At 58.9% G+C, this 57,545-nt stretch carries 51 protein-coding genes, 1 pseudogene and 1 riboswitch (2 of these 53 only partly in view); of the genes and pseudogenes, 35 read left to right on the top strand and 17 right to left on the bottom strand.

Annotated elements, in window-relative coordinates; genetic code table 11:
* The 11 genes from ATY77_RS04115 to ATY77_RS04065 all read left to right on the top strand — a co-directional run.
* On the top strand, positions 1 to 1,012 hold the 3' portion of the coding sequence (locus ATY77_RS04115; protein ID WP_245314286.1) for an ABC transporter substrate-binding protein. The gene continues 569 nt to the left of window position 1, outside the view; 1,012 of the gene's 1,581 nt are visible here — the last part of the coding sequence; its start codon lies off the left edge, out of view; its stop codon occupies positions 1,010 to 1,012.
* A gap of 68 nt (positions 1,013 to 1,080) precedes the next feature.
* The gene (locus tag ATY77_RS04110) at positions 1,081 to 2,052 is read left to right on the top strand and encodes an ABC transporter permease (RefSeq protein WP_088686183.1); all 972 of its coding nucleotides are present in this window, start codon (positions 1,081 to 1,083) and stop codon (positions 2,050 to 2,052) included.
* Positions 2,053 to 2,069: 17 nt separating this feature from the next.
* Positions 2,070 to 2,906 carry an ABC transporter permease gene (locus ATY77_RS04105; protein WP_085740301.1) on the top strand — a complete coding sequence of 279 codons (837 nt, stop codon included), beginning with the start codon at positions 2,070 to 2,072 and terminating at the stop codon, positions 2,904 to 2,906.
* Positions 2,907 to 2,934: 28 nt separating this feature from the next.
* Entirely contained in the window at positions 2,935 to 4,518 is a 1,584-nt protein-coding gene (locus tag ATY77_RS04100) for an ABC transporter ATP-binding protein (RefSeq protein WP_245314285.1), read from the top strand.
* Positions 4,519 to 4,522: 4 nt separating this feature from the next.
* Positions 4,523 to 5,326 carry an IclR family transcriptional regulator gene (locus ATY77_RS04095; protein ID WP_088686181.1) on the top strand — a complete coding sequence of 268 codons (804 nt, stop codon included), beginning with the start codon at positions 4,523 to 4,525 and terminating at the stop codon, positions 5,324 to 5,326.
* Complete coding sequence (locus tag ATY77_RS04090; protein WP_088686180.1) at positions 5,323 to 6,204, top strand: Gfo/Idh/MocA family oxidoreductase; 882 nt, start codon at positions 5,323 to 5,325, stop codon at positions 6,202 to 6,204. The genes ATY77_RS04095 and ATY77_RS04090 overlap by 4 nt, the downstream gene beginning before the upstream one ends.
* 292 nt (positions 6,205 to 6,496) lie before the next feature.
* Entirely contained in the window at positions 6,497 to 7,867 is a 1,371-nt protein-coding gene (locus ATY77_RS04085; protein WP_245314284.1) for a glucoamylase family protein, read from the top strand.
* On the top strand, positions 7,857 to 8,879 hold the full coding sequence (locus ATY77_RS04080) for an aminotransferase class IV (RefSeq protein WP_245314283.1): 1,023 nt from the start codon (positions 7,857 to 7,859) through the stop codon (positions 8,877 to 8,879). The genes ATY77_RS04085 and ATY77_RS04080 overlap by 11 nt, the downstream gene beginning before the upstream one ends.
* A gap of 92 nt (positions 8,880 to 8,971) precedes the next feature.
* On the top strand, positions 8,972 to 10,177 hold the full coding sequence (locus tag ATY77_RS04075; protein WP_088686178.1) for an MFS transporter: 1,206 nt from the start codon (positions 8,972 to 8,974) through the stop codon (positions 10,175 to 10,177).
* 60 nt (positions 10,178 to 10,237) lie between these two features.
* The gene (locus tag ATY77_RS04070; protein ID WP_088686177.1) at positions 10,238 to 11,002 is read left to right on the top strand and encodes a sugar phosphate isomerase/epimerase; all 765 of its coding nucleotides are present in this window, start codon (positions 10,238 to 10,240) and stop codon (positions 11,000 to 11,002) included.
* Positions 11,003 to 11,038: 36 nt separating this feature from the next.
* Entirely contained in the window at positions 11,039 to 11,425 is a 387-nt protein-coding gene (locus tag ATY77_RS04065; RefSeq protein ID WP_088686176.1) for a VOC family protein, read from the top strand.
* 121 nt (positions 11,426 to 11,546) lie between these two features.
* Here ATY77_RS04065 and ATY77_RS32370 read toward each other — a convergent pair whose 3' ends face one another.
* Positions 11,547 to 11,864 (bottom strand): hypothetical protein, encoded by a 318-nt coding sequence (locus tag ATY77_RS32370; RefSeq protein WP_141103908.1) that lies wholly within the window; start codon positions 11,862 to 11,864, stop codon positions 11,547 to 11,549.
* A 179-nt stretch (positions 11,865 to 12,043) separates the two neighbouring features.
* Here ATY77_RS32370 and ATY77_RS04060 point away from each other — a divergent pair, with 179 nt between their 5' ends.
* The 4 genes from ATY77_RS04060 (at position 12,044) to ATY77_RS04045 (ending at position 15,373) form a co-directional block, all read left to right on the top strand.
* The gene (locus tag ATY77_RS04060; RefSeq protein WP_348627665.1) at positions 12,044 to 12,697 is read left to right on the top strand and encodes an HAD family phosphatase; all 654 of its coding nucleotides are present in this window, start codon (positions 12,044 to 12,046) and stop codon (positions 12,695 to 12,697) included.
* A complete protein-coding gene (locus ATY77_RS04055) occupies positions 12,694 to 13,509 on the top strand; it encodes a DeoR/GlpR family DNA-binding transcription regulator (protein WP_088686175.1) in 816 nt (271 codons plus the stop codon). Before ATY77_RS04060 ends, ATY77_RS04055 begins: the two co-directional genes overlap by 4 nt.
* 3 nt (positions 13,510 to 13,512) lie before the next feature.
* The gene (locus ATY77_RS04050) at positions 13,513 to 14,514 is read left to right on the top strand and encodes a glycoside hydrolase family 3 N-terminal domain-containing protein (RefSeq protein ID WP_088686174.1); all 1,002 of its coding nucleotides are present in this window, start codon (positions 13,513 to 13,515) and stop codon (positions 14,512 to 14,514) included.
* Between the two features lie 91 nt (positions 14,515 to 14,605).
* The gene (locus ATY77_RS04045) at positions 14,606 to 15,373 is read left to right on the top strand and encodes a DeoR/GlpR family DNA-binding transcription regulator (RefSeq protein WP_088686173.1); all 768 of its coding nucleotides are present in this window, start codon (positions 14,606 to 14,608) and stop codon (positions 15,371 to 15,373) included.
* A gap of 4 nt (positions 15,374 to 15,377) precedes the next feature.
* Here ATY77_RS04045 and ATY77_RS04040 read toward each other — a convergent pair whose 3' ends face one another.
* Complete coding sequence (locus ATY77_RS04040) at positions 15,378 to 16,814, bottom strand: aspartate ammonia-lyase (RefSeq protein ID WP_088686172.1); 1,437 nt, start codon at positions 16,812 to 16,814, stop codon at positions 15,378 to 15,380.
* Between the two features lie 319 nt (positions 16,815 to 17,133).
* On the opposite strand from ATY77_RS04040, the gene ATY77_RS04035 reads away from it, so the two are divergent.
* Entirely contained in the window at positions 17,134 to 17,829 is a 696-nt protein-coding gene (locus ATY77_RS04035) for a hypothetical protein (RefSeq protein WP_190237575.1), read from the top strand.
* Positions 17,830 to 17,852: 23 nt separating this feature from the next.
* Here ATY77_RS04035 and ATY77_RS04030 read toward each other — a convergent pair whose 3' ends face one another.
* Complete coding sequence (locus tag ATY77_RS04030) at positions 17,853 to 18,677, bottom strand: helix-turn-helix transcriptional regulator (protein ID WP_088686171.1); 825 nt, start codon at positions 18,675 to 18,677, stop codon at positions 17,853 to 17,855.
* A gap of 117 nt (positions 18,678 to 18,794) precedes the next feature.
* Between ATY77_RS04030 and ATY77_RS04025 the strand changes: the two genes are divergently transcribed.
* From ATY77_RS04025 to ATY77_RS04015, 3 genes are all read left to right on the top strand, one after another.
* Positions 18,795 to 19,823 (top strand): Gfo/Idh/MocA family oxidoreductase, encoded by a 1,029-nt coding sequence (locus ATY77_RS04025; protein ID WP_245314281.1) that lies wholly within the window; start codon positions 18,795 to 18,797, stop codon positions 19,821 to 19,823.
* 61 nt (positions 19,824 to 19,884) lie between these two features.
* Entirely contained in the window at positions 19,885 to 20,763 is an 879-nt protein-coding gene (locus ATY77_RS04020) for a sugar phosphate isomerase/epimerase family protein (protein WP_190237574.1), read from the top strand.
* An 83-nt stretch (positions 20,764 to 20,846) separates the two neighbouring features.
* Positions 20,847 to 22,079, top strand: a complete 1,233-nt coding sequence (locus ATY77_RS04015; RefSeq protein WP_088686170.1) for an MFS transporter — start codon at positions 20,847 to 20,849, stop codon at positions 22,077 to 22,079.
* 116 nt (positions 22,080 to 22,195) lie between these two features.
* On the opposite strand, the gene ATY77_RS04010 is transcribed toward ATY77_RS04015, so the two are convergent.
* From ATY77_RS04010 to ATY77_RS03960, 10 genes are all read right to left on the bottom strand, one after another.
* On the bottom strand, positions 22,196 to 23,845 hold the full coding sequence (locus tag ATY77_RS04010; protein ID WP_210199540.1) for a GMC family oxidoreductase N-terminal domain-containing protein: 1,650 nt from the start codon (positions 23,843 to 23,845) through the stop codon (positions 22,196 to 22,198).
* Positions 23,845 to 25,341, bottom strand: a complete 1,497-nt coding sequence (locus ATY77_RS04005) for a GMC family oxidoreductase (protein ID WP_088686169.1) — start codon at positions 25,339 to 25,341, stop codon at positions 23,845 to 23,847. The genes ATY77_RS04010 and ATY77_RS04005 overlap by 1 nt, the downstream gene beginning before the upstream one ends.
* 8 nt (positions 25,342 to 25,349) lie before the next feature.
* Entirely contained in the window at positions 25,350 to 26,450 is a 1,101-nt protein-coding gene (gene ugpC / locus ATY77_RS04000; RefSeq protein WP_088686168.1) for a sn-glycerol-3-phosphate ABC transporter ATP-binding protein UgpC, read from the bottom strand.
* 4 nt (positions 26,451 to 26,454) lie between these two features.
* Complete coding sequence (locus ATY77_RS03995) at positions 26,455 to 27,333, bottom strand: carbohydrate ABC transporter permease (protein WP_088686167.1); 879 nt, start codon at positions 27,331 to 27,333, stop codon at positions 26,455 to 26,457.
* Positions 27,323 to 28,219: a sugar ABC transporter permease gene (locus ATY77_RS03990; RefSeq protein ID WP_088686166.1), complete on the bottom strand. Its 897-nt coding sequence runs from the start codon at positions 28,217 to 28,219 to the stop codon at positions 27,323 to 27,325. The genes ATY77_RS03995 and ATY77_RS03990 overlap by 11 nt, the downstream gene beginning before the upstream one ends.
* Before the next feature lie 82 nt (positions 28,220 to 28,301).
* On the bottom strand, positions 28,302 to 29,552 hold the full coding sequence (locus ATY77_RS03985; RefSeq protein WP_088686165.1) for an ABC transporter substrate-binding protein: 1,251 nt from the start codon (positions 29,550 to 29,552) through the stop codon (positions 28,302 to 28,304).
* Between the two features lie 78 nt (positions 29,553 to 29,630).
* Positions 29,631 to 30,947 carry a histidinol dehydrogenase gene (gene hisD / locus ATY77_RS03980; protein WP_088686164.1) on the bottom strand — a complete coding sequence of 439 codons (1,317 nt, stop codon included), beginning with the start codon at positions 30,945 to 30,947 and terminating at the stop codon, positions 29,631 to 29,633.
* A gap of 101 nt (positions 30,948 to 31,048) precedes the next feature.
* The gene (locus tag ATY77_RS03975; protein ID WP_190237573.1) at positions 31,049 to 32,854 is read right to left on the bottom strand and encodes a thiamine pyrophosphate-binding protein; all 1,806 of its coding nucleotides are present in this window, start codon (positions 32,852 to 32,854) and stop codon (positions 31,049 to 31,051) included.
* Between the two features lie 923 nt (positions 32,855 to 33,777).
* A complete protein-coding gene (gene hisN / locus ATY77_RS03965) occupies positions 33,778 to 34,563 on the bottom strand; it encodes a histidinol-phosphatase (RefSeq protein ID WP_088686161.1) in 786 nt (261 codons plus the stop codon).
* A gap of 202 nt (positions 34,564 to 34,765) precedes the next feature.
* Positions 34,766 to 35,356 carry a DUF1349 domain-containing protein gene (locus ATY77_RS03960; protein WP_088686160.1) on the bottom strand — a complete coding sequence of 197 codons (591 nt, stop codon included), beginning with the start codon at positions 35,354 to 35,356 and terminating at the stop codon, positions 34,766 to 34,768.
* Positions 35,357 to 35,655: 299 nt separating this feature from the next.
* On the opposite strand from ATY77_RS03960, the pseudogene ATY77_RS33120 reads away from it, so the two are divergent.
* A pseudogene (locus ATY77_RS33120) lies at positions 35,656 to 35,739 on the top strand (ribonuclease activity regulator RraA); the annotation flags it as partial.
* Positions 35,740 to 35,954: 215 nt separating this feature from the next.
* Here the strand turns inward: ATY77_RS33120 and ATY77_RS03955 are convergent.
* Complete coding sequence (locus ATY77_RS03955) at positions 35,955 to 36,986, bottom strand: pyridoxal-phosphate dependent enzyme (protein WP_088686159.1); 1,032 nt, start codon at positions 36,984 to 36,986, stop codon at positions 35,955 to 35,957.
* A gap of 75 nt (positions 36,987 to 37,061) precedes the next feature.
* Between ATY77_RS03955 and ATY77_RS03950 the strand changes: the two genes are divergently transcribed.
* From ATY77_RS03950 to ATY77_RS03905, 9 genes are all read left to right on the top strand, one after another.
* Positions 37,062 to 37,874, top strand: a complete 813-nt coding sequence (locus tag ATY77_RS03950) for a helix-turn-helix transcriptional regulator (protein ID WP_245314280.1) — start codon at positions 37,062 to 37,064, stop codon at positions 37,872 to 37,874.
* A 730-nt stretch (positions 37,875 to 38,604) separates the two neighbouring features.
* A riboswitch (guanidine-I (ykkC/yxkD leader) is annotated at positions 38,605 to 38,718 on the top strand.
* A 73-nt stretch (positions 38,719 to 38,791) separates the two neighbouring features.
* On the top strand, positions 38,792 to 39,865 hold the full coding sequence (locus tag ATY77_RS03940) for a putative urea ABC transporter substrate-binding protein (RefSeq protein WP_088675095.1): 1,074 nt from the start codon (positions 38,792 to 38,794) through the stop codon (positions 39,863 to 39,865).
* A gap of 58 nt (positions 39,866 to 39,923) precedes the next feature.
* Entirely contained in the window at positions 39,924 to 40,742 is an 819-nt protein-coding gene (locus ATY77_RS03935; protein WP_038691029.1) for an ABC transporter permease subunit, read from the top strand.
* Positions 40,739 to 41,563 (top strand): ABC transporter ATP-binding protein, encoded by an 825-nt coding sequence (locus tag ATY77_RS03930; RefSeq protein WP_088686157.1) that lies wholly within the window; start codon positions 40,739 to 40,741, stop codon positions 41,561 to 41,563. The genes ATY77_RS03935 and ATY77_RS03930 overlap by 4 nt, the downstream gene beginning before the upstream one ends.
* Positions 41,560 to 42,381 (top strand): urea amidolyase associated protein UAAP1, encoded by an 822-nt coding sequence (locus ATY77_RS03925; RefSeq protein ID WP_088686156.1) that lies wholly within the window; start codon positions 41,560 to 41,562, stop codon positions 42,379 to 42,381. The genes ATY77_RS03930 and ATY77_RS03925 overlap by 4 nt, the downstream gene beginning before the upstream one ends.
* Positions 42,382 to 42,391: 10 nt before the next feature.
* Positions 42,392 to 43,042 carry an urea amidolyase associated protein UAAP2 gene (locus tag ATY77_RS03920; RefSeq protein ID WP_038691053.1) on the top strand — a complete coding sequence of 217 codons (651 nt, stop codon included), beginning with the start codon at positions 42,392 to 42,394 and terminating at the stop codon, positions 43,040 to 43,042.
* 2 nt (positions 43,043 to 43,044) lie between these two features.
* The gene (uca, locus tag ATY77_RS03915) at positions 43,045 to 46,584 is read left to right on the top strand and encodes an urea carboxylase (RefSeq protein WP_088686155.1); all 3,540 of its coding nucleotides are present in this window, start codon (positions 43,045 to 43,047) and stop codon (positions 46,582 to 46,584) included.
* Positions 46,584 to 48,395 (top strand): allophanate hydrolase, encoded by a 1,812-nt coding sequence (gene atzF / locus ATY77_RS03910; RefSeq protein WP_088686154.1) that lies wholly within the window; start codon positions 46,584 to 46,586, stop codon positions 48,393 to 48,395. The genes uca and atzF overlap by 1 nt, the downstream gene beginning before the upstream one ends.
* Before the next feature lie 185 nt (positions 48,396 to 48,580).
* Positions 48,581 to 49,378 carry a creatininase family protein gene (locus ATY77_RS03905; RefSeq protein ID WP_088675100.1) on the top strand — a complete coding sequence of 266 codons (798 nt, stop codon included), beginning with the start codon at positions 48,581 to 48,583 and terminating at the stop codon, positions 49,376 to 49,378.
* A 19-nt stretch (positions 49,379 to 49,397) separates the two neighbouring features.
* Here ATY77_RS03905 and ATY77_RS03900 read toward each other — a convergent pair whose 3' ends face one another.
* Entirely contained in the window at positions 49,398 to 50,348 is a 951-nt protein-coding gene (locus tag ATY77_RS03900; RefSeq protein WP_088686153.1) for a LysR family transcriptional regulator, read from the bottom strand.
* 247 nt (positions 50,349 to 50,595) lie between these two features.
* Here ATY77_RS03900 and ATY77_RS03895 point away from each other — a divergent pair, with 247 nt between their 5' ends.
* The 6 genes from ATY77_RS03895 to ATY77_RS03870 all read left to right on the top strand — a co-directional run bounded on the left by ATY77_RS03895 (position 50,596) and on the right by ATY77_RS03870 (position 56,581).
* Complete coding sequence (locus ATY77_RS03895) at positions 50,596 to 51,546, top strand: ABC transporter substrate-binding protein (protein ID WP_245314297.1); 951 nt, start codon at positions 50,596 to 50,598, stop codon at positions 51,544 to 51,546.
* 72 nt (positions 51,547 to 51,618) lie between these two features.
* Complete coding sequence (locus ATY77_RS03890) at positions 51,619 to 52,443, top strand: ABC transporter ATP-binding protein (RefSeq protein WP_088675103.1); 825 nt, start codon at positions 51,619 to 51,621, stop codon at positions 52,441 to 52,443.
* Positions 52,443 to 53,279: an ABC transporter permease gene (locus ATY77_RS03885; protein ID WP_086156363.1), complete on the top strand. Its 837-nt coding sequence runs from the start codon at positions 52,443 to 52,445 to the stop codon at positions 53,277 to 53,279. The genes ATY77_RS03890 and ATY77_RS03885 overlap by 1 nt, the downstream gene beginning before the upstream one ends.
* Positions 53,279 to 54,592 carry a cytosine deaminase gene (locus ATY77_RS03880; RefSeq protein ID WP_088686151.1) on the top strand — a complete coding sequence of 438 codons (1,314 nt, stop codon included), beginning with the start codon at positions 53,279 to 53,281 and terminating at the stop codon, positions 54,590 to 54,592. The genes ATY77_RS03885 and ATY77_RS03880 overlap by 1 nt, the downstream gene beginning before the upstream one ends.
* Before the next feature lies 1 nt (position 54,593).
* On the top strand, positions 54,594 to 56,003 hold the full coding sequence (locus ATY77_RS03875; protein WP_088686150.1) for an FAD-binding oxidoreductase: 1,410 nt from the start codon (positions 54,594 to 54,596) through the stop codon (positions 56,001 to 56,003).
* Entirely contained in the window at positions 56,000 to 56,581 is a 582-nt protein-coding gene (locus ATY77_RS03870) for an NAD(P)H-dependent oxidoreductase (RefSeq protein ID WP_088675106.1), read from the top strand. Before ATY77_RS03875 ends, ATY77_RS03870 begins: the two co-directional genes overlap by 4 nt.
* 9 nt (positions 56,582 to 56,590) lie before the next feature.
* On the opposite strand, the gene ATY77_RS03865 is transcribed toward ATY77_RS03870, so the two are convergent.
* Together ATY77_RS03865 and ATY77_RS03860 are read right to left on the bottom strand one after the other, a co-directional pair.
* Entirely contained in the window at positions 56,591 to 56,980 is a 390-nt protein-coding gene (locus ATY77_RS03865) for a Rid family hydrolase (RefSeq protein ID WP_088675107.1), read from the bottom strand.
* 115 nt (positions 56,981 to 57,095) lie between these two features.
* On the bottom strand, positions 57,096 to 57,545 hold the 3' portion of the coding sequence (locus ATY77_RS03860) for a GntR family transcriptional regulator (protein WP_088686149.1). 267 nt of this gene lie beyond the right edge of the window; only the last 450 of its 717 coding nucleotides appear in the window; its start codon lies beyond the right edge, outside the window; it ends in the stop codon at positions 57,096 to 57,098.

Raw genomic sequence — 57,545 nt, 5'->3', positions numbered from 1 at the left:
TCTTGTAAAAGATGGCACCAAGGACTTTACTCAGCCGGTGGGCACCGGACCCTTCAGGTTCGTCGAATGGAGCCAGGGCCAACGGGTGACGCTGAAGCGGAACGATGCCTTTCGCACTCCGGGAATGCCGTATCTCGACGGTGTCGAATTCATTGCTATCAATGATCCGACGGCGCGGATGAACGCCCTAATTGCTGACCAGGTCGATGTTGTCGCACAACTCGATGGCAACCTTGCGCGTATCGTCGAGGCGAACCCTGCTATGGCTTTGCTGCGCTCAACGAGCGCAGCTACGACAGACCAGTTCATGATGGTCGCCCAGAAGCCGTTCACCGATGTCCGCGTACGTCAAGCGATGCGGCTTCTTGTCGACCGCGAACAGTTGGTGGCTAACGCCTTGGCCGGCTACGGCAGGATCGGCAACGATCTTCATTGCATAACCGACCCCGACTACGCCTCCGCGCTGCCGCAAAGGCAGCACGATCCGGATCAGGCTCGATCGCTCCTGAAACAGGCGGGATACGACAACGATCTGTCATTTGAGCTGTACACCTCGGACGCCGCGCCGGGAATGTTGGCATCCGCAACCCTCATTGCCAACCAAGCAAAGCAGGCAGGAGTGAAAATCGATCTAACCGTCGTCCCGCCAGACAGTTATTACTCCGGCCCGAAATTCAAGAAGACGGCTATGGCCAGTTCAGATTGGGGACAACACACAATCGAATCCGTTTTTGGACAGGCCTATGCCCGCGGCGCATATTGGAACGAACCGGATTGGACGAACGACGCCTTCGACAAGTGGGTTTCCATGGCTCGCACGACGTTCGATCCGTCTCAGCGGAAGGACTATCTCTTTGAAGCGCAAAAGATCATCTGGGAAGACGGCGGCTATATAATCTGGGGCTTTAGAGATCTCTTGGACGCGGCAAATGTCCGTGTGAAAGGGCTTTCTCCTTCCAGTCAACGCAATCTCGGCTACTACCGGTTCGAAGGGATTTCGCTCGAAGCCTAGGATCCACCCGAACCTAACGATTGCCCCGCCTCCCCCGAGGTGGGGCAACATCAAGAAGGGAGCCATGGATGGTTACTGCCCGTCTTTCAAAGTTGGTGATGGCAAGACTAGCGCTGTCTGTTTTCACGTTGATAGCCGTCTCGGCTGTCGTCTTCACCGCGACACTTTTTCTTCCCGGAGATCCTGCAAGGGCCGCACTCGGCCCCAAAGCTGATCCTGCCGCCGTGGAAGCCTTGCGCACCGAGTTTGGGTTGGACCGACCGGCAATCTCTCAATATCTCTCATGGGCTTCCGGCGTAGCGTCGGGGGATTTCGGCAGATCGATTCCATCGGGTCGTCCAGTTTGGGAGATGATCCGGCCGAAGGCAGTAAATACCGTCATCCTCACTATCTCTTCGCTTCTGGCGCTGATTCCGCTCTCGTTTTTGCTCGGGACCGCCGCTGCGGTATGGAAGGACAGATTGCCCGACCACATCATCACGGTCCCGACAATCGTACTTGTAGCCCTGCCGGAATTTGTCGTCGGCACGGTCCTGATCGTTGTCTTCGCCGTCGGTCTGAATTTCCTTCCGCCGGTATCACTGATCCAAGGCAACAGAACGCTGCTGTCGCAGTCGACCCTCTTCATTTTGCCTGTTGTTACACTCCTTTGCACCACTCTAGCCCAGGTCGTTCGCATGGTGCGGGCTGTGGCCATCGAGGTCCTTTCGGCGGAGTACGTGTACATGGCTCGTCTTAGAGGCCTCAGCCCGGCTCGTGTGCTCATACGCCATGTCTTTCCGAATGTCGTAACGCCGTCGATCCAGACCATCGCACTGAACGCCGCCTGGCTCGCAGGTGGGGTCGTCGTTACCGAGGCCGTGTTCCAACTGCCTGGTATCGGCAGCGCATTTGCAGACGCAGTTATCAACCGCGATATGCCCACGGTCTTGGCCATAACCCTTTTGATTACCGGAACTTATGTGCTGATCAATCTGGTGTCCGAGGTTCTCATCATGCTTCTCAATCCTCGACTGCGAGCCCAAAGCGCTTCGCTTTGATACGTGAGGAGGAACAAATGCTTCGAACTATGCAGATCATGTTTTCTAACCGCGCATCATGGATCGCGTTGCTTCTCACGATCATAATCGTCGGTGTCGCAACGATCGGACCATGGCTCACCCCTTACGCGTACGACGAAATCGTCGGCCCCCCGTTTTCGCAATTATCGCGTGATCACATCCTGGGAACGGATTTTTTGGGGCGAGACGCTTTCAGCCGTTTTCTCTCCGGAGGTCAAACCGTTTTGATGATAGCCGTTCTGGCAACAACCCTGGCTTTTCTGATCGCAGTACCCATCGGCATACTGTCAGGTCTTCGTCGAGGCTCGTTCGACCATACTCTCGTCGCGCTCTCCGACATTGTTTATGCCTTGCCTCCTGCGATCTTCCTGCTTGTGCTGCTTGCGGCAACCGGCCCAAGCCTTACCACTGTGATATTTGGCATCGTCTTCATCCACGTGCCACGTGTTCTAAGAATTGTTCGATTGATCACGATCGACATATCTCGAAACGAGTACGTTGAAGCCGCATTCGTTAGAGGTGAACGCTGGCTGGCTGTGTGTCTCAAGGATATCCTTCCAAATATTCTTCCTCCGGTGTTGGCGGATTACGGCGTCCGGCTCTGCGGATCGATCATCCTTTACGCCTCGCTCAGTTATCTTGGTCTGGGGCTGCCACCTCCTGCAGCGGATTGGGGAATGATGATAAGTGAGAACCGCTTGGGCATCACGATCTCTCCCTGGCTTGCCATAGCGCCCGCGGCAGCGATAGCGATCTTCTCGGTGGCCGTGAACGTCCTGACCGACAACTTCGCCCGTTCCATCGGCCATTCGAAGAGGCAGGAAAATGCTTAATCCCCCGTTGCTTGTTCAGAACTTGTCGATGCGCGACACCGAGGGCCGCATCATCGTAGACGACGCCTCGATTACCGTCGGCGAGGGCGAAGTGCTCGCCATTATCGGGGAATCAGGGTCTGGTAAAACATCGTTAGCTCTTGGTCTGATTGGTTTTGCGCGCCCCGGTATGGTGTTTGGTGGTGGCAAGGTAATCATCGATAACAGGGACATTTTGGCACTCCCAGAGCGCGAGCTGCGCGGCTATCGCGGAAGCAAGGTTTCACTGGTCCCGCAAAACCCGACAACGAGCTTTAGCCCGCGCATGCGGGTCGGCGATCAAATCGCCGAACTGTTGCATGTTCACGGCTATCCGGCGTCGAAGATCGCCGAAATGAGGCGGGATATGCTCAAGGACGTAGGCTTGCCGACCGATGCCGGCTTCCTGCGCCGTTACCCGTTTGAACTTAGCGGCGGCCAACTGCAGAGGGTTGCGATTGGAATGGCCTTCATCACTCGTCCTCGCGTGATCGTCATGGACGAACCAACCACCGGTCTAGACGTCTCCACACAGCAAACCATCTTGAATCTGATACGCGAACTAGTCCAGACATCGAAAGCGAGTTTTGTGTACGTCACACATGACTTGGCGGTCGTGCATAATATTGCTGACACGGTCGCCGTTATGCTCGGCGGCAAGATCATTGAAAGTGGCACAAAGGAACAGATTTTCACCAGTCCGGCAACCGAGTACACTCGGATGCTCCTTAGCACGGTGCCGCAGTTACCCCCGCGCTGCACGGCTGAGGAAGAACCCAGCGCGCCGGACGGGGTGTTGCCAACTCTGCTTCAGGTAGAGGACTTGACCGTTTCTTACGGCCCCGTGCGGGTTGTTCATGGGGTCTCGTTTTCAATTGGCCACGGCGAATGCCTGGCTCTCGTCGGCGGCAGCGGCAGCGGAAAAACAACTACTGGACGGTGCATTGCCGGTCTCCATGCGAGCGGTCAGGGTCGAATCACTTTCCAAGATGTGGCTCTCAACTTCGGCTATGCGAACCGCTCGCGGGCACAATTGTCAGCCCTTCAGATTGTTTTTCAAAACCCTGACCGTTCCCTTAACCCGCGCGAATCCATCCAGGATGCGGTCGGCCGTGCGGCGATGCTCGCGGGTGTGGATAAAAGCTCAATCAAATCAAAAGTGACGCAATTACTCGAAAGAGTGCGCTTGCCAAAAAGGGTTTCCAACCTGTTTCCGGCCGACCTTTCCGGCGGAGAGAGACAACGTGTCGCAATCGCCCGGGCTCTTGCAATGGACCCCAGCTTGTTGATCTGCGATGAGATCACCTCGGCACTCGATGTCTCTGTGCAAGCCGCTGTTATTGATCTTCTGATGGAGCTGAAGCGCGATGGGTTATCCATGCTGTTCATAACGCACAACCTCCCATTGGTCTCAGAGATTGCCGAATCCATCATCATATTGAAGAATGGTGAGGTGGTTGAACGCGGCCCCGCCACTCGGGTTCTGCGTGCTCCCCGGCACGAATATACCAAACTGCTCTTGGACGCAGCACCGAGAGTTCAAGCTACGCGCCTCGCGCCTCGGGTGGTTCATTTTCCAAGTCAGCAAGGATAGGCGGATGGAATCAGAAAGCGGAAAGTCGAGCAAGTTTGATGCAGTCGACCGAGCGGTGGCAATCCTTGCGGCGCTTGGCTCCGCCAGCGGTCCGAGTTCGTTGTCGCAAATCGCTCGTGAGGTAGGATTGGGGCAACCGACGACGTCTCGCTATCTATCCAGCTTGGTAGGTCACGGGTACGTCGAACGCGACGGAAATGGCCGGTATGTCCTCGGCATTGGGGTTTATCTCCTGGGCCAAAAAGCCCTCCAACATCGAGACGTACGACATCTGGCGCGGCCGCAGCTTGAGGCGCTTCACAGTCGCTATAACGAAACGGTCAGCCTTGCGCTTTGGGTTCACAAGGAGCTGGTTGTCATCGATTGTATCGAGGCCACTCAGGCACTTAAGCAGGGAGCAACAGTGGGGTTGCCAAACCCATGGCACGCAAGTTCGCTCGGCAAATCAATTCTGGCCTGGTTGGACGAGGAGACACTCAACATTCTGTTGCCTCCGTCGGCGCTGGATACATTTACCAGAAATACGTTGTCGACAAGAGCCTCGCTGGAGGCGCAGTTCCAAACTATCCGCGCGCTTGGCTTTGCGGTCGATGACGAGGAATCGTCGCTCGGCGGGCGATGCATCGGTGCCCCCGTATTTGACGCGACGGGGCGTCCAAAAGGAGCAATTAGCATGAGCGGCCCCGTCAGCCGCCTTGTTTCCGAAGAAATTCCATCGATCGGTCTTGTTGTCTCCGAAGCCGCAAAAGAAATTTCTCGCGCCTTGGGCTACCAAGAATCGCTGCAACCCAGGATCCGAACTGTATGAAAATAGGTCTGGTCGGTACTGCTCATTGGGCATCCGAAATTCATGCTAAGGGGCTTGCCCGGGACCCGGGCCTAACATTCGTTGGCATTTGGGGAAGAGATCGAGTCAAGACAGCAGAGCTGGCCGCAGAGCACGAGGTTGCGCCTTATTGTGATTTTGGCCAGTTCTTATCCAAAGTAGACGCTGTAGCCTTCGCCGTCGCGCCTGGAGCCCAAGCCAAATTAGCGAAAACGGCCGCGGAACACGGAAAACAGGTGCTTATTGAAAAGCCGATTGCACTCACGGTGGACGACGGCCTCGCCTTAAGTGAGGCTATACACAAGAGTGGCGTACGCTCAGTTGTTTTCCTAACGCGCCTATTTCACCCTGGACTTCGGTCGCAACTTGCCCAGGCTGCTAAAGCACCCGGGTTGACGCATGGACGAGTGCGGATTGTAGCGAATTCCATGAGAGTTCCATCGCCGTACATCAACTCGACTTGGCGCCAGAGTCCGCGCGCAGCGCTTCATGATCTCGGTCCACACGCGCTTTCCGTCTTGGAGTATGTTCTTGGGAGCATCGTTAATATTTCCGCCGAACTCAATGCCAAAGGTCATATTCTGCTTTCCGCCCGTCATGAAAGCGGTGCCACCTCGGATGCGGAGCTGGCCTTAAGGGCCCTCGACGAGGACCTTGCGAGCGAAACCAGCTTCACTTGGAGTGGAGGCAAGGTCGAGCTGCCGCAGATTGACATGGTAAATGGCGGTGCTGCAGAGGCTTACCATGAGGCAATACGTCAGCTGACCGGCGGCAACGGCACGTATTGTGACGCGTCCTATGGTTTGCGCCTCCTCAGGCTCGTAGCGGAATGCGATGAGCAGCTACTTATCTCCAAATAGCGTCGCATCAGCCCCCAACAACGCTCCCGGGGTGGCACTGCAAGGCGAGTCGAGATCCAATTTCCTCAGAGCGCAGTGGTCCAGTTGAGTTGCACATATGTGACTGCAGCGGATCATTCACGATCGAAGCAATGTGGCGCGAATTCTGCGCACATCCGACGTCGGAATTTGCAGGTTGCGAACTGCAAAAAGCTGGCGGCGGATGCAATTCTCCAGATGCTGTTATCGATGTGCCGGTAAAACTGCGCACCAGAGACTGACTGAATATCTGCGAACATTCATGGCGACAAGAATGACGAATGTGAGGGCTGTCTTGGAAGGTTACGGCGCGGCGAACTGGTCTCTGTTCGCCGCCCCACCTAACACGCCTGAATGCACATCGCTTCCCAGCCTGCTTGACACCATTCAACGACAGCATGCCGCCTATTTTTGGGATGGTGCCGATGTAGCCACAGGTCTTCCTTACGACAGGCGAGGAACCAAGGGCCAGGTGATCTCGGATCTGGTTTCGCTCGGAGGCGTTGGCTTCGGTTTAATGGCGATAATCGTCATGGCACATCGAGAATGGTTGGCACGAGAACGCGCCGCCTCGCGTGTTTTGACAATACTCGAAGCCCTGCACAAGATAACAAGATTTCGCGGAGCGTTCCCGCACTTCGTAAAAGCCAGCGATCTCAAAACAGTCCCTCTTCAGCCGATGGACGACGGAGCGGATCTTGTCGAAACAGCATTGCTCGTCCAGGGGCTTTTATGCGCTCGGGAGTACTTCGATGAGGAATCGCCGGCCGAGGACAACATCAGAGAGCGAGTTAATCAGATTGTCACGACGGTCGAATGGAGCGGCTTCGTACGTCCGAAAGCCCGGCCATCATTGTTCTGGCACTGGAGCCCGAACCACGAGTGGTCCTTGAATTTGCCTATCACGGGGTGGAACGAGGGGCTCGTTGCCTATGTACTTGCGGCGGGCTCGCCGAACCACTTTATCGACCGGCAGGTCTTCCAACTCGGATGGAGAAACGAAGGAAAGTACCGAAATGGTAACAGCTATTATGGCCACAGCCTCCCCGCCGGCTTACCATACGGCGGTCCTCTCTTTCTCTCTCAGTTCTCGTTCTGCGGCTTGGATCCTCGGGGGCTTTTCGACGACCATATCGACTATTGGGATCAGGTCGTCGCTCATTGCAGAATTAACTACGAACATTGCAGACGAAATCCGATGGGACACATGGGTTATGGAGTATATGGTTGGGGTTTGACCGCATCAGATGGTCCCAAGGGCTACCTCGTGAGTTGCCCGCTTAGTGATGTCGGCGTTATTGCACCGACCGCCGCTCTATCAAGCTTCCCCTTCCTGCCCGACCAAGCGGAAGCTGCGGCAAGGGCGTTTCTCTCCTATGGAAACGGACGCTTGTGGGGGGCGTTCGGCTTTGCTGATGCGTTCGCTCCCGCTCAGAATTGGGTTTCCAATTGCAATCTTGCCATCAACCAGGGGCCGATCGTTGCAATGATCGAGAACTACCGGACAGGTTTGCTGTGGCGCTTGTTTACGAATGCTCCGGAAGTGGTGACAGGATTAACCCGCTTGGGAATTGGGAGGCGGCAACACCACCGAGCGGAGTTTCAGAGCGCAAGTCCGCCAGAGGGAGAAGGTTGTGAGCAATAAGCTTTTTTGGCCAGCGCCCACGGCGGATGTGCCCGGTCGCGGCAAGGACTCGGCTTTTCAGAAAGGCTCCGCCTATGTCGATGGGAAAATCGTACCGATCGAAGTGGCGAAGGTGCCCCTTTTAGATTGGGGCTTTTTGCGTTCGGACGCATGTCAGGACACCGTGTCGGTGTGGGATGGCAGCTTTTTCCGTTTGACTGACCACCTGGATCGTTTTGAGCGCTCTGTCCAGCGCCTTCGGATGGATACGGCTCCTGTTACAAGGAGCGATATCCACCGCATAGTCCACGAACTCGTTGCCGTGTGCGGTTTCCGTGATGCTTACGTTCAAATCATCATGACCCGCGGACGCCCCCCGATCGGTAGTCGCGATCTTCGTTTGTGTTCGAACAGCTTTCAGGCGTTCTGCGTACCGTACATGTGGATCGCGAACCCGGAAAAACAGGAAACTGGCATGGCACTTCACGTCAGCCGCCGCGTCAGAATTCCACCTCAGTCGGTAGATCCATTGGTGAAGCATTACCACTGGCTCGACTTTGAGATGGGATTGTTCGAAGCCTACGAGCACGGGGCCGATACGGTGGTTCTTAGCGATCTCGACGGCAATATTACAGAAGGGCCGGGCTTCAACATTTTCGCGGTGATCGACGGCTCTCTGAGGACCCCCTCTTTCGGTATGTTGGAAGGAATGACGAGGAGGACCGTCATAGAATTATGCAAAGAGCTGAATGTCGATGTCATCCAAGAGACCATTTCCTTTGAGCGGCTTCTGTTGGCCTCGGAAATCTTTCTCACAACGACCGCGGGCGGTGTTTTACCTGTCTGTTCGGTGAACGGAACCAGAATTGGTTCCGGGTCTGTGGGTGAAAAAACCCGCCGCATTCACCGGTCATACTGGGATAAGCGAAGCAGCGGATGGTATGGCGAGCGTGTCGCCTACACCCAAACAGAAACTTCGGAGCTCTCGTCACCTCAGGAAATGGATGGATTGCAGCAGCAGCCTGGTAGATGAAGCCGGCAGGCCAGATACGGGTTTCAGTGTCGCCGCTCGACTTTTCCCCGTCATCTGCCGTCACTGCATCCGCTCCCGCATGGAAAGCCACATTGGAAGCCCTCGAAAAACAACCCGCACTGAGGCAGGTCGCTTCGTCTCCACTTTATCTGGGTGCAGCAATCGCCATGTTCCTTTCAGGCATTGGGATGTCGGCCGCAGCCCCGCAGATAGTATTGTTCCTCGTGAGAGAACTTAATGCGCCGATCGCCGCTGCCGGCCTCTTCTACTTGACCAACTTGGCAGCACCTGTTGCCGGTTATGCAATCGGAAGCTTCTCCGATCGAACAGGTGACCGGCTCAGTCTTTTTCGCCTATGTGCTCTTTCGGGTTTCATCGGCTGGGCCGGGATCGCGCTCTCGATCAGCAGTTGGATGCCCTTTGTGATGAATACATTCGTGCTGGCATTTTCAGGAGCAGCCGCCTCGCAGCTCTTTGCTGCGATTCATGACGAGATCCAATCCAAAGCGACGGTGGCGAGCGACGACATTGTTTCCATCGTGCGTATGGCGCTGACCGCCGGCTGGGTTGTCGGTCCCGTGGTGGGGTCGTGGATAGCCGCACAGTTTGGAATTCGAGCAATGCTGTGGTTTACCGCCTTGTGCTTTCTGCTTCAAATTGCCCCTTTAGGCACACTCGCCACACCGTCGCCGGCAAAATGGCCGGGAACAACGGCAACGCCACTCCGCCATCGAAATCTAAAGGAGATGCTGCCTCTCCTGGGTTTCACTGGTCTGTTCGTCCTCGTCTACGCGGGAGAGTCGATCAAATATGGCTTTCTTCTGTTGTACATGGACGAGGGCCTGGGTCTTGACGCTGCTACACGCGGGGCGGTCATCGGAATTCAGCCTCTTGTAGAGCTGCTGATTATGCCATTTACCGTCCTCCTCGCACGCAAAACAGGCATGCTTTGGCTGATGTGTGCCGCTGCGGTCCTTGGAGTTCTCGCCAACATCTGTTTTGCGGCTTCGAGCAGCGTCATGGGTATGTTCACGGGGCAAATCCTCATGGGCGGCGTGTGGGGCGTATTCGCTGCATTGGGCATTATTGCCGCTCAACGATTGCTCCCGACGGCTGTGGCAACCGCGTCAGCCATATTCATGAGTTCTACCGCGCTTAGCAGTGCGCTTGGCGGAGCCGCTGGCGGGTTGGGTGTTGCCCAATTTGGCCTTCCACATGTGTTTTTCCTTCCTGCGGGCTTTTCCACCTTGGCTGTTATAGGCCTGGCATGCATGGCGAGGTCCATGAAGCTCACATAGCTCTGGACGGGCGTAGAAAGGTGAGAATGTCTTTATCGGATCGGTGAGAAGGTTGAGGACATGACAAGAAACGTTATAGCGCTGCAGCTGTATTCGGTTCGCTCACTAGGCCCGCTCGAAGATCAGTTGGCTGCGACCGCTCGCGCGGGTTTTAGAGCCGTCGAACTCTTGGAAGAGCATTTGGCTGAGCCCCGGGTGCTAAAAGCCATGCTGGACGCACACCATCTTTTGGCGCCATCCGCCCATGTGAGTTATCCGGCATTGCGCAATGGCCTCGTGCGGTTGATTGACGTATGTGAACGTTGCCAGATCAAACAGTTGTTTGTGCCTGGCGTTGCCTTTGACGCGCCGAGGACTAGCGCCCGTGGCTGGCGCTTTATGGGATCTGAATTGGCTCATTTAGCTGAGAGCTTGCACGGTGCCGGGATCGGGCTCGGTTATCACAATATGCGCCAAGACTTTTTGCCGCTCGCAGACGGGCGCATTGGCTTCGAGATCTTGATTGCGGCCGCTCGGGGAAGCTCATTGAAGTGGCAGGCGGATATTGCCTGGATGAGCCGAGCGGGCATCAACCCGGCAGATTGGTTGCGAAGACATCGGGGCATCCTCGTATCGGCTCACATCAAGGACGAGGCGCCCGTCGGAACTCACGAGGACGAAGACGGTTGGTCTGAAGTTGGTGGTGGAACCATGCTATGGCCGTCACTATGGAAGACAGCAACCGAGTGTGGTGCTTGGTTGCTTGTTGTTGAGCACGACAATCCGCGCCACCCACTGGAATTTGCGAGACGAAGCCTGAGCTACCTTAATCGGTTCAACACTTGAGCCACGAGCTCATGGTGGGCATGGAGGACAAACGTTGTGATCTTAGAATACCGGATTGACCATTTCTCGCTTCTCGTCAAAGACCTTGCGCGAAGCATCAAATTCTACACCGACGTGTTTGGTTTCGAGGTCATTGCGGAAACCAGCAATGAGAAGATCCGCTGGCTCAAAATCGGCGGCAGCGACACGATCCATTTGAGCGAAGGAGATACAACGACCACGTTGCTGAAAAAGGATACGCACTTCGCCTTGCGAGTGAACGATCTCGACGTGTTTCTTGCCGACATGCAAATCAGGGGGATTGCGTATTATGATTGGCCAGGGAATATCCACAAGGTTGGCGAACGGTTCGATGGTTATCGACAAGTCTATATCCAGGATCCCGATGGATACTGGATTGAGGTCAATAATCACGGTCCTTGACTCATGTTGCCTCCACGCCGCTGCGCTGTTTTCGGTATATAGGTCGAGCTAGACGCCGTGCTGGACCTCCGTCAGCTGGCGACAATCGTCGTTGATAATCGCTTTGTGATCGCAGCCGCTATCATAACTGGTCCAATGGCCAAGTATGCACTCTTCTGCTGTTTCTGATTTGATCGCCGGCGCTGCCATGACCGAAGTCGATATCTCGAAAAACCAAGGATGTGCGTTGGCTATGCGTGATCTGAACCCAAGTCGAGCTCATCGTGGACCGGAAAACTCGGAAAATGAGCTGACGCACAATGATGCACGCAACGCTGCTTAATGACCATTGAGGCGTGGGTTTGCGAAATTGTGGTAGAGCCGCCTGCGATGTAAAAGACGGTTGAAAGCCCTGTTCGCGATCGCTGCTGGCCTCCATCGGGTTCTTGCGCATAGCCATCGCTACTCCTCCCCGGGCTTTCCTCGGCCTTTTTAGGGCCGATTTTGCTGCCGTTGAGGTCCTCTCAACGGCAGCAGTTTTTCCACTGTAACAACGAGGAAACGCCGAGGCACACTTCATTGCCCCAATGCGTTTTCTTGCAGGTTTTGTCTTGCTATTTTGCGTTATCCAGCATAATAATGCACAAAATCGCAAGGAGTACGGCTGTGCGACCATTGTCTGTCGTTTTCGATATTGGGGGCGTTCTCATCGACTGGAATCCCCGATACCTCTACCGCAAGCTCCTTCCGGACGAGGAGAGCGTGGAAGCTTTTCTTCGCGATGTCTGCAGCAACGAGTGGAACCAGCAGTTCGACGCAGGCCACATCTTTTCCGAGGGCATAGCGGCGTTGGCCGCGAAGCACCCAGAAAAGGCGGACCTCATTTCGGCGTTCTGGGAACGATGGCAAGAGATGCTGGGTGGCGAGGTTCCTGGTACCGCCGACATCTTGCGGCGCCTGAAGCGCGAGAACGTGCCGGTTCACGCTATCTCTAATTGGTCGGCGGAGACCTTTCCGATTGCGACCAAACTCTACCCTTTCCTTCACCTCTTCGACGTGCTTGTCGTCTCGGGCCGAGAAAAGATGATCAAGCCAGGAGAGGAGATTTTCCAGCATTTCCTGGAAAGGTCCGGCCTCGGCGCAAAAGACTGCATTTTTATTGATGACAATGCGGCAAACGTTGCCGCCGCCAACGAGCTGGGCTTCCATACGGTCCACTTCTCAACGGCAGAGGATCTTGAGCGGCGACTTGTCGCGCTCGGTCTACTTTCGCAATCCGGTCTGTGCCCATGAAGAACAGACACGAAGTCGTGCCTACGTCTTCGCCGGAAGAACGCCAGGCCATCCTGCTGGAGAGGATCAATAAAGAGGGCCGCGTGGTGGCAACAGCAATCGCCCGCGAACTCTGCGTCTCTGAAGATTCGATCCGTCGCGACCTGAAGGAACTCGTCGATGCCCGGCTGGTGCAGCGATTCCATGGCGGGGCAATGCGCCTTTCCGCACCCGTCCTCGATTTCAGGCGGCGAGAAGCCTTGGATGCGCCTGACAAATCAGCGATCGGGCGCGCGGCGGCGGCCAGCATTCCTAACGACGTGACAATTTTCGTCGATTCCAGCACGACTGTTCTCCACTTCTTGCGCAACCTGCCGCCGACGTTGCAGGTTAGGATCCTGACGACGTCGATAGACATCGCTGCTGCCGCACTCGACCATCCGATTGCCGACGTCACGTTCCTCGGCGGCAAACTCAACCGCCTGACACGGAGCGCCACCGGAGCGCTCACAGCGGAGGCCGTGCGGGGCGTCCGCGCAGATATCTGCGTTCTCGGAACCTGCGGCATCGACGAGAACCTCACACTGAGGGCCGACGACATTGAGGATGCCTTTTTAAAGGCTGCGATGATGAAGGCGGCTGGAAAGACGCTTCTCCTGGCTTCACACGACAAGCTTGGCCGCAATGCAACTTACGAAGTTGCGCCGATCTCGACGATATCTACGCTCTACACCACAACGACGAGCGAACCGTTGATCTCGAGGATAAGAGAAGCCGGTGTCGAGGTTGTCGAGGCCAGATCAAAAGCGGACAATTCTACAGGAGAAAAATAGCTCATGAATTTCACAATCCGTCAGGATGCCCATGCTGTCCTGCTGCCAGCATTCGCCAACCTCGACTTCGACGAGGTAATGGTACCGTTTGTTGAAAACGGCGGCTGGTCCATCCTGATCGGAGAAACGCGGGCTGAATATGTCGCCAGATCGATGTCTGACGACCGCCTGCGATCCGAGACGGCTGAGATTTTCGCGGCACGTCTTGAGAAGCTGACGAGGCTTCGGCCTGAGCTGATTGTAGCCGTCGATCAGGAGTTGGCCGGAATCGAGCGTCTCAAGGGCATCGTCCCGGAGCTGCCGTGTCTCGACGAGGCCCTTGCGATGGACAGACGGGAACTCGAAAATCGCTGCTTTGAGATGGGCGTCGCCGCCCGAGCGCTTGGTGTCACACTCTTTCTCGCTCCGGTAGCCGATGTCGTCACTGGCACGAACCCGTGGCTTGAAAAGCGAACGATGAGTTCCGACCCCGTCGCGGTTGCGCGTCTGGTAGAGACCTTTGTCACGGGGGTCCAACGCGCCGGAATTGCTTCGGCGACCAAGCATTTTCCAGGCTTTAACGATCTCGCGGGAGATCCGGCTGTCGAGGACGTTGCTCTTGAAACGCCGCTGGAGGAGATTTTGGGTAACGCGGCAACTTTCAGAGCGGCGATTTCCGCCGGCTCGAGGGCGGTCATGGTCGGACCGACGGTTGTTCGCTCGATCGATCCAAACGAGCCCGCCTGCACGTCTCCTGCGGTCATCTCTTTGCTGCGAAAAGAGTTCGGTTTTTCAGGTCTGATCGTCAGCGACGACCTCGACGCTCCTGCAACCATGCGCCATCGCTCGCTCGCGGAGACGGCAATCGCGGCATTGATCGCAGGCGCCGATCTTCTGCTGGTTGCAGGGAGCGCCGATCTTGAAAAGCTCTCCTCAGCGATAGTCGATGCTGTCGAACGCGGCACACTCCCAGGGACACGACTGGCGGAAGCTGCTGACCGGGTTCGCGGGATGCCGACGACATGACGGCGGTTCGCGAGAAGACCTTTTCCAGCGCCAGTGATCACCATTCTTTGGTCGTCTTGCCTCCACCATCGCGGGCCTGCCGTTTCCTGCCATGAAGCTCAAGCTTTCACTGTCGCGTCGAGAGATGATCGCCATGCGATTGGCCGCTGGGCAAAACGTGGTCGCCGCATCGCTGGCGATCGAATTCAATGTGTCTGAAGACGCCATCCGGCGCGATCTTCGCCTGCTTGCGGCGGAGGGCCGTTGCAGACGGGTCTATGGCGGCGCGCTGCCGATACCAAGCTCCTCCCTACCCTTCTCGATGCGGCTGACTCAGGATCTGAACGAGAAGCACAGACTTGCGCGCGCCGCAGCGCGGACTATTGAGGCCGGTGAGCTTGTGTTCCTCGATAGTAGCAGCACCAACGTCGCACTGGTCGACTACCTTCCGACCGATCGCCAGGTCGCTGTGGCGACGAATTCGATCGACGTGGCATTTGCCGTCAAGACGAGAGCAGCGTTTCCTCTCATTCTGGTGGGCGGGCAGGTCGATCACGCAATTGGTGGCAGCGTCGATGCCGCGGCGGTCACGTTTCTCGAAAACACGATTGTGGATCGAAGTTTTGTCGGAGGCTGCTCCGTCTCAGCCGAATATGGAATTCGGGTCCACCACTTCGGCGAAGCCCAGTTCAAAAAGACCCTGCTCAAGAACAGCCGAATAAGCATCATGATGACGACATCGGGCAAACTCCATGAACACGCGCCGTACAGGATCGGCGACGCTGGTGACGTCGGTAATTTGATCATCGACGAGACGGTCGACTCCAGCGAATGTGATGCGCTCGAACGCGCCGGTTATCGGATCATCCGCGCCGAATAATACTTCAAGGCCGCCGAAGCCTGATAGGCTGCGTCAGCGACTTCACCTCGAGAGCCTGTTCGATGAGGCTCGAGGAGAGGCTGCTGTCCTCCTCCAGCAATTCCCGCATTGTCCTGCCGGTGGAGAGGATCTGCTTTGCGAGTTCCGCCGCCTTCTCATAACCGATGAGCGACGTTAATGCGGTTGCAAGCGCCGTACCCGCTTCAAGGTTGTGCCGGCACGTCTCCTCATTGGCGACAATGCCGGCGATGCATCTGTCGGCCAATGTGCGGAAAGCACTCGTCATCAACGATATCGACTGAAGTAGATTGAAAACAATGACAGGTTCGAAGGCATTCAACTGCAGTTGCCCGCCTTCTGCAGCCATGGTGACGACGAGATCAGAGCCGATGACCTGAAAAGCAACTTGGTTGACGATTTCAGGAATGACGGGATTAACCTTGCCAGGCATGATCGACGACCCAGGCTGCATGGGGGGCAGCGTGATTTCCCCGAACCCGCCGCGAGGCCCGCTCGAAAGGAGCCGGAGGTCATTGCAAATCTTCGAGATCTTGACGGCAGTTCGCTTCAGGGTGCCGGAAAACAGGACGAAGGCGCCGGTATCCCAGCACGCTTCGACAAAGTCGCTGGCCGGCCGCAGAGGCACACCCGAAACCGTTGCCAGTTCACCAATTGCCGTTGAGGCGTAGCGGGGGTCGGCGGTGATCCCCGTGCCTATTGCGGTACCGCCCAGGTTAACCTCGTGAAACAGGCCCACCGCCTCAGTCATTCGTGACATATCTTCCCGTAAGGTCACTGCAAAGGCGGCGAACTCTTGGCCGAGCGTCATAGGAACGGCATCTTGAAGCTGGGTCCTGCCGAGCTTAACGATACTGCCGAACTCCCCTGCCTTGCGATCAAACGAGGCCGAAAGATATTCCAGCGCGTCGAGCAATTTCCGTGTCGATAGGACAAGGGCCAATCGGATCGCAGTGGGATAGACGTCATTGGTCGACTGGGACAGATTCACGTCGTTGTTCGGATGAATGACGTCAAATCGCCCGCGCGGCAGACCAAGGTGCTCGAGCGCGCGATTCGCGATCACCTCGTTCATATTCATGTTGGTGGATGTACCGGCGCCGCCCTGGAAGACGTCAAGAATGAACTGATCGGCAAACAACCCTTCGGCAACCTCGTCGCACGCGCGTATGATCGCGTCCTTCTTGTCTTCCGATAGATCTCCAAGGATGAAGTTGGCACTGGCGGCTGCCTTCTTAACATACGCGAGAGATCGGATAAGGTCGGGGTAGTGGCCGATTGGAATTCCGGAGATCTGGAAATTTGCGATCGCCCGCGCCGTTTGAGCCCCGTAATAAGCTGAAGCCGGAACTGGGACAGGTCCGAGCGAATCCGCCTCGAAGCGAATGCTCGATGCTTCAGGCACCAGTGCTGCGTCTTCCATCTTCAATCCTCAACGGTTGTCGATGAAGGATAAATTGTGAATCTCCTCGATCAAATTTCGCTGCGGTGAAAAGCGATGAGCAGCATGACGCAATTAACGCGAAGGACCGCTCGTTTTTATGCCTTGGCGCTCAACAAGAATCTGGCCCGCAGAAGCCTCCGCTCCCCGTGAGTCTTGCCTGCGTAGCCGCTGTGCCAACGGATATCTTCGCAAATTGACGCAACGAGGTAATCATTTTGCGCCGGTAATCGTGTCATCGCGCAATGTATTTGGAGCGCCCGAAATGGCTTGATGTAATCATCTCCATCATTCGGGATACATGATCGTGCAGAACCAGACCAGAAACCTCGCATTTGCAGACGATTTCATCTCGGCAAAGCTCGTAGAAAACGTCGTCGATCTTGACGTCGAAGATGCTGTCGTTGTCAACATCAGTCCGTCGCCGATGATTACCGGCATCGATCATCCTGCAATCGTGCCGGCGTGGAAATCAACATGGTTGAAGGGTGGAAGGATCAAGTCAGCCGAGCGAGCTGCATTGATCAAGGTCCGCAAGGCTACCAATTTGGGCGGCGCTCAGTTTCGCGGATGGGACTGGCTCGGCAACAGAATCCGCAGCTTCCCGCGCGACACGCCGCTGTTCATCTCGGCGCAGGACGAGATCGGAACGGTGACGGTCGACCCCAAGGTGTTCACAAACGAGCACGCAGCGCCAGCGACCGAGCAGCACTTCACGCTCAAGCTCAATCTCTGGTGGGCGCCAGGTGACACCGACTGCTTCATCCATAACGAGCACCCCTTCCTTGAGGTCCATACGCAGATCCATGGGGTTGGTCGCATGCAGAAATTCCGCGAACGCGATCAGGGAACGCTCTACGAAGATGTCGTCATGCCGATCGGCTATTCACACGACCCGTTCTGCCGGGTTACCGGCGAAAACCAATGGACCTATCCATGGCACCGCTACTACTCCGACACCGACTCGGTGTGGCTTGCCGTCGAGCTTCACCCTTGAGCGACGACTGAGCACAGGGGACGTCAGGACATCTGAATCATGTCTGAGCCATCGCCAAGATATTGAAGTGCCTCGCGAGGGATCGCCGGATCGTTCTTGTCCATGACCGTGATCCCCTTCAGCTGCTCCCTCTTCAATAAACCCGGTCCCCTGTAGTGTAGTGCGACCTTAGTCGAGTAAGGCTGACGAAAGACGGTCGCCGAGATTCCGCTTGAAATACCGAACATGAATTTCTTGGAATTGCGCTTGACCTGAGCATAGACGCCGAAAGTAAGTTCGTTCGATTGTATGCCCTCGAAATCGGCTGTGAATATTCGGTCCGCGACAGGAAAGCAGAACCCGTAATATTTAAAGACATATTCCATCTTTTTGGGATCGTCGAAGCTTGGGAAACGCTCGACGTAGTAATGCTGCAGGAACTGGTTTGCCCTGTAAATGCAGAATGCGGACTTCAACACGAAGCCCTTGTAGATAGAGGAGAATTGGTAGCGATCGTAGACGCCGACGATATCGCTGTCCGGAACGGAATCTTCGACAAGCATGGCGGAGACGAAACGCGCAAATTCCGGCAGCTGCCTGACCGCCGACATGGCATGAAAGAAGTTGCCATCGACGAGCGTCCTAAACTCCTCGGGGTCGGAAAACAGGATCGGCACGCTCAAGCCGAAATAGTTCGCAATAATACGCATATTCGCCGCCGCAGGCAGATGGGCACCCGACAGATACTTGTTGAATTGCTGGCGATTGACCTTGATCTTGCGGCACACGGCCGCCACCGATCCTTGGCGATCGCACAAAGTTCTCAAGTTCGCGGCAAATGACGCCGGATCGTCCACTATGTAGTTCATGACCCTTACCGAAAGCTCACAGCCTGAAGCATTGTGACGTGAAGTATACGCCACTTTGAGAACATCTTCAAGCCGTTGCGAAATTGCTCCGAGAGGAATCCGACCGGATAATGCCTAATGAAGCGCAAGGGAATCCATCAGTTGGCAGGAAACGACAGACTCGGTTGGGCGATCATGGGCACGGAAACCATCGCGACCGAGCATATGGTTTCCGCGATCCGCTCGATCGGCCATCAGCCGCTATGGGTCGTCAGCCGCAATGCCCATTACGCAGGCACATTTGCCGGCGATCTTGGCATCCCCAATGCGACCGACGACCTCGAACGAGTATGGGCCGATCGCGAGGTGCGTTTCGTCTATGTCAGCGCCACCCGGGAGCGGCGCTCATTTCACATTGCTGCGGCCGCAGAAGCGGGGAAACACATTCTTTGTGATGGCCCGATCAGCAATGAGCGTGAAGAGGCAGCCCGGCTCGTCGCGCTCTGTCATGACCTCAAGGTCACGCTCGCCGTTCATCACATTGCGCGCGCCTCCAGCGTTCATCAGACGATGAAGCGGCTGATCCGCGAGGGCGATATCGGCCAAATTCATTCGATTGTCGTGGCGCGGGGCGGCGCATTTCATCCTTCACCCAATCGCCGTGGTCAGCTCGCCAATCTGGAAGGCGACATCTTCTTCGATGCGGCAATCGAGGACATCGATCTTGTGCGGTTCTTAACTGACGCCGAGCCTCGTCGAGCCATTGGGATTTCGAAGCAGGTAGGAGGTGGTCCGCAACACCTTGCCTTCATCCTTGCGATGGATGACGGCTGCATCTTCCAAGCACACGAAAGCTTTTTGACCGCCGAGATCGAAGACACGGTCATGATTGCGGGATCGAAGGGATCGCTGACCGCCAGTGGGACGCTCTATGGTCGCGGATCCGGCACTTTGACGCGCAGGATCGGCGGCAAGAACGAGCTGATCCCGATCCGCGACAAGGACGTGCACGTGGCCGCCATTCAGGATTTTGTCACCGGGCTTCATGGAAGGCCGACCTGGCTGTCTACTGGCGCGGACAGCGTCGCAAACCTTGCCGCCATTAACTCCATCATTACGTCAATCCGATCGGGCGACGTCGATATTCAACAGTTAGGCACGGCATGAGCAGAGTTGTCCGGCTGTTCCGCAACGAGCTCGCGCATCCGGCATACCAGCAAGGAGAGAAATGGTGAGAAACAGAGATCAGATCATTCTTCATTCTCTGGTCGCGCGGCATTCGACGTTAGCGATTGACGTCGAAATTGCACGGCAGGCGGGCTTTGATGGCTTGGAAGCGTCTGGTGACAAAATCGCGAACTGCCTTGACGCCGGCTTATCAAGAAGCGAGCTCAAATCCCTTGTTGGCGATACATTCATCCCGGGCATCGGCTTCCTCATCGATATTGAGCGCCAGGGGGATGACAAGACCAAACTGTTTGCTGAAGCAAATCGTCTGTTTGAACTCGCGGTTGCCGTGGGCGCGAAGGGCGTCGAAGTCATTACAGGACCTCTGAGTCTCGAGGTCGCGCGTGGGCAACGAACGGCGGCAGATCTTTACAGGGGTTTGGTCGACCTTCCAGAAGATGAACAGGTCGACCTTACCGCTTCCAATCTGCGGGAGCTGTCGGAGATAGCCGCCGAACACAACCTCATCCTCTATCTCGAAGCGCTGTCCTGGACACCGCTCAATACGATGGACAAGCAGCTCAGGGTTATCGAGAAAGCGGGCCGCGATAATCTGCGGCTGCTCGTGGATTTCTGGCATTGCTACACGTCCGGTGACACGCCGGAGAGAATTGCCAAGCTCGACAAGGAGCTCCTCTACGGCATTCATGTCTGCGACTCCCTGACGTTCGATGGCGGCGTTCCGGATGAGCCTGTACTGCGTGACGTGCCCACCGGCGAAGGGGTGCTCAATCTTCAGGAGTGGACGGATGCAGTCAGGGCAACCGGCTACGAGGGATGGTGGAGTTGCGAGCTCTTTTGCCGGCGCAATCACCAGGAAAACAGTTTTGCGGTCGCTCGTAGACTTAAAGACCTGATGAGTAATTTGCTGGGCCGCTAGGGTTTTAACTTCGACGGCGGACTTGACTGTTCCAGCCTGGCCCGCCGAGCACCACCTTTCTGCGAAATATCACGGGTGTCTCCATGTTGCTTATCCAGCCAGCACGAACAGGCGTGCTCCGGCGCATAGGCTCGTCAAAACGGGCAAGATGTTGTGCTTTCTTCCTCGCGGCCGGAATAGGCATCGGAGCCTGGGCTTCCAGTCTTCCGCTTGTTACGACAAGGCTTGCGATCAACAAGGGAGAACTTGGCTTCCTCCTTCTTGGGTTCGCACTGGGCGCGATTGTTCTGATGGTGACGATCGGACAGTTCATCGACCGACTGCAGAGCGACAAGCTCTCGCTTGCGGGCTGCGTGGTATTCGGGGCGTGCATCCTTTCGATCCCGTTGGCTCCCAGCGTCCTGGCCGCGGCACTTCTGATCCTTGCGGCAGGCGCCGGTTTTGGAACGCTGGACGTCTCGATGAACACCGAAGCCTCGCACCTCGAACGGACATCGAAACGGCACCTGATGTCCTCCTTCCATGGGGTCTTCAGTGTCGGGGCGCTCCTGGGCGCCCTTCTTGTCGGCCAGTTGGTTTCGATCGGTGGCGGGTTGAACTTATGCCTCGGCATTGCCGGCTCAATCGTCGTCCTCGTCGCCTTCGGCTCACGTCTGATTGCACGAAAACGGCCACTTGAACAAGGCATCGGCCGTACTCAGTCGAGTGCGATAAAGGCAATAAAACTCGGCCCTGAACAGCTGGTTCTTGTCATTATGTTCGGAGCCATCGCCTTCCTCTCCATGTTGGCCGAAGGCGGCGTGATGGACTGGACTGCGATATTTCTCGTCACCGAACACGGGGCCTCCGAAAGCGTTGGAGCCTATGCCTTCGCAACCTTCTCCGCGACGATGGCACTCGGACGGTTTGCGGGCGACTTGGCGACGCGGCGCATTGGGCATGTCAATGTCATTCGCATCGGCGGTGTGGTCTGCGCTGTCTCAGTCTTGGTCGTTGTCGTGTCGAGCAGCATTAGCGTTACGCTGTTTGCCCTTGGTTTCTGCGGGATTGGAGTAGCAAACCTGGTTCCGGCCGTCTTCGCGGCCGCCGGTCATCTCGGAGGGGATTCGGCCGGCAGAGCAATGTCGATCGCCACGACGATGGGCTATAGCGGGCTGCTTCTTGGGCCGGCGCTGCTTGGCTTTGTCGCCGAGCATTCAAGCCTGACAACAAGCTTCGGCGTAATCACGGCCGGCTTTGTTCTTGTCGCCGTCGTCGGTTTCGCGGTCGGCAAGCGCATGGCGCTTCACGGGCTCAAGCTCCGACACGAACCCTGATGGCGGCACCGCCGGGTTCTGCTCGAACCTTTGATGGAACGGACCCCGTCGCGATAAACGAAAACGGGCGATGTGGATGCCACATCGCCCGTTCAATCACGTTGTCTCTGTCGCTCTTAGTGCGTGAGGCGCAGAAAGTCGGCCGCCCGTTCCCCGATCATGATGCAGACGGCATTGGGATTGCCAGAAATCAATGTTGGCATGACAGATGCATCGGCTACCCTCAGCCCTTCGATCCCCCTGACGCGAAGTTGCGGATCGACCACGGCCATCTCGTCGATACCCATCCGGCAAGTCCCCGACGGATGAAGTGCTGCGTGCGCGGCTCTCTGACAGAACGCGCGGATGTCGTCGCGCGTGCTGACGCTCGGGGCCGGCACATATCGTGACTGGAGATATTTCGAGAGCGCCGGTTTTGACATGATATCCATCGCGACCATTGTACCCTCGGTGATCGCCTCCAGGTCGTACGGATCAGAGAAGTAATTGGGAGCAACGCGGGCATCGGCGTTGAAATCGCCGCTTTTCAATGTGACTTCGCCTCGCGACCTCGGCCGGATCTGACCGAGGTTGATCGTGCAACCATTGCCGCCCGGTACGGCATCGACACCTTCCTCAATGCCCGCGCCGACCACCATGAAAAACTGGATGTCGGGGACATCTTCGCTCTTATTGCCCCACCAAAACGCACCGCCCTCGATGAGGTTTGATGACGCAGGCCCGCCCTTGAAAAGCGCGTAATTCAAACCGGCGGCCGCCTTCCAATGCATCTTCTTGTATTTGTCGTAACTGTGGGGACCACTCAGTTGATAAATCAGTGATATTTCGACGTGGTCCTGTAGGTTCTTACCGACACCCGGAAGATCTGCATGCACAGTGATCCCGTGCCGCTTCAACTCGGTGGCTGGTCCGATGCCAGAGAGCATCAGGAGTTTCGGTGTGGCGATCGCGCCCGCCGACACGATTACTTCGCGCTCTGCACGCAGCACATGCTTCTCACCATTGCGGATGTATTCGACACCGACAGCCCTGCCATTTTCGACGATCAGCCGAGTGACAGTGGTGCGAGTGACGACCTGCAAGTTCGGCCGTCCCTTCGCTGGCTTGATATAGGCGACGGCAGCACTGCTGCGTTTACCGTCCTTCGCGGTAATCTGATAGAGCCCGCACCCCGCCTGACTGCCGGAGTTGAAATCCGGATTATAGGGAAGACCCGCCTGCTGGCATGCCTGTAGCCAACCGCGCGTCAAGGGATGGATGTGCTCGATGTCGGAGACGCCGAGCGGACCTCCGACGCCGTGTGCATCATTGCAAAAACGGTTATTGTCCTCGGAACGCCTGAAATATGGAAGCACGTCCTCATAGGCCCATCCCGCAGCGCCTAATTGCACCCACTGCTGGTAGTCCGAGGGAACACCACGAATATAGATCATCGCGTTGACAGAGCTACCCCCGCCGAGCACGCGCGCCTGTACCATCGTCTGCTGCTCGTTGCGCGCAAGCTCCGGACCGGCCTCCCAGGCGAAACGCTTCAAGAGGCTTCCCTGAGCAGTCTTGTAGTAGGCGCCTGGAATGTGGATGTATGGGCTAGAATCGGCAGGCCCCTCCTCTAGGAGCGCCACGCGGAGATTTTCATCCTCGGACAATCGCGAGGCGATCACACAGCCGGTCGACCCTCCGCCGACGACAATATAGTCGTAGCGATGGTGCTTGCCAGAATGCGGCTTGATACCGTAGCGCGCAGAGCCAAACGGGGGGAGCAACATCACACACCTCTGATCGATGCGCCCGCCTTGATCGCGAGGGCAGCGATCGTCAGGGCCGGGTTAACTGCCGCCGATGTCGGAAGAACTGAGGCATCGGCAATATAAAGATTTTCGACGTCATGCGAACGGCAATTGAGATCGACAACCGAGGTTTTCGGATCATGCCCGAGCCGAGCGGTGCCGCACTGGTGAGAGGTTGTTTTTCGACCGAATGTGTGGGTGAGGACCACCGGAAAGCCCGCTTTTCGCATAACGTCCTTCGTCTTCTTGATGAGAGCCTGGTGGGCGCGCATGTTCGACCGGATCCAGTTGACGACGATGCGATCCTCGCGGACCATCACCCGGCTTTCCGGATTAGGAAGATCTTCGCTGGTGAGGAACCACCCATAGGCGTGTCGCGCGATCAGGCGGACCAGCCATGAGGGTGCGGGTGCTGGGAAGTTCGCTTTCAAAATATTGCCAGTGATGTGCCCCAGCAATTGCACGTTTCCGAGCGGCGCCCGGTAGTCGTTATCAGCGTTATAAAAATCGTTGAAGGCAATGGTCTTCTGGTAGACCGAGGCATTGCGGCGATAATCGAGTACCAGCATCGCCGATGTGTTGTGGTTCATGAAATTCCGCCCGACTTGGTCTGAGCTGTTGGCCAGGCCGGTGGGGTGAGCCTTGTTTGCCGACCTGAGCAGGAGTGCTGCAGTCTGCACCGCGCCGGTGGCGACAGCGAACATGCCGGCAGAGATCCGCTGCTCGAACCCCTCCTTGACAAAGACCGCAGCAGTCACGCGGGTGCCGGTCTCGTCTGTTTCCAGGCGGGATACGTTAGCACCGGTGATGAGGGTAACGTTTGGATGACGCAACGCCTCCGTCAACGGGCCGACCTCGGCATCGATCTTGCCGACACCTGTGTTCGGGAACGCATCCCAGCCCGTCTTTGCGCGGTGAAGCCAAGCCTCGATGTCAATCGCCAGCGGCAAGCTCGCCGGATGGACACCTGCCCGCTTCAGCCGGTCGCGGACCGACGCAATCGGCGCCTCGTCGGGAACGGCAGGATATGCATAGGGTTTGCTATGGAAGGGCTCCGTCGGATCCTGACCGAGCGCGCCACGTACTCGGAATACCTTTTCAGCCCGCTCATACCACGGCTCCAGCTCTTCGTATGTGCATGGCCACCCGGGAGATTTTCCGTCGAGATGTGGACGCGCTTCGAAATCCTCCTTTCGATACCGGTACATCACGGCGCCGAAGAATTTCGAATTTCCGCCAACGTAATAGTAGTTGTTGGCAAGGAAGCTTTCACCGTCCGTTCCAAGCCACTCTTCGCCTGGCCGATAGAAGCCGCGTTGGAAAATCGCGACATCGTCACGAGCTTCCGCGCTGTCTTTAAGGTGCCCGCCGCGCTCCAGGATGATGACCTTGAGGCCGCTCTCGGCAAGGCTGCAGGCAAGCGAACTTCCTCCGATGCCCGAGCCTATAATGACCACATCCGCCGTGTGCTGCATGGCATACCTCAATCAATTCTGGCTTCGGTCTGGGCGTCGAACAGGACGATCTTCGACGCATCGACGGCGAGCGATGCTTCAGAGCGCGATCGAGTGACGTTTGGGGGCAATCTCGCGGTTACCTCGACGTTTGCAAGCTGGAACACGACGAGGGCATCAGGTCCTGTCGGCTCGACCACATCGACATCCACTGCGATGTGGTTGCCAGCTCCAGCGGAGGCGGGTGTGAAGTTCTCCGGGCGGATCCCCACAAGCACATTCTTGCCGGCATACCGTTTGGCTGACTCGGCAGAGAGTGCGATACCGGTTATGGACGCCGATGGCTTATTCGGCACGTCGATGACGGCGGCCACGGATGAGCCGGCGACCTCGAGCCTGCTGGGGATGATGTTCATCGACGGTGAGCCGACGAACTTTGCGACATAGACATTTGCCGGCCGGTCATAGACCTTCTGAGGCTCGTCGAGATGCTGGACGACGCCATCCTTCATAACCGCGACACGGGTTGCGAGCGTCATGGCTTCGATCTGGTCGTGTGTGACGTAGACGATTGTCGTGCCAAGGCGCTGATGCAGGCGCTTGATTTCGGTACGCATGTCGACGCGAAGCTTAGCATCAAGGTTAGACAGCGGTTCGTCGAACAAAAAAAGCTTTGGCTGGCGGACGATCGCACGTCCCATGGCGACGCGCTGGCGCTGGCCTCCCGACAGTTGCGACGGCTTGCGATCAAGAAGATGGCTGATCTGGAGAAGATCGGCCGCAGCCTTGACCGCTTTGTCCCGCTCGGCCGGAAGCACTCTGCGGATCTTCATTCCGAACTCGATGTTTTGCCGCACTGTCATCGTAGGATAGAGCGCGTAGGACTGGAAGACCATGGCGATATCGCGGTCCTTCGGCGAAAGGTGGTTGACCACCTTTTGTCCGATGCGGATCTCACCGCCGGTGATTGTCTCCAAACCTGCGATCATGTTGAGGAGGGTCGACTTGCCGCAGCCGGAAGGTCCGAGCAGCACAAGGAAATCGCCCGTGCCGATGGATATCGATACTTCCTTCAGGACTTCCAGTTCGCCATAGGCCTTGCGGACGCGGTTGATTTCGAGAGTAGACATGGGTTCAGCCTTTCACGGCACCGGCAGTCAGTCCGCGTACGAAGTAGCGGCCTGCCAGGATGTAGACGACGAGCGTGGGAATTGCGGCGATCATGGCAGCGGCCATGTCGACGTTGTATTGCTTGCGCCCCATCGTGACGTTGACGATATTATTGAGGGCCACGGTGATCGGTGACGATTGTCCCGCAGTAAACGACACACCGAAGAGGAAATCATTCCATATCTGCGTGAACTGCCAGATGCACGAAACGACGATGATCGGCAGCGCCGCCGGCAGCATGATGGAAAAGAAGATGCGGAAAAATCCGGCACCGTCGATTTGCGCCGCACGCGTCAGCTCGTTGGGGATCGTGATGAAGTAGTTCCTGAAGAACAGCGTCGTGAAGCTGATACCGTAGACCGTGTGAACGAGTACCAAGCCAGGGACTGTTCCCGAGAGCTTCAGGGCGCCGAGCAGCTGGGCCATCGGCAGGATCACCGCCTGGAAGGGCAGGAAGCAGCCGAAAAGCAGCATGCCGAACACGAAGTTTGAGCCTGGGAATCGCCATTTCGTAAGGATGTAGCCATTGATCGCTCCGATCCCGGTCGACAGAATGACCGCCGGAATGACCATCAGCAGCGAATTGACGAAATAAGGCTTCAGCCCGCTGCACTCGGTGCCGATGCATGCTTCGTCCCAAGCCTTCTGCCAGGCGTCGAAAGTAACCTGCTGCGGAAGTCCGATGAAGGAGCCGGAATAGATCTCGTCAAGCGACTTGAGCGAGGTGACGATCATCACCCAGAGCGGCATCAGATAGAACGCCGCAAGAGCGATGAGCGATCCGTAGACGAGGATGCGCCCGAAAAAGGCGGAGCGCCGCGCCTTGTTAACCTCAGTGGTCATTGCGGCTCTCCCTGAGTTCAGAATAGAGGTAGGGCACGATGATCGCCGCGACCGTCATCAGCATCATCATGGCGCTCGCCGCACCAATGCCCATCTGATTTCGTTTAAAGGTCGCGGAAAACATGAAGGTCGACGGCATTTCGGTAGCGCTGCCCGGGCCACCGTTTGTCAGCGCCAGGACAAGATCGAAACTTTTGATTGAGATATAGCTCAGAAGAACGATGACGCTGAGGAAGGCCGGCCGGAGCATGGGCACGATGATGCTCCAGTAGATCCGCACAAGGCCGGCACCTTCGATTTGCGCGGCCTTGATCACGGAATTGTCGATGCCCCGCAGGCCAGCCAGGAAAATTGCCATGGCAAAGCCGGTCGATTGCCAGACCGCCGCAATCACGACACAGTAGATGGCATATTCCGGTCTCGTGATCCAGTCGAAGACAAAGCCGGTCCAGCCGAGCTCGTTGACGACTTTCTGCACCCCGAGTCCAGGGTTGAGGATCCACTTCCACGCGGTGCCGGTAACGATGAACGAAAGCGCCATCGGATAGAGGTAGACGGCGCGCAGGAAGCCCTCGGCCCGAACCTGCTGGTCGAGAAGGATCGCGAGGAATAGGCCGAGCGCGATCGTTATTGCCAGGAACAGCACCGTGAAAATGAAGAGATTGGCGACTGCCGTCTCCCAGCGGGGCGTTGCCCAAAGGCGAACATATTGCTCCAGGCCGACGAAGTCGTATCGCGGCACCATTTTGGACGATGACAGGGATATCCAGCCCGTCCATGCAATGAAGAGATAGACGCCGATGAAAACCACCACCAAACTCGGAGAGAGGACCAGCCGGGGCAACCAGAGCGTAAATCTATCTTTCGGAGAAATCCTACTGTTCATCACAGCATTCCAGCGTTGAGGCGCATGTGCGTCGAAGTGCGGTAAACCAGCCCGCCTTGGCGGGCTGGAACCGGACGGACGCTCACTTTGCGTTGTTGATTCCGTCGACGAGAGCCTTGACCGCGTCCTCGGAAGACATATCGGTCGTGAAGAACTTCGCGACCACGTCGCTGAAGACACCGGTGAACTGCGGCTGGTTGGCGAAGCCTTCCGTCAACCCGCCGAGCATCGTGTCGTTCTTCTGGGCTCTATCGCGGTCGGCGAAGCTGCGCTGTGCGCAGGCGTCGAAATCCGAAACCGAGATATCGATACGGGCGGGGATCGACCCCTTGACCTTGTTGAAGTCACGCTGGACCTGCGGATCCATGACGGACTCCGCCCAGGCGTCCTGCGCGAGGACAAGCGGTTCGCTATCGGTCTTGAAGAGGCCGAAGGCGTCGATGACGAACTTGAAATAGGGCGTCTGCGCTGGCGTCGGGAAGCAGAGAAAGTCGGATCCAGGTTTGAGACCTTTGTTGAGGAACTCGCCCTTGGCCCAATCGCCCATCAACTGCATACCCGCCTTGCCGTCGGCGACCATTGCGGATGCAACCGCCCAGTCGCGGCCGGTGAAACCGTCATCGACCAGGCCGCGAACCTTGCGCAGCATGTCGAACGTCTTGACCATCTTGTCACTCGACAACTCGTCCTCGTCGAGATCGACAATCGCCTTCTTGTAGAAATCCGGCCCGTTCATGTCGGCCGCGATTGCTTCGAAGACTTCGAGGATCTGCCAGGGCTCGTCGCCCATCGCCAGAGGGACGACACCCGCAGCTTTGAGCTTCTGGCCAACTGCGATCACTTCGTCCCAACTCTTTGGCTCGCTGATGCCGTACTTGTCGAAGAGTGCCTTGTTGGCCCAGATCCAGTTCTGGCGATGCATGTTGATCGGCACGGAGATGTAGTCGTCGCCGTTTTTGACGAAGGCTTCCAGCTGGGGAGAGATGGTCTTTTCCCACCCGTTCTTCTCATAAAGTTCGTTCAGCGAACGCAAGACGCCTTCGTTCGCCCAGTCGAGCCCCTCGAAGCCGAGAAATTGCATCGTCGTCGGCGGATTGCCGGCGGCAAGTCGGGTACGTAGCGCCTGCAAGGCGTTCGCGCCGGAGAGCCCGCCGACTGCGCTGTCCTGCCACGTGTAGCCCTTGGTGGCGAGCTTGTCGGTAATGACCTTGAGCGCCTTGACCTCGCTCTCGGAAACCCAGTGGTGAATACCTTCGACCTTGGGGTTCTCCTGCGCCACAGCGGCTATCGGAAGAAGAGAGATCGAAGCGGTAAGAAGCATTTTCAGTTTCATTGTAGTTCCCCTTTTTTGCCTCAGCGGTTGGTGGGTTGGGGCAGTCTCGACAAGAGGGGTGTCGAAGCCGCCGGTGGGTTATGCGTCGCGCGGGCCGGCGGCCCCCGCGTAAGGAATGTTGCGGCCACCGAAGCGGCGGACACGAATGTTGGCTTGCTCGGCGTGACCCGCGAAGCCTTCCATTAGGCAGAGACGAGAGCTATAGGCACCGATAAGGGCTGATGCCTCATCGGTCTCGATGCGCTGATAGGTGCAGGTCTTGAGGAATTTCCCGACCCACAGACCGCCGGTGTAGCGCGCGGCCTTGTTCGTCGGCAGTGTGTGGTTCGTGCCGATGACCTTGTCCCCGAAAGCGACATTGGTGCGGGCGCCAAGGAACAGCGCGCCATAGTTTTTCATATTCTCGAGAAAATAGTTCGGATCGCTCGTCATGACCTGAACGTGTTCCGAAGCGACGCGGTCGGCTTCGGACACCATTTCCTCGATCGTGTCGCAGAGGATGATCTCTCCGCAGTCGTTCCAGGCCTTTCCTGCGACGGCGGCCGTCGGAAGGATCTGCAGGAGCCGGTCTATTTCGGCAAGTGTATCCTTGGCGAGCTTCTCGGAATTGGTGATGAGCACTGCCGGAGAGTTGGCACCATGTTCGGCTTGGCCGAGCAGGTCCGTTGCGACAATTTCACCGTCGACGCTCTCGTCAGCAATCACCAGCGTTTCGGTCGGGCCGGCAAACAGGTCGATACCGACCTTGCCGAACAAAAGACGCTTGGCCTCTGCCACATAAGCATTGCCCGGACCGGCAAGCATGTCGACGGCTTCGATCGTTTCTGTGCCATAGCCCATCGCCGCGATCGCCTGGACACCGCCAATGCAGTAGATCTCGTCTGCACCGGCGAGAGCCTGTGCGGCGACTATCTTGTTGGATATCTGTCCGTTGAATGGGGGAGCACAGGTGATGACGCGGTCGCAGCCCGCCACACGCGCTGTCAGCACAGTCATATGAGCCGATGCAAGCAGCGGATATTTTCCACCCGGCACGTAGCAGCCGACATTTTCGATCGGCACATTGCGATGGCCGAGGACCACGCCTGGAATAGTCTCGACTTCGAGATCCTGCAGCGCATCTCTTTGTGCCTGTGCGAAGCGGCGGACCTGGTCCTGGGCAAAGTCCAAGTCCTCGCGCTCCTGCTGGGTCAGCGAATTGATCGCGGCAGCGATTTCGTCTTTTGTCAGGCGATAGGACTCGCGGTCGAATCTGTCGAACTTAACGGAGAGTTCCCGGACCGCTTTGTCGCCGCCGGCTTCCACCTTAGAAAGGAGCTCCTCGACAGCTTTCGTTATCGCGCCATCGGAAGCGCCCGCGGTCGAGGCTTGGGCAGTTTTGATGTGTCTGATCATGACAATAACTCTTCGTTTGCGGAAGCCGTGCCCCGCATTCTGGGTTTGGAGAGACTGTGGTTGGCGGGGCGCCAGGCGGCGCCCCCAGCCTGAAGTTGGCTCTACAGATGCTGCTCGAGTTCGCGCATCTTTGCGTAGGCAGCCTGTTCCTTCTCGTAATAGGCCGGCGACGGGAAGTCCCACCAGCCGGTGGCGAACGGGCCAGCGGCGTCACGCGATACGATCACCTCGACGAGAGCAGGCCCACCGCACTCCAATGCTGCCTTGATGCTGCTTTCGAGGTCCTCGTCCTTCTCGACCTTCCATGCTTCGAGACCAAATGCGCGTGCAGAGGCGGCGATGTCGGCAGAATAAGGTTCACCGTTGCCGACATGGTGGTTGAACTCGGAAGCGACGTGGCGGCCCATGAACTTCCGCTGACCACCGCGGATGGACATGTATCCGAAATTATTCAGAACGAGGAAGACAACGTTGATGCCGTTCATGACCGCTGTTCCCATCTCCGGGAGAGACATCATGAAGTCACCGTCTCCGACGATCGCGACGACCTGCTTGTCTGGGCAGGCCAGTTTGGCGCCGAGCGCTGCGGGAACGGCCCATCCCATCGGCGAATAGGAACCGGATGTGATGTGGGTGCGGGGCTTGTAGATCGGGAAGCTCTGCTTCACTGACCCTTGCGTATTTCCCGATCCAACGACAACGATGCCGTCACGATCGAGAACTTTGCGAAGCGCCATCAAGGGGCGCTGCGACGTAAACGGCGTTTCGCGGCTCGTTTCGCGCGGCTCGACCTGCGCGCGCCAATCTGCTTTCGCTTTCTGGACGTCAGCCAGGAAAGGTTCACGGCGCGACAGCATTTTTGTGGAGTCTGCGTCGGAAATCAGCGACAGAATGGCTTCGAGAGTAACCTTGGCGTCCGCCACGATGCCGACCTCGGTCTCGTAGTTCTTGCCGATTTCGCGTGGATCGAGATCGATGTGAATCAGCTTTGCAGAGGGAATCGAGAAGGAGACGCCCTTGGCATACGAGGAAGCAGACCAGTCCGTGAAGCGACAACCGACGGAGACGACGACGTCTGCCGAGGCCGTGATCTTGTTGCCGCAGGTCGTGCCGGTCTGTCCGACAGCGCCGATAAACAGCTGGTGATCTTCAGAGATCGCTCCTTTGCCGTTCCAGGTAATCGAGACGGCTGCACCCAGTTTTTCGGCCAGTCGCGTCAATTCCTCGGATGCATTTGCAGAAATTGCGCCGCCGCCGGCGACGATGACAGGCCGCTCGGCTGAAAGAAGGACCTTCACCGCAGCTTCAATCGCGCGCGGATCCGGGTAGGCAATGCCGATCGGAAGCCGCTTCTGAAGGGGATGGATCGTAACGTCGGCGGCTTCGACCTGAACGTCCATCGGAACTTCGACATGCACCGGGCCCGGGCGGCCGGTGAGCATTTCGCTGAAGGCGCGATGCATGATGCTGGGAAGAACTTGAACGGAATTTGCCTGCCACGCACGTTTGGTAACCTGCTCAGTGACGCGCGGAAAGGCGTTATCCTGATGACGTTCGAGTTCTTGCATGGTGCCGTGACCGTGCATATAGGTCTGCGGAGAACCCGATACGTAGAAAAGCGAGGTGGAATCGGTTAGCGCTGTTGCGAGACCGATGATGGTATTTGCAGCGCCCGGCCCGACGGAGGTCGAGCAAGCCATCGGCTTTCCGCTGGCTCGGAAATATCCATCCGCCATATGGACGGCGCTCTGCTCGTGCATGACCTGGATGAACGGAAGTTGGGAGCCTTCTTCCAGGAATGCGTCGAAAAGCGACCAGATCCCGTGCCCCGGAACGCCAGCCACATATTCGACGCCATACTCTTTCAGTGCCCTCGCGACGACCTGGCCACCTGTGAGTTTCATCATCTTCACCCTCTAGAGTTCGTTGCTCTTTAGTCGTGGGCTGGCAATGACCGCAGCCGTTCAACTGCGCTTACATTGCCGCCGCATAGGGCAGACTCGCAAGTTCGCAGACTCCGAAACGGTGACGCAGGATGAAGCGCACTTTGCTTTATGTTTGCTCCCGCCGGCGCAGAATCCGAAGCCGGTTGACTTGCGACGGCAATAGCCCACCCGGGCAGCCGGTGCCGTGTTTGAGGTTACCAGGCGATGTGCGAGGGTAGTGACGGACAGTTTCTGAGCTGGCGACCACGTTCACGGGAATGAGCATTATGAAGTCAAAAGTGCTTCATCATGCTCAGCGCGTCTGGAATGAACTGATCAAAGAGGCACACTCCGTCGTCACAGAGGAATTTCGAAATTTATGAAAAATCAGCAAACGGTAAAAGGCCATGCCTGGCGGTGCAGCTCCAATGCGTGGCTGGAGGGCCGGGTCAGTCCGAGCCGCTGGAAGGCCGTCTCGAAGCCGGTTTTATGCAGTTCCTCCTTTTCACGAGCCGGCGCCGTGAGGGCGACAGTCAGAGCGATTGGCAAGAACGAGTGCGCGCATGCCACCATCTGTGTCAGGCGGATTCCGGCAGCCAGGGATCAGATCGCTTTGCAGTACTGTCAGGATGACTGCGCCTGCCATTGCGCCCGATGAGCAAACGCCGGAAAGCAGCGTGCTACCCGCAACGACGGTGGCGGTTGAGGTAAGGTGGGAGGTTGGCCCAGACTATTTGATGTCGGCGATCTAAAACCTGTGCTGACAACCGTAAAGTCGCGCGTCCAGCGTCAGATCCAGGTCGTATCCGGAAACAGTTGACGGCGAGCCCACTGTCGCGCCCACCGTCGGCGGCTCGTCGCAACTGGCTCAGCCCTTGGCGATCGCACCATTGCCGCGTCATGCTTCATCGTCCACGCATCAAAACGCTGATCGCAGCGGCGTGGAGTTCCTCGTTGGCAGAAGCGATAATGCGGCCTCCGTTTTCCGGACGCGACCCGTCGAACGTCGTTACTGTGCCCCCCGCTGCCTCGACAAGCGGAATTAGGGGCACGATGTCGTAAGGCTGCAGACTGAATTCGACGCAGATATCGATGTGGCCGGCCGCCAACATGGCGAAAGCGTAACACTCGCCTCCATAGCGGGTCATTTTGACCGTCGCGTCGAGCACATCAAATCGAACGTCGGGGTTCCGGCGCACGCCTTCAGGCGAGTTGGTATGTAAGACGGCATCCGAGAGCTGCGTGCACGCACTTGTCGTCAAGCGAGTTGTAGCGCTGTCCGTGGTGAGCCAGCTTTCGCCGTTGCGGGCCCAAAATCTCTCTCTCGTGATTGGCTGGCTCATTAATCCAGCGGTCGCTCGCCCCTGCTCGCAAAAGCCGATCAAGGTTCCCCATACCGGAATTCCAAGCAGGAAAGGCCGAGTGCCATCAATCGGATCGAGGACCCACTGGCAGGCTCCAGCTCCCGTGATGCCGTACTCTTCACCGACAATGCTGTGATCGGGAAACTCCTCGGAGATCAGCGCTCGCATTGCCAGTTCGGCCTCCCGATCCGCTTCGGTTACTGGATCAAAGCGGTATCCCTCTTTTGGCTTAGTTGTCGCCTCAAGCTTTTGCCGAAATCGCGACACTGTCTCGCGATCGGCAGCGTCGGCTAATCGGTGCAGAAAATCCGCCGTAGGAACTTTCATCGTTTATTCCTGTCTTGTTTGGTGTCTCGAAGCGCCGCACTACTGTTGCTGCATACATCGGTTTTGTCATTGCGATGAGGATGCCATCCATGTCGCCCAGTTGACGACCTTGCGCGACACTAGGGTTGTTCATCTCCTGACAAAGGTTGGCAACATTCGCGGTCAATTACACCGAGGCCGCGTGAGCCTGGGCCGATGCCGTTTACGCACCGCTTCGCAGGTCAGCGATCTTTTCAAAGGTCAGTTCGATATTGTCGAAGTGAGCTTTCGAGCCCTCTCCCGTCGGCGATTGAACGCCGAAGCCAACTTTAATTGGACGGTTGCGGATGCCAGGGAAAGAGAACCAGCGCAAAAACTGCCAGAATTTGCCGTCCTCAGAAAAGTGGAATGCGATCGTTTCCCCGTCGCAATAAACGCGGAGCCAAACAGCCTCTCCATGGAAATTTGGCCCGTCGCAATCGTCCGATGTCGTCCTTGTAACGACGCTTACGATTGTTGGCTTTCGGGCAGCCGAGTATTCAAACGCCAGTTTTGCCCAATTATCGTCGTCGGTCTGTACGAAAATTGCACCTGCGTCGTAGGGTGATGAGAACTCAACTGACACCCTTGCGACAACTGCGAACGTCTCTTCAGCGACTTCCGTACTTAAGGAAAGCACGTCGTTCCGGCGAAAGCTTTCCGCCGGATGATGGAACCAGTCAGTGCTTCCATTGGCCGTTAACGTCAAGCTGGTATCGCCGACGATGGCCGTGCCATGGTTTTCGCCCCTTACCTGCATCCTATGCAAATTCATCTACAACCTCCACTTCGAGCTAAATTCGACAGCGGTGTTCTGAAGCTCGCTGGAAATTTGCCCCTCGTGAACACGCCTCTTGGTTAGAAAAAACGAACCGGGATCAAAATCGCACGGAATTTCACGGCTACAATTTCGCAATACCGTTAAACCTGACGCGATGTGACGTGGTCGGCGGACCCAGCGACCATGACGGCCGATTCGCCAGACCAAATCCGGTTAGTGTCGTCGGCCGATGGCCGACTTAGCTTCAAAATTTTTTCGCCGCCTCTGGCGCGCTTTGCGGTACGAGGTGCTGCGTGTCCGATGGTGGCTTTCGTGACGCAGAGGGCATTGGCGCGCTTGATATGCCAGCTTATTTCGCCAAGCCATCCACTCCCACCAAACGCTCCATAAATGCGCCGAGTGGCGCAATAAAAACGGGCGCTAGTTTGATCTGGCGGTCAATGACATTAGGACCATTGTGCGTCCGCGCCTTTCGATCCGCATTGCCGTCCTGACTCTGCCGGCGGCGCCGCGCGGACGAGAGTGCAACTAGCGCCCTCGCACTTCGCTCTTCCAGTTGATGACTATATTTCAGCGGCGGTCCAGTGCAACATCACAGCAAGATGCCTGCAAGGCGGTCAAGTGCCGACCAGATTCGCTTTGCATAGCGAGGGTCGAAAAGCGCGTGATAGCCGCCTGTATGCCAGAAGACGACAGGGCCGTTTAGCTCACCCTTCGCGGCAAGATCCATGATCGCCGCGATAGCCTTCCCGCTATAGACAGGATCGACCAGCAAGCCCTCTTTGGTTGCGAGCAAATCGATCGCCTCATATATGCCGTCAGCTGGCAGTCCATATCCCTCACCAAGATATGCTTGCGTGACGTTGATATGATCGCGCGTCAATTCGACTTCTGCATCGATAAGACGCGCGCCGCCGCGAGCGAACGACAGATAGGCGCCAGGCACATCGGGATAGACGTCCTCCGCTACAACAATGCCGCGAATTTCACTTTCGAAACCGTGTAGTGCATTCCCAAGGACGAGGCCCGCATGGGTTCCGCCTGATGAGCTCGCATGGACGATCGTCCCAACGGTGCGTCCATGCTCGCGCATTTGCTGACGCAGTTCGTCATATGCCAGGGCAAACCCCAAGCAGCTGCGTTCAGAAGCACAACCGATGGGAAGTCGATAAACGCGTTCACCGGATCGTTCGAGTTCGCTGACGACGTCTACTGAATGCCGAGCAAGATCAGTCCAGCTCATATCGCCCACAAATCGAAGATCAGCGCCGAAAAGACTATCAAGCATGAGATTGCTGACAGGTTCGTGCGGCTCGTCATGACAAAGGAGCAGTGTGCATTTCAGTCCGAGAGCAGCGCTGGCAGCGGCCACCGCACGCGTCGCATTTGAAAGGCGCGAGCCTTCCGCGACTAGGTGCGATGCACCGCAAGCGACGGCATGAGCCAGTTCGACCTCCAGCTTGCGGACCTTATTGCCAGCGAGACCGACAGAGCCGATGTCGTCCCGCTTGCACCAGACTTCGACTCCGATCGCCTCACTGAAGCGTTCGAGACGCTGTACCGGAGAAACAAACCCACGCAGATCGAGACGCGGCACGCGTCCAAGAGTTTCGAGAGCACTCATCCGATTATCCTCTACACATCGTCAGATGAGGACCCTATACACAAGGGCAGATACTGAAATCCGGACACTGGATACGTGGCTTCTGACAAAATGACTGGCGACATTCGTTTAGGAAAAAATGAAACGTCTGCACGTGGATCGGTCGCCATGAAGGTTGTGCAGTTGACCGAAGTCACCGCATTCCCAGTGGATCGACATAGCTGGGGTCAATTCGTCTACTCCGTCGCGGGCGTCGTCGAGTTGACGGTGAAAGGCAGCCGATATGCGGCGCCGCCAGACTTCGGCGTGTGGTTGCCGCCTGAGACCGAACATCTCGCCTGGGCTGGCGACGAAACCACGTATCTGCTTTTGGACATCGAACAGAGCCATTGTGACCGTCTTCCGCACCAAGCAAGCGTTCTCTCCGTCGGGCCGATCGCGAAAGCGATTCTTCTTGATTTGAAGAAGCGTGGCATACGAGAGCCTGAAAATGCCGATGATGCAAGGCTGATGCGCGTTTTGATCGATCAGCTGAGTGTTGGATCGCCTTTGGAGAGCTTCCTGCCATTGTCGAACGATCGCGCCCTAAAGCAAGTTCTGGAAGCACTTCTTCAAGACCCCGGTGACGGTCGATCTCTTGGCCAATGGGCGAACCACGTCCACAGCACGGAGCGTACATTGGCTCGTCGCTGCGCGCGCGATCTTGGCATGAGCTTTGTGAAATGGCGTCAGCGGCTTCGGCTAACCCGGGCTGTTCCCATGCTTGCCGATGGCCTTTCCGTTCAAACGGTCGCACTCAAGTTGGGCTACAGCACCACCTCTGCATTCATTGCGATGTTTCAGGATGCGATCGGGGCGACGCCCAACGCATTTCGAGGACGCTCGCGAGAGCACGACGAAGGCCGGTGAATAGCGGCCCCGACCAACTGAAGCATGAAGCGCCGGGAAGCAGGACACGGTGAAAAGCTCGGCTCCGCATATTGACATCCGGATTGAAGATCGCGATGCCGGAAACATCGAACGTAATGCCGGCAAAAAGGGCGCCATCCGGCAGCTGTTTCGCGCCGAAACGTGAACCCCACTCGCAGTACTGTCCTCACTGACCTCCATTTCCGGCACTGTACCGCGGAGATCGGGAAGCCATGTCCCCATGGGAATGCTGGCGATGGTATGGATGAGCGGGAATTGAAATCGATCCGGCCGATCAGACCCTTTCGCTCGATCCGTACGTTAACGCCATCCGTCTTTGCGAGAATGTCGACACGTCGCCCTTATGCGGCGCAGGCGTGCGCCAAACAGAGACCATTGCCTTTTCGACCGTCGACACCGGTTTTCGCTATGTGAGCCGCGCCTATCACGAAAAAGGAGCGTCTTATCAACGAAAGCACCTCCGCCTTGAACAGATCGGAACGGGCGGCTCGGGGTACCTGATCGGGCTCGCTGCCCGACGGACAAAGAGAAGCGCACTTGCAGTCATTGCAAAGGCGGAGGCCACATGCCCATCGGACAATCCATTTACCGAAGGCTGCACAATTTTCGCGCAAATGCATTTGTCGGCGAATTCGAAAGCAAGTGGCGATCACCGTCTCATGTAAAATCAACAAGTTACGATCTGGCACACCGTTTGCTTTGATATTTGCGAGTTGGTGGCTAGGGTTCCGGCGCTCTCTTTGGAAGCGTGCTGGTCCGAGAGCCACCACCGGCTGGGAGAGAAATCCCACCGGATGCACGGCGGGATAAAAGCCCGGGAGACCTCGTAAGCCAAGGGATTGGCGGCGCGATGGTCTTTGCCGATCCCTTTTTGAAAAAGCAAAAGGGGAATTTCTATGCAGACTTTTTCGAAGATTCTTTCCGTAGCGGCCCTTTCGGTATCGTTGGCTTTCGGGTTCGGCTCTGCCGCCGGGGCGGCGCCGAAAACCAGCTTCAAGGTCGCCTGGTCGATCTATGTCGGTTGGATGCCCTGGGGCTATGCGAGCGACCACGGCATCGTCAAGAAGTGGGCCGATAAATACGGCATCAACATCGAAGTCACCCAGTTCAACGACTACGTCGAGTCGATGAACCAGTATACGGCGGGCGCCTTCGATGCCGTGACGCTCACCAATATGGACGGTCTCTCGATCCCGGCCGCCGGCGGAGTCGACACGACGGCCGTCATCGTCGGCGATTTTTCGAACGGCAACGACGCCGTGATCCTGAAGGACAAGCCGAGCCTTGGCGACATCAAGGGTCAGAACGTCAATCTCGTCGAGTTTTCCGTCTCGCACTATCTGCTTGCCCGTGCGCTTGAAAGCATCAAGCTCAGCGAGCGCGACGTGAAGGTGGTCAATACATCAGATGCCGACATGGTCGCCGCCTACAAGACGCCTGATGTCAGCGCCGTCGTCACCTGGAATCCACTCGTCTCCACCATTCTGGAGGATCCTAGCGCCAAGAAAGTTTTCGACAGCTCGCAGGTCCCGGGCGAGATCATCGACCTAATGGTCGCCAATACCGACGTACTGAAGGACAATCCGAATTTCGGCAAGGCGCTTGCCGGCATCTGGTACGAGACGGCAGCGCTGCTGCGGGCCGATACCGCCGAGGGCAAAGCCGCCCGCGAAGCCATGGGCGCAGCATCCGGCACTGATCTCGCCGGCTTCGAGGCGCAGCTCGCCGCGACCAAGCTCTTCGACAAACCGGCCGACGCCGTTGCCTTCACCGCCTCGCCCAGCCTGCCGAAGACCATGGATCTCGTCCGCGGCTTCCTCTTCGAGAAGGGCCTGCTCGGCAATGGCGCGCCATCTGCCGACGTGATCGGTATCGAAATGCCTGACGGCAAGGTGCTGGGCGATGCCGCCAATGTGAAGCTCCGCTTCACCGAGACCTACATGAAGGCAGCGGCCGACGCCTCGCTCTGATCACAACAGGGGCGCGGTTCGCCCGCGCCTCCTCCCCTTTCCAAGCGGAGCATTTCCCATGCGTTGGATCAACACGAGGCCGAGCCGGGGCGCGCAGCTTGCCTTGACGCTGCTGCCCTTCGTGCTGCTCGCCCTTGCCTATGCCTTCGGCTCGGCAGCGCGACTGGCGGAAAACGCCAATGATAAGCTTCTGCCGAGCCTGGCGGGCTTCGCCGATGCGATCAACCGTCTTGCTTTCGTTGCCGACCAGCGCACGGGTGAATATCTGCTCTGGTCGGATACCGGAGCAAGCCTGATCCGGCTGCTCTCCGGCCTCGGCATCTCGACGGCGATCGCGCTTCTCATCGGCATGCTGATCGGCATGTTGCCTTATCTCCGGGCGCTGCTCGCCCCTTTCATCGCCGTTATCTCCATGGTGCCGCCGCTCGCGCTTTTGCCGATCCTCTTCATTGTGATGGGGCTCGGCGAAACCTCGAAGATCGCCCTCATCGTTATCGGCGTTGCGCCGACGATGATCCGGGACCTGGCATTGAAGGCGCTGGAGCTGCCCCGCGAACAGATCGTCAAGGCTGAAACGCTCGGCGGCTCCTCCTGGCAGATCGGCCTGCGTGTCGTGCTGCCGCAGATCCTGCCGCGGCTGATCACATGCCTCCGGCTGCAGCTCGGCCCCGCCTGGCTGTTCCTGATCGCCGCCGAAGCGATCTCGTCCGATTCCGGCCTCGGCTACCGTATCTTCCTCGTTCGCCGCTATCTTTCGATGGATATCATCTTTCCCTATGTCATCTGGATCACGCTGCTTGCCGTGGTCATGAACGCCCTGCTCGACCGCTTGCGGATCGCCGTCTTCCCCTGGTCGGAGCTGGAGAAGCAGGCATGAGCGAACTGAGGATCGAACGGGTCTGGAAGGAATATGGCGACCAGATCGTATTGGAAGACGTGTCGCTCACCGTCGCTTCGCGCGCATTCGTCGCCCTCGTCGGCCCCTCCGGCTGTGGCAAGACGACGTTTCTGCGCATGCTGCTCGGCCAGGAACAGCCGACAAAGGGCAAGATCCTGCTCGACGGCGAGCCTCTGCCACCGGAGCCGGGGCCGGATCGCGGTGTCGTCTTCCAGCGCTACTCCGTCTTTCCGCATCTGACCGTGCTCGGGAATGTGCTGCTCGGCCGGGAGTTTTCCGCCGCCCGCTATAGGGCCAGGCTCTTCGGCGCGGCCCGCCGCAACGCTCTCGATGAAGCGCGCCGACTGGTCGCCGAGGTGGGTCTTGCCGGTTCTGAAGGCAAATACCCGGCCCAGCTTTCGGGCGGCATGCAGCAGCGCCTTGCGCTCGCCCAGGCTCTGATCATGAAGCCGAAAGTGCTGCTGCTCGACGAACCCTTCGGCGCGCTCGATCCGGGCATTCGGGCCGAGATCCACACGCTGATGAAGCGGCTTTGGCACGAGACGCAGATGACTGTCGTCATGGTCACGCATGACATGCGCGAAGCCTTCACGCTTGCGAACCGCGTCGTGGCTTTCGAGCGCCGCCGCAACCGGCCGGAGGAAAGGGAGCGCTACGGCGCCACCATCACCAAGGATATTTCCATCTGGCCGCCGCGCCTTGCCGGCCAGCCGTCGATCTTCAGCCCCGACCGGGACGGCCCGGTCGCTTCCCTGGGGCACAGCCGGGACGACCTGGCACCGTCAGGAGAGTTGCAATGATGCATGTGGGACGCTCACCCGAAGAAATCGCCGCCAACCGCGCACGATATGAGGAGCATCAGAAGAAGGGGCTGGAATTCGCCCCCAAGGCGCTGCCCGGCCCCAGCCCCTTGCCGGCGCCGGCGATCGACACCGCCGCCGTCATCCACCAGGAAACCGTCCCCGGTGGCTGGTACTGGTCGACGAAAGTCTCGCGCGGCGAAGCGATCCGCGTTGATCAGGCGGAGGGCAGTTCCACCGTGGCGCTCGTCGCCTGGAGCGCCGCTGATACCAGCGAACGGATCAATCTCGTCGATACCGCCAAGGTCCAGTGGACGACGGCGCTCGGCAAGGGGCGCGTGATCTTCTCCGACATGGGCCGCGTCATGTTCTCGATGATCGAGGACAGTTCCGGCGCTCATGACTGTCTGATGGGCGGCTCGACCGCTGCCTCGAACGCGGCGAAATATCCGGGCGAAAAGACGCGCAATACCCGCGACAACCTGATCCTCGTCGCCGGCAAGCTCGGTCTTACCCGTCGCGATATTCCCGGCATCCTCAATCTCTTCGCGCCCGTGCGCCTTGCCGCGGCCGGCGGCTTCGGCTGGCAGGGCAAGCGTTCCAACAGCGGCGATTATGTCGAACTGCGTGCCGAGATGGACATGCTGGTCGGCTTTTCCAATTGCCCGCATCCCCTCGATCCGGATCCGAACTACCAGCCGAAACCTGTTGTCATCACGCGCTACAAGGCTGCAGTCCCGGCAGCGGACGATCTTTGCCGCACGGCAACGGCCGAAGCGGTGCGCGGTTTCGAAAACAACGCCTTGATGCAGGCCTGAGGAGAAGACGATGTCCGATTTCATTCAGACCTCCCCTGCCCGCGCCGTGGAAAATGCCGCGCAGGATCACTTCATCGCAGCCGAAGCGCCATGGTCCGGCATCGTGCGCAAGGGCCAGATCATCCGTATCGAGGATAGCTACGGCCAACAGGCGATCGACACGCTCTTCTATCGCGCCGACGATTTCTCCGAGCGCTATTCCAACCAGGACACGATGCGCATGCAGGGTGCCGCCTATGTCGGCATCGGCACGAAGATCATGTCGAGCGAAGGCAACGTCATGCTGACCATGACGGCCGACAGCTGCGGCCGCCACGACACCTCGGCCGGCGCCTGCTCCTGCGAGAGCAATACGGTGCGCTTCGGCCACGGCACGAAGTATCTGCATGCCTGCCGCGACAACTTCCTGCTCGAAGTTTCGAAACACGGCATGGGTAAGCGCGATATCGTGCCGAACATCAACTTCTTCATGAACGTGCCGATCCAGCCGACCGGCGAGATGACGATCGTCGACGGTATTTCCGCGCCCGGCGACTATGTCGAACTCGTCGCCGAGATGGATGTGCTCTGCGTCATCTCCAATTGCCCGCAGGTCAACAACCCGTGCAACGGCTTCGATCCGACACCGATCCGCGTGCTGATCTGGGATGGCGAGGCCTGATCATGTTCAAGAAAATCCTGATCGCGAACCGCGGCGAAATCGCCGTGCGGGTCATCAAGACGCTGCAGCGCATGGGCATTGCCTCGGTCGCCGTCTATTCCGATGCCGACCGTTTCGCCAAAGCGGTGATGATGGCCGACGAAGCCGTCCGTCTCGGCCCGCCGCCGGCCGGCGAAAGTTACCTGAATGTCGATGCCGTCATCGCCGCGTGCAGGTCGACGGGAGCGGAAGCCGTCCATCCCGGCTATGGTTTTCTCTCCGAAAATATCGGTTTTGCCGAGCGGCTTGCCGCCGAAGGCATCGCCTTCATCGGCCCTCGGCCGGAGCATCTATCGGCCTTCGGCTTGAAACATACGGCCCGCGAACTCGCCAAGGCGAACGGCGTACCGCTTCTGCCCGGTACGGGCCTGTTGTCGAGCGCCGAGGAAGCGCTTTCCGCAGCGGAAGCGATCGGCTACCCGGTGATGCTGAAAAGTACGGCCGGCGGCGGCGGCATCGGCATGCAGCTCTGCGCCGATCCGGAAAGCCTGAAGGCTTCGTTCGAGAGCGTGCAGCGCACGGCGCGCGCAAGCTTCGGCGACGCACGCGTCTACATAGAACGCTCCGTGGCCGAGGCCCGGCATGTCGAGGTGCAGATCTTCGGCGACGGCAGAGGCAACGTCATCGCGCTCGGCGAGCGGGACTGCTCGCTGCAGCGGCGAAACCAGAAAGTGGTCGAGGAGACCCCTGCCCCCGGTCTTTCAGCTGCAACCCGTGGCCGCCTGCACAAGGCAGCCGTCGATCTCGGCGCTTCGGTTTCCTATGAATCGGCAGGCACGATCGAATTCATCTACGATCCGCTGCGCGAGGAATTCTATTTCCTTGAGGTCAACACGCGTCTTCAGGTCGAGCATCCCGTCACGGAAGCCGTGTTCGGCATCGACCTCGTCGAATGGATGATCCGCCAGTCCGCGGGCGAAGACGTGCTCTCCGGCGCCAAAACACTGGAGCCGAAAGGTGCGGCGATCGAAGTGCGCGTCTATGCCGAGATGCCGCATGCCGACTTCCGCCCGAGCGCCGGGCTGCTGACGGAGGTCGTCTTTCCCCAGGACGCGCGCATCGACGGCTGGATCGAAACCGGCACGGAGGTGACGCCCTTCTACGACCCGATGCTTGCCAAGGTGATCGTCTCCGCTCAAGACCGCCCGACGGCGATCGAAAAGCTGAAGAAGGCTCTAGCGGAAACATCGATATCCGGCATCGAGACCAATCTCGATTATCTCAGCGCCATCGCCGGCTCCAAACTCCTCGCCGGCGGCAAGGTGGCGACGACGGCGCTGCGCGATTTTTCCTTCGTGCCTGACGTCATCGAGGTGATCGCGCCCGGCGCCCAATCGAGCATTCAGGAATTGCCGGGCCGGCTTGGCCTCTGGCATGTCGGCGTGCCGCCGAGCGGCCCGATGGACGAGCGCTCCTTCCGCCACGCCAACCGCCTCGTCGGCAACGGCGATATGGTTGCAGCGCTAGAGCTGACGGTCTCCGGCCCGGTGCTGAAGTTCCATACCGATACGCTGGTCGCGCTTGCCGGCGCCAGAATGGCGATGAGCGTCGACGGCGAGACGCTGCCGCATGACGTGGCCGTGATGATCCGCGCCGGTCAGATCCTCTCGATCGGCAGCATCGATGGACCGGGGCAGCGCGCATACCTCGCCGTCGCGGGCGGTTTTGCCGCCCCGCTCGTCCTCGGCTCCCGCGCCACCTTCGGCCTCGGCCAATTCGGCGGCAACGCCACCGGCACGCTAAAGACCGGCCACGTTCTGCATCTTGCCCGCAAGGCCGCGACCGTGCCGCCGATGCCGGCGACGGAGCCTGCGGAACTGACGCACGAATGGGACGTCGGCGTTGTCTACGGTCCGCATGGGTCGCCGGATTTCTTTCAGGACAGTGATATAGAAACGCTGTTTTCGACGAGCTACGAGGTGCATTTCAACAGCGCCCGCACGGGGGTGCGCCTCATCGGCCCCGCGCCAAATTGGGCGCGTAGCGACGGCGGCGAGGCTGGCCTTCATCCCTCCAACCTGCATGACAATGCCTACGCCATCGGCGCAATCGACTTCACGGGCGACATGCCGATCATCCTCGGGCCCGACGGGCCGAGCCTCGGCGGCTTCGTCTGCCCGGCGGTGATTGTCCGTGACGAGCAATGGAAGATGGGTCAGTTCAAGCCTGGCGACCGGATCCGTTTTCATCCCGCCGTGCGGCCAGAAGATCCGGTCGCCGGCCCAGTCGTGCATCGGGCAAGGGAGGAGGCGGGCTCGCCGATCATCGGCAAGCGCGACGACGGCCCGGTGTCCGTCGTCTATCGCCGCCAAGGCGACGACAATCTGCTCGTCGAGTATGGACCGATGACGCTCGATATCGCCCTGCGGCTCAGGGTGCACCTGCTGATGCAAGCCGTATCGCGGGCACGTCTGCCGGGGATCATCGATCTCACGCCCGGCATCCGTTCGCTGCAGATCCACTATGACGGTACGGCACTGACCCGCAAGCGCCTGCTCGGCCTGCTGGCAGAGATCGAGGCGGGCCTGCCGGCCGCGCAAGACGTCAAGGTGCCGAGCCGCATCGTCCATCTGCCGCTTTCCTGGAATGACCCGGATGCCGAGCTCGCCATGCGCAAATATCAGGAACTCGTGCGGCCAAACGCGCCCTGGTGCCCTGATAACATCGAGTTCATCCGCCGCATCAATGGTCTGCCGGACGAACAGGCGGTGCGCGATATCGTCTTCGACGCCAGCTATCTCGTGCTTGGGCTCGGCGATGTCTATCTCGGCGCACCGGTCGCGACACCGGTCGATCCGCGCCATCGGCTGGTGACGACAAAATACAATCCGGCCCGTACCTGGACGCCGGAAAATGCCGTCGGCATCGGCGGGGCCTACATGTGCATCTACGGCATGGAAGGCCCTGGCGGTTATCAGCTTTTCGGGCGTACCATCCAGGTCTGGAATACATGGAGGCAGACGCCGGTGTTTGCCAAGGACAAGCCGTGGCTGCTCGACTTCTTCGATCAGGTCCGCTTCTTCCCCGTCAGCCACGAAGAGCTGACCGAAGCCCGCGCCGCCTTTCCGCACGGAGGATATCCGGTCAGGATAGATGAAAGCGAGTTCTCCTATGGCGCCTATGAGACCGGGCTTGCCCGCGAGGCCGCCGCCATAGGCGCCTTTAAAGCGAGGCAGCAGGCTGCATTCGAAACGGAGCGGCAACGCTGGAAGGAACTCGGCCTCGACAGCTTCACCGTCGATGAAAGCACCGGCGCCAGCCTTACCGGCGAGATACCGCAGGGTTGCTTCGGTGTCGAAAGCGCCGTGCCGGGCAACGTCTGGAAGATCCTCGTCGAAGAAGGGCAGCCGGTGGCCGCCGGCGACACATTGGCCATCATCGAATCCATGAAGATGGAAATCAACGTCACCGCACATGCCGGCGGCCGCGTCCGCGATCTGCGCGCCGGCCCCGGTCGCAATGTCAAAGCCGGCGATGTGCTGGTCATTCTGGAGGAAATCTAATGCTCCCCACCATTCTTGATCTTGCCTCGCTGCGGTCCGCCTATGTGGCGGGCCTGTCCCCGCTCGAGCTGGTGGAAGAGGTCATCGCAAGATGCAGTGCGTCCGACGATCCGGCCATCTTCATCACGATGACGCCCGAGGAAGAATTGCGCGCCGCCGCCCGCGAGCTGGTGGCCCGCGCGCCCGAACCGAACAGCCTGCCGCTCTGGGGCATTCCCTTCGCCGTCAAGGACAATATCGATGTCGCCGGCCTGCCGACGACGGCTGCCTGCCCAGCCTTCGCCTATCACCCGCAGGCGGATGCGACAACGGTTGCACGGTTGCGGGCGGCCGGCGCCCTCGTGATCGGCAAGACCAATCTCGACCAGTTCGCAACGGGGCTGAACGGCACGCGCTCGCCGCACGGCGCGCCGCGTTCGGTTTTCGATCGCAACTATGTCTCCGGCGGCTCCAGCTCTGGTTCGGCCGTCGCCGTGGCGGCCGGTCTGGCAAGCTTCTCGCTCGGAACCGACACGGCCGGTTCCGGCCGCGTGCCGGCCGCTTTCAACAATCTCGTCGGCATCAAGCCGACGCCGGGGCTGGTGCCCAATGTCGGCGTGGTGCCGGCCTGCCGCAGCGTCGATGTCGTCACCGTCTTCGCCGCGACGGTCGGCGACGGCATCGCCATCCGCCGGATCATGGAAGGCTATGACGCCCGGGATCCGTTTTCACGGCAAGCCACACCGGCGAGCCTGCCGTCGACGCGCCCGCGCATCGGTGTCCTCGATGGTGCGGAACGGGAATTTTACGGCAACAGGCAGGTGGAGGCGCTCTATGACGCGGCAATCGAAAGGGCGCGGTCGCTGGGTGCGGTGATCGTGTCCTTCGACTACGCGCCTTTCCGGCAGGCGGCCGAGCTGCTCTACAATGGCCCCTGGGTCGCCGAGCGGCTGGCGGCGGTCAAGGAATTCCTGGCAACGAATGACGGCGACTTCGACCCGACGGTGCGAGTAATCATCGAAGGGGCAAAGGCCTACGATGCCGTCGACGCCTTTGAGGGCCGCTACAGGCTGGAAGCATTGCGGCAGAAAACAAGGGCCGAATGGGAGAAGGTGGATTTCCTGATGCTGCCGACATCCCCCACCACCTACAGCGTCGAAGAAATGCAGGCGGACCCGATCGTCAAGAACAGCCATTTCGGCCGCTATACCAATTTTGCGAACTTGCTCGATTGCTCGGCGATCGCCATTCCCGCCGGCTTTGACGCAGACCGTCATCTGCCTGCAGGCGTGATGCTGGTGGGACCCGCCTTCACCGATGATGCGCTGGCGCCCTTTGCCGACGCCCTGCACCGCACGGCGGAAGCGGGAATGGGTAGGGACCGCAACATCGCGCTGCCAGAGGAAAGCCGCGTTTCACCGCCGGCCGACGACTTCGTCCCGATCGTCGTCGTCGGTGCCCATCTGACTGACATGCCGCTGAACCACGAACTGACGCGAACGGGCGGATACAGGTTGAGAACGGGACGAACGGATGGCAGCTACCGCCTCTTTGCCCTCCCCGGCACGATCCCGCCCAAGCCCGGGCTGGTGCGCGATCCGGCCTTTGCCGGCGATGGCGTGGAGATCGAGATCTGGGCGCTGCCACCGGCCGCATTCGCCCGTTTTGTCCAGAACATTCCAGCGCCGCTCGGCGTCGGCAAGATCACGCTCGACGACGCGAGTTGCATCACGGGATTCTTGTGTGAAGCGCATGCGGTCGCGGGCGGCCGGGAGATCACCGAATTCGGCGGCTGGCGCAACTATGTTCGCTCAACCAGCCCGGCGGCGTGAAGGGAGAGAGGATGCAAGGATTTCTATCGAAGGCAGCACAGCTTCTTCTGAGGGGTCTCATTGCCAGGACCTGCGCGATCTCGGCGAACAAGCCTCAAAAAGGCATCGGTCCGGCCGCAAATTGATGCTTTTCGCGCGCAATAATTTTCCCTACTCACTGCTTGAAAGCAACGAGAGGTGCGGCGATGGCGATGCCATTCTACTGGAACGAACTCAATACCGGCGATTTCGCCGGCCTTTCGCCCGACACGACCATTGCCATCCTTCCGATCGCCTCTACGGAACAGCACGGTCCGCACCTGCCGATCGCGACCGATGTTGCAATTGCCAACGGCATGCTGGCTGAGCTTCGAAAGCAGAAGCCCGCCGATCTCGATTTCCTTGTTCTGCCGACGCAGGAGATCGGAAAGGCGAATGAACACGTTTATGGGCCGGGAACGCTGTCGCTCAGCGCAGAACTCTTGATTCCGGTCTGGACGGCGATTGGCGCCAAGGTGGCCGAAGCCGGCATCCGCAAGCTGGTGATCGTCAATTCTCATGGCGGCAACGTCGATATCATGAGCATCGTCGCGCGCGAACTGCGCGTGCGTCACCAGATGGCCGTCGTCTCCACGCAATGGGGCCGCTTTGGACACCCGGAGGGGATGATCGGCGAACAAGAGCTGAAATACGGCATCCACGGCGGCGAGGTGGAAACTTCGCTCATGCTCCATTTCCGGCCGGACCTGGTGCGGATGGACAGGGCGGAGAACTTCACCTCGAAGGCGGAGTGGATGCGCGGGCAATCGAAATACATCCAGCCGCTGCCGCCGCATTCGCTCGCCTGGATCGCCCACGACCTCAATCCCAACGGCGTCGTCGGCGACGCGTCGCTCGGCACCGCCGAGAAGGGCGAAGCGATCTGCCGCCACCAGGTCAAAGGGTTCATCGAACTGCTCCATGACCTGAAGCGCTACCCGCTTTCCAATCTCTATTCGAGATAGGTCTGCGCCGCGGCACCGCTCACATCGCTGCGGGTTTTTCCGCCGCGATGTGGCCTTTGGCCTGCAATTCCTCCACCAGACCGGCGAGTTCAGCCAGGAGATATTCGACGAAGAGACTGGTCGCGGAATCGAGCGGCGCGCGGGCGCGGGCAAAAAGCTTCATCGGCTGGTGGCGGGCATGCGGCTCCGCGATTGGCCGGAAGACCAGCTCGCCCTGGCGGCATTCGGTGATGACGTCGAGCGGATTGAGGATCGTCAGCCCCGCTCCCGACTTGACCAGCTTCTTCAGCATCTCCGAGGCATTGGTTTCGAGCACCGGCTCGACATGCACGTCGAGGCGCGCGAGCGCCAGATTGATCACATCGCGCAGGCTGGTGCCTTGCTGCGCCAGCACCAGGCGCTCCTGGACGATATCCGCCAGGTTGATCGGGCCGGACCCGATCAGGTGGTGACCGGGGGGCAAAACCACACCGATCGGAATGTCGAAATTGCCAAGCGTCCGGATGCCGGGCGTTGCCGGAATATTGAAGCCAAGGCCGATATCCACCTCGCCTGAGATCACCGGGTTGACGGTCATCGTACCGGCGTCGTTGCGCAACTGCATGAAGACACGCGGATGCTCCGACTGGAACCGGGCAATGATGTCGGGCAGCGGACCTGCCGCCAGGCCAACCGTGGTGACGATGCGGACCTTGCCGGCCTGCTGCATCTTCAGGCTGCGGATGCGCCCCTCCAGCCGCTCGTAATTCTTCAGCACCTCGCGAATATGTTCGATGCAAAGTTCGCCGGCGGCCGTCAGCCGCAGACCGCGCGGCAGGCGCTCGAAGAGCGGCGCGCCCATCTCCTCCTCCAGCGCAAGAATTTGCCGGTTGATCGCCGACGACGCCACGTTCAGCCGCGCCGCCGCCTTGCGGATCGAGCCGGTGCGGGCGATCTCATTGATGTAGATAAGCTTTCTGGAATGCAGCATCGCAACCTCGTTGCATAAAAATAAAGCAGACGCACAAATTAGGCACAGGCTTTCGCTGAGATGCCGAAAAGGCATCATTGCGCACGAAATTTGATGCTTTTCAAAGAGCAACGCAACCGCTCCTATGAGGAAAATGGAACGTCGCGATGGGCGTTCCGCGCTCAGAAGGGGAACGCAGATCATGGCCGATGCACTGAAGAATTGGGGCCTTTCCGCACTTGCCGGTCTTGGCGGCGCGCTTGCCGCCATGGCCTCCGCCCATGCGGCCGACAAGGTGAGTTACGGCACGAACTGGCTAGCCCAGGCCGAACACGGTGGGTTTTACCAGGCGGTCGCCGATGGCACCTATGCCAAACACGGCCTCGACGTGACCATCGTGCAGGGCGGCCCGAACGCGGCAAACAGCGCGCTTTTGATCTCCGGCAAGATCGACTTCTACATGGGCGGCCCGCAGGGCGAAATCTCGGCCGTCGAACAGGGCATTCCGCTCGTCGATGTCGCGGCGATCTTCCAGAAGGATCCGCAGGTGCTGATCGCCCACCCGGACGCCGGCATCGAGAAATTCGAAGACCTCGCGAAGCTGAAGACGCTGTTTCTCGGCAAGGACGGCTACCTCACCTATTTCGAATGGATGAAGGCGAATTTCAAAGGCTTCAAGGACGAGCAATACAAGCCCTACAATTTCAGCCCGGCTCCGTTCCTCGCGGACAAGGAGTCCGCGCAGCAAGGCTACCTCACCTCGGAGCCCTATGAGATTGAGAAGCAGGCCGGCTTCGAACCTAAGGTCTTCCTGCTCGCCGACAACGGCTACTCTCCCTATTCGACGATGATCACCACGACGCAAACGATGATCGACAGTAAGCCGGATGTGGTTCAGCGCTTCGTCGATGCCTCCATCGAGGGCTGGTACAACTATCTCTACGGCGACAACCGCAAGGCGAACGAACTGATCAAGAAGGATAATCCTGAAATGACGAATGGTCAGATCGCCTATTCGATCGCCAAGATGAAGGAATACGGCATCATCGAGTCCGGCGACAGCCTGGACAAGGGCATCGGCTGCATCACCGATGCCCATTACAAGGCGTTCTTCGAAGAGATGGTCGCGATCAAGGTCTTCAAGCCGGAGACGGATTACACCAAGGCGTTTACGACGAAATTCGTCTGCAAGAGCACCGGCATGGCGATGAAGAAGTAGGCTGGCCGCACCCCCCAATGATCCGCCGCGGGTCGCGGCGGATTGCAACTTCCCGCATGAACGAGACAGGCAATGCCGTTAGCAGAAGCCCAGGCCGTATTCCCGCAAGAGACGCGCAAGCGGCCACTGGTCGTCATGCGCTCGGTTTCGAAGGTCTTTTCCAGCGGAACCGTCGCACTTTCGGACATGTCACTCACCGTCGAAAGCGGCGAATTCGTCAGCCTCCTCGGCCCTTCCGGCTGCGGCAAGTCGACGGCGCTGCGCATCATCGCCGGCCTCGGCGACGCGACATCGGGGGCGATCGACTGGCCGAGTTCGCGCATCAATTCGAAAGGCCTGCCGGAGGGCGATATCGGCTTCGTCTTCCAGGAGCCAACGCTGATGCCCTGGAAGAACGTATTCGACAATGTCCACCTGCCGCTGAGGCTGAGGCGTGTTTCGAAAGCGGCAGCCTCCAAGCGGATCATGGATGTACTGACCACGGTCGGTCTGCAGGATTTCGCCAAGGCCTATCCGCGCGAACTTTCCGGCGGCATGAGGATGCGGGTCTCGATCGCCCGCGCGCTGGTGACGAAACCGAAACTTCTGCTGATGGACGAGCCCTTCGCCGCACTCGACGAAATCACCCGTCAGAAGCTCAACGACGACGTGCTGCGGCTCTGGAAGACGACCGGCATCACCGTCATCTTCGTCACCCATTCCGTCTTCGAGTCGGCCTATCTCTCGAACCGCATCGTCGTGATGAAGGCAAGGCCCGGCCGGGTGCACGCAGACGTCCCGCTAACGACCAGCCTGGAGCGCGATGCCTATTACCGCAGTTCCGAAGAATACAGGAAGGCCTGCGAGACGGTCTCCCATTCGCTCATCGGCGCAATCAATTCGGCTGGAGATCATTGATGAGCGACGAGACCGGCGCATCGCCCCATCCGGATGCCGCGAGCGCCAGGCGCCGCGATCTCGCCTTGCGGATCGCCGTTCCATTGCTCGTCATCGCTCTCCTCCTTCTGATCTGGTACGCCTATGTGAAACTGTCAGACGTGCCGCCTTATATCCTGCCGGGGCCAGCGGCTGTGGCGAACGCCTTCGTGACCGACTGGGCCACGCTTGCGCCCGCCTTCTGGGTCACCACCAAAATCACCTTCCTGTCGCTGATGCTGGCACTTGTCGGCGGCGTCGGCTTTGCGATCTTCCTCGTGCAATCGCGCTGGATCGAACTCGCCTTCTATCCGCTCGCGGTCATTCTGCAGGTGACGCCGATCGTCGCGATCTCGCCGCTGATCCTGATCTATGCGCCCTCGACGCAGGTGGCGCTTTTGATCTGCGCCTTCCTCGTCGCCTTCTTTCCGATCCTGTCGAACATGGTCCAGGGGCTGAAAAGCGTCGACCACAATCTCATCAATCTCTTCGAACTCTACGGCGCCTCCCGCTGGCAGACACTGCTCTATCTCAAGCTGCCCGCCGCCCAGCCCTATTTCATGACAGGCCTTAGGATCGGCGGCGGCCTGGCGCTGATTGCCGCCGTCGTCGCGGAATTTGCGGCAGGATCGGCGGGTGCGGGTTCCGGGCTCGCCTTCCGGCTTCTCGAAGCTCAGTACCGGCTCAACATCCCCCGCCTCTTCGCCGCGCTGCTGATGCTTTCGCTTCTCGGCGTCGCGATCTTTGCCCTCACCTCGTTCATTTCCTGGCTTGCCCTGCACCGCTGGCACGAGAGCAGCCTGAAACGGGAAAACTGATGACCTATCCCTTCATCTCTCCGCCCAATGCCGGCCGCTTCGCACTGTGCAACGCGACGCTTCCCGCCGCCGCCACCGTCGGATTTGACGCGCCTGCCGTCGAAGGTCTGATCAAGGCCGATATCGTCATCACCAATGGCGTCATCTCCGCACTGCTGCCGGCGGGCGAAACGCCGGCGGAATTCGCGAGATCCGACCTGAAGGAGGGCATGGTCTGGCCGTGTTTCGCCGACATGCACACGCACCTCGACAAGGGGCATATCTGGCCGCGCAACGCCAATGCGGACGGCACTTTCATGGGCGCGCTGGAGGCCGTGCGCACGGACCGCGAAGCGAACTGGTCAGCGGCGGATGTCTGGAAACGCATGGAATTTTCGCTGCGCTCGGCCTATGCGCACGGCACCAGCCTGATCCGCACGCATCTCGACTCGCTGGCGCCGCAGCACCGCATTTCCTTCGAGGTTTTTGCCGAGATGCGCGAGGCATGGAAGGACCGGATCGCGCTGCAGGCTGTAGCGCTCTTCCCGATGGAAAATATGGCGGATGCGGCCTTTTTCGCCGACCTGGTTGCTGTCGTACGCGAAAAAGGCGGACTGATCGGCGGCGTCAGCCGGATGACCGCCGATCTCGACAGCCAGCTCGACGTGCTTTTCAGGGCTGCCGCCGACAACGGCCTCGATGTCGACCTCCACGTCGACGAGACCGACGATCCCGCTGCCGAGACCTTGAAGGCGATTGCCGAGGCCGTGCTGCGCAACCGGTTCGAAGGCCAGGTAACGGCCGGCCATTGCTGCTCGCTCGCCCGCCAGGACGAGGAGGCCGCAAAGCGCACGGTCGAGCTCGTTGCAAAGGCCGGCATTTCCATCGTCTCGCTGCCGATGTGCAACATGTATCTGCAGGACCGCTACCCCGGCCGGACACCGCGCTGGCGCGGCATTACTCTCTTCAAGGAACTGGCCGCGGCCGGTGTGGCAACGGCGGTCGCCTCCGACAATACCCGCGACCCCTTCTACGCCTACGGCGATCTGGACCCGGTGGAGGTATTCCGCGAGGCGGTGCGCATCCTGCATCTCGATCACCCATTGGATACGGCCGCGCGCATCGTCACCACTTCGCCCGCCGATATTCTCGGCCGCTCCGATATGGGCCGCATCGCCGTCGGAGCCCCGGCCGATCTCGTGCTCTTCAGCGCCAGGCGCTGGAGCGAATTTCTTTCCCGTCCGCAGTCAGACCGCGTCGTCCTTCGCCGCGGCAAGGTGATCGACCGCAGCCTGCCGGACTATCGTGAACTCGACAGCGTCGTTGGAGCCTGACATGCCGGATTATCAGACGATCAAGAAGGAACTCGAAGGCATCGCCGTCGAGGACAATCCGGCGCTGGTGCGCCAGAAGAGCCGGGACTTCTACTGGTATTCGCCGATCCTGAAGGCGCAGCTCGACAATGTGACGGCCGACCTCGTGGTTACCCCGAAGACCGAGGAAGAGGTCATCCGCACGCTGAAAGTGGCTTTCGCCCATGGCGTGCCGGTAACGCCGCGCGGCGCCGGCACCGGCAATTACGGCCAGGCCATGCCGCTTTCCGGCGGCATCGTCCTGAACCTTGCCGGCATGGACAAGGTCAAGGAAATCCATCCCGGCCGGGTGATCTGCGAACCTGGCATCGTGATTGCCCAGCTTGACAGGCAGACCAAGGCCCATTCCGGCCAGGAGCTGCGCTTCCATCCGTCGACGGCGCAGACGGCGACCGTCGGCGGTTTCATCGCCGGCGGCTCCGGTGGGGTCGGCTCGATCACCTGGGGCGGCCTGCGCGATCTCGGCAATATTCTGCGCCTGCGCGTCGTCACCATGGAAGCCGAACCGCGCGTGCTCGACCTCACCGGCTGGGACCTGCAGAAGGTCAGCCATGCCTATGGCACCAACGGCATCATCACCGAGATCGAAATGCCGCTGGCGCCAGCCTATGACTGGGTCGACGTGCTCGTCGGTTACGACGACTTCATGGCCGCCGTACGCTTCTCGGATGCGCTCGCCAAATGCAACGGCATCCTCGTCAAGGAGATCGCGCCGATCGCCGCACCCATACCGCATGATTATTTCACCCGCCACAAACCCTATATTCGCAAGGGCCAGTCGGTGGTGGTGCTGATGATCGCGCCGCATTCAATGGACGCGTTCCTGGCCTTCGCCGCCGCGCACAAGGGCGAGGTCATCTTCCGATCCGATACGGTCGAAAGCATGAAGGGCATTCCGCATGCCTATGAGCTTGCCTGGAACCACACGACGCTGCGCGCCCTGAAGGTCGATCCCAACTTCACCTATCTGCAGGTTCAGTATCCGGGGCCGGATCACGTGGCCAAGGTCGCCAAGATGGTCGAGATCTTCGGGGACGAAGTGCCGGGCCATCTCGAATTCATCAGGTTCGACGGGCAGATCCAGTGCTCCGGCCTGCCGTTGGTGCGCTATACCTCGGAGGAACGCCTCGAGGAGATCATCAGGATCCATCAGGATCACGGCTGCCCGATCTTCAATCCGCACCGATACACGCTCGAGGAAGGCGGCATGAAACGCACCGACAAGGTGCAGCTCGCCTTCAAGCACGAGACCGACCCGAGGGGGCTCCTCAATCCCGGCAAGATGATCGCCTGGGAGAACCCCGATTTCGATTTCGATGCCGGCAAGAACTATCTCTTCCCAGGGCTTGCGAGCGTCATGGGGGCCTCATGAGAGTTCTCGTCCTTCACTCGCATCCGGTCGAGGAAAGCTACGGTAAGGCGCTTTACAAACAGACGCTGGAAAGCCTTCGCAAAGCCGGTCACGAGGTGGATGCCTGCGATCTCTATGCCGAGAAATTCGATCCCGTGCTGTCACGCAACGACCGGCTCGCCTATCACGACTATCCCGGCAATACCGCACTGGTGAAGCCCTATGTCGATCGGCTGAAACAGGCCGAAGGACTGGTGCTGGTGACGCCTGTCTGGAATTTCGGTTTCCCGGCAATCCTCAAGGGCTATTTCGATCGTGTCTGGCTCCCGGGCGTCTCTTTCGAACTCGTCGACGGCAAGGTGGAATCGCGGTTGCGCCATATCACCAAGCTCGCCGCCGTGCTGACCTACGGCGCAACCCCATTCCGCGCCTTCGTGGCCGGCAACCCGCCGAAGAGGATCGTCAAGCGCGTGCTGAGGGCGCAGATCAATCCGCTTCGGCCGGTCACCTTCCTTGCTCATTACGACATGAACAATTGCACGCCTGAAACACGGGCGCGGTTTCTGGAAAAGGTGCAGATGGCGATGGAACGGTTCTGACACGCGTCATCACAATATTTTGGCGGCGGTGACCTCGACTTCGACGAGGAATTCCGGCCGGGTGAACCCGCCGACGATGATCAACGTCGAGACCGGCTTCGGATCGAGCGTATAGCGATCGCGCACCGCCATATAGGCCGGAAAATCCTCACGCTTCGTCACGAATGCCGAAATGCGGATGACATCCGCAAAACTCATGTCCGCATCGGCGAGAATGGCCTTGATCGCTTCGAAACAAAGCTCCGCCTGTTTGCCGATATCTTCCGGCACCTTTTCGTCGAGACCGATGCCGAGCTGGCCTGAAACGACGAGCAACGAAGCCCCTGGCGGCACCAGCAGCCCGTGATTGTAATTTCCAAATGGACGGCGGACGGACGGCGGATTGAAAATCTTCTTCATCGGCACTTCCTGCTGAAGCGGAACACTAAGCATCGTTCCCATCTAGTTGACTAACAAGGACAGGAAAGGATGCAAAGGGCGGTTTCCGCCTACTCCTGGGCACCCCTCTCCGACGTCAAACGCCGCGCTCTTTCCGCTCGGCAGCGGCCGCAAAGACGGCGCTGGCATCGCTGACGATTTCCACATGCGCATAGGCGGCGCGCGCGGCGGCCGCGCCATCCGCTCGCATGATCGCGGTCACGATCACGTCATGCTCGTCATAGGATTTCGCCAGCCGGCCGGACAGCCGGAACTGCGCTCGACGAAAGGGCGCAAGCCGGGCCCTGCTCTGCGTTACCAGCTCATAAATGTGCTCGTTGTGCGAGCCGCGATAAAGCCGGCTGTGAAATTCGGTGTTATAGGCAGCATATTCTTCGTCGGCACCCTGGCGCACGAGCCGGGCCGAGGCGCGGTGCTCGATTTCCAACAGGCGCCGTTCTTCGATCGTCATCCGCTCGGCGGAAAGCCGCGCGCAAATGCCCTCGAGCTCCGCCATCGCCTCGAACATCGAATGCAGATAAGTTTC

Source organism: Rhizobium sp. R634, assembly GCF_002211305.1.
Lineage (GTDB): Bacteria > Pseudomonadota > Alphaproteobacteria > Rhizobiales > Rhizobiaceae > Rhizobium.
This window is presented reverse-complemented; position numbering and strand designations above follow the sequence as displayed.

Excerpts from the sequence above, each read along its gene's own strand:
- hisD (WP_088686164.1), bottom strand. The coding sequence starts at position 30,947 with ATGATCAGACACATCAAAACTGCCCAAGCCTCGACCGCGGGCGCTTCC.
- ATY77_RS04040 (WP_088686172.1), bottom strand. The coding sequence starts at position 16,814 with ATGGAAGACGCAGCACTGGTGCCTGAAGCATCGAGCATTCGCTTCGAG.
- ATY77_RS03985 (WP_088686165.1), bottom strand. The coding sequence starts at position 29,552 with ATGAAACTGAAAATGCTTCTTACCGCTTCGATCTCTCTTCTTCCGATA.
- ATY77_RS04070 (WP_088686177.1), top strand. The coding sequence starts at position 10,238 with ATGACAAGAAACGTTATAGCGCTGCAGCTGTATTCGGTTCGCTCACTA.
- ATY77_RS04060 (WP_348627665.1), top strand. The coding sequence starts at position 12,044 with ATGCACAAAATCGCAAGGAGTACGGCTGTGCGACCATTGTCTGTCGTT.
- ATY77_RS04030 (WP_088686171.1), bottom strand. The coding sequence starts at position 18,677 with ATGAACTACATAGTGGACGATCCGGCGTCATTTGCCGCGAACTTGAGA.
- ATY77_RS03940 (WP_088675095.1), top strand. The coding sequence starts at position 38,792 with ATGCAGACTTTTTCGAAGATTCTTTCCGTAGCGGCCCTTTCGGTATCG.
- ATY77_RS03890 (WP_088675103.1), top strand. The coding sequence starts at position 51,619 with ATGCCGTTAGCAGAAGCCCAGGCCGTATTCCCGCAAGAGACGCGCAAG.
- ATY77_RS03935 (WP_038691029.1), top strand. The coding sequence starts at position 39,924 with ATGCGTTGGATCAACACGAGGCCGAGCCGGGGCGCGCAGCTTGCCTTG.
- ATY77_RS03920 (WP_038691053.1), top strand. The coding sequence starts at position 42,392 with ATGTCCGATTTCATTCAGACCTCCCCTGCCCGCGCCGTGGAAAATGCC.
- hisN (WP_088686161.1), bottom strand. The coding sequence starts at position 34,563 with ATGAAAGTTCCTACGGCGGATTTTCTGCACCGATTAGCCGACGCTGCC.
- ATY77_RS04105 (WP_085740301.1), top strand. The coding sequence starts at position 2,070 with ATGCTTCGAACTATGCAGATCATGTTTTCTAACCGCGCATCATGGATC.
- ATY77_RS03870 (WP_088675106.1), top strand. The coding sequence starts at position 56,000 with ATGAGAGTTCTCGTCCTTCACTCGCATCCGGTCGAGGAAAGCTACGGT.
- ATY77_RS32370 (WP_141103908.1), bottom strand. The coding sequence starts at position 11,864 with ATGGCTATGCGCAAGAACCCGATGGAGGCCAGCAGCGATCGCGAACAG.
- ATY77_RS04015 (WP_088686170.1), top strand. The coding sequence starts at position 20,847 with ATGTTGCTTATCCAGCCAGCACGAACAGGCGTGCTCCGGCGCATAGGC.
- ATY77_RS03990 (WP_088686166.1), bottom strand. The coding sequence starts at position 28,219 with ATGAACAGTAGGATTTCTCCGAAAGATAGATTTACGCTCTGGTTGCCC.
- uca (WP_088686155.1), top strand. The coding sequence starts at position 43,045 with ATGTTCAAGAAAATCCTGATCGCGAACCGCGGCGAAATCGCCGTGCGG.
- ATY77_RS04100 (WP_245314285.1), top strand. The coding sequence starts at position 2,935 with ATGCGCGACACCGAGGGCCGCATCATCGTAGACGACGCCTCGATTACC.
- ATY77_RS03865 (WP_088675107.1), bottom strand. The coding sequence starts at position 56,980 with ATGAAGAAGATTTTCAATCCGCCGTCCGTCCGCCGTCCATTTGGAAAT.
- ATY77_RS04085 (WP_245314284.1), top strand. The coding sequence starts at position 6,497 with ATGACGAATGTGAGGGCTGTCTTGGAAGGTTACGGCGCGGCGAACTGG.
- ATY77_RS03900 (WP_088686153.1), bottom strand. The coding sequence starts at position 50,348 with ATGCTGCATTCCAGAAAGCTTATCTACATCAATGAGATCGCCCGCACC.
- atzF (WP_088686154.1), top strand. The coding sequence starts at position 46,584 with ATGCTCCCCACCATTCTTGATCTTGCCTCGCTGCGGTCCGCCTATGTG.
- ATY77_RS03905 (WP_088675100.1), top strand. The coding sequence starts at position 48,581 with ATGGCGATGCCATTCTACTGGAACGAACTCAATACCGGCGATTTCGCC.
- ATY77_RS03895 (WP_245314297.1), top strand. The coding sequence starts at position 50,596 with ATGGCCTCCGCCCATGCGGCCGACAAGGTGAGTTACGGCACGAACTGG.
- ATY77_RS04095 (WP_088686181.1), top strand. The coding sequence starts at position 4,523 with ATGGAATCAGAAAGCGGAAAGTCGAGCAAGTTTGATGCAGTCGACCGA.
- ATY77_RS04010 (WP_210199540.1), bottom strand. The coding sequence starts at position 23,845 with ATGTTGCTCCCCCCGTTTGGCTCTGCGCGCTACGGTATCAAGCCGCAT.
- ATY77_RS03995 (WP_088686167.1), bottom strand. The coding sequence starts at position 27,333 with ATGACCACTGAGGTTAACAAGGCGCGGCGCTCCGCCTTTTTCGGGCGC.
- ATY77_RS04090 (WP_088686180.1), top strand. The coding sequence starts at position 5,323 with ATGAAAATAGGTCTGGTCGGTACTGCTCATTGGGCATCCGAAATTCAT.
- ATY77_RS03885 (WP_086156363.1), top strand. The coding sequence starts at position 52,443 with ATGAGCGACGAGACCGGCGCATCGCCCCATCCGGATGCCGCGAGCGCC.
- ATY77_RS03930 (WP_088686157.1), top strand. The coding sequence starts at position 40,739 with ATGAGCGAACTGAGGATCGAACGGGTCTGGAAGGAATATGGCGACCAG.
- ATY77_RS04020 (WP_190237574.1), top strand. The coding sequence starts at position 19,885 with ATGGTGAGAAACAGAGATCAGATCATTCTTCATTCTCTGGTCGCGCGG.
- ATY77_RS03975 (WP_190237573.1), bottom strand. The coding sequence starts at position 32,854 with ATGATGAAACTCACAGGTGGCCAGGTCGTCGCGAGGGCACTGAAAGAG.
- ATY77_RS04035 (WP_190237575.1), top strand. The coding sequence starts at position 17,134 with ATGATCGTGCAGAACCAGACCAGAAACCTCGCATTTGCAGACGATTTC.
- ATY77_RS04045 (WP_088686173.1), top strand. The coding sequence starts at position 14,606 with ATGAAGCTCAAGCTTTCACTGTCGCGTCGAGAGATGATCGCCATGCGA.
- ATY77_RS03880 (WP_088686151.1), top strand. The coding sequence starts at position 53,279 with ATGACCTATCCCTTCATCTCTCCGCCCAATGCCGGCCGCTTCGCACTG.
- ATY77_RS03960 (WP_088686160.1), bottom strand. The coding sequence starts at position 35,356 with ATGAATTTGCATAGGATGCAGGTAAGGGGCGAAAACCATGGCACGGCC.
- ATY77_RS04050 (WP_088686174.1), top strand. The coding sequence starts at position 13,513 with ATGAATTTCACAATCCGTCAGGATGCCCATGCTGTCCTGCTGCCAGCA.
- ATY77_RS04055 (WP_088686175.1), top strand. The coding sequence starts at position 12,694 with ATGAAGAACAGACACGAAGTCGTGCCTACGTCTTCGCCGGAAGAACGC.
- ugpC (WP_088686168.1), bottom strand. The coding sequence starts at position 26,450 with ATGTCTACTCTCGAAATCAACCGCGTCCGCAAGGCCTATGGCGAACTG.
- ATY77_RS04005 (WP_088686169.1), bottom strand. The coding sequence starts at position 25,341 with ATGCAGCACACGGCGGATGTGGTCATTATAGGCTCGGGCATCGGAGGA.
- ATY77_RS03955 (WP_088686159.1), bottom strand. The coding sequence starts at position 36,986 with ATGAGTGCTCTCGAAACTCTTGGACGCGTGCCGCGTCTCGATCTGCGT.
- ATY77_RS04025 (WP_245314281.1), top strand. The coding sequence starts at position 18,795 with ATGAAGCGCAAGGGAATCCATCAGTTGGCAGGAAACGACAGACTCGGT.
- ATY77_RS04110 (WP_088686183.1), top strand. The coding sequence starts at position 1,081 with ATGGTTACTGCCCGTCTTTCAAAGTTGGTGATGGCAAGACTAGCGCTG.
- ATY77_RS03925 (WP_088686156.1), top strand. The coding sequence starts at position 41,560 with ATGATGCATGTGGGACGCTCACCCGAAGAAATCGCCGCCAACCGCGCA.
- ATY77_RS03875 (WP_088686150.1), top strand. The coding sequence starts at position 54,594 with ATGCCGGATTATCAGACGATCAAGAAGGAACTCGAAGGCATCGCCGTC.